This window comes from Atribacterota bacterium (genome assembly GCA_039638595.1).
In the GTDB taxonomy this organism is placed as follows: Bacteria; Atribacterota; Atribacteria; order Atribacterales; family Caldatribacteriaceae; genus Profundicultor; species Profundicultor thermophilus.
This window is the reverse complement of record JBDIWM010000009.1, coordinates 1-51,093: the sequence shown is the minus strand read 5'-3', so window position 1 is coordinate 51,093 and position 51,093 is coordinate 1. Positions and strand designations below refer to the sequence as shown.

General features: G+C 47.9%; 55 protein-coding genes. 10 read left to right on the top strand and 45 right to left on the bottom strand.

The genetic code is table 11. The annotated features are described in order from the left end of the window. From ABDK92_03855 to ABDK92_03810, 10 genes are all read right to left on the bottom strand, one after another. The coding region (locus ABDK92_03855) for a POTRA domain-containing protein (GenBank protein MEN3185758.1) at window positions 1-1,144 on the bottom strand (1,144 nt) is incomplete at its 3' end. Between the two features lie 28 nt (window positions 1,145-1,172). After that, complete coding sequence (locus ABDK92_03850) at window positions 1,173-4,715, bottom strand: translocation/assembly module TamB domain-containing protein (GenBank protein ID MEN3185757.1); 3,543 nt, start codon at window positions 4,713-4,715, stop codon at window positions 1,173-1,175. An 89-nt stretch (window positions 4,716-4,804) separates the two neighbouring features. Next, on the bottom strand, window positions 4,805-6,361 hold the full coding sequence (locus ABDK92_03845) for a SpoIVB peptidase S55 domain-containing protein (protein ID MEN3185756.1): 1,557 nt from the start codon (window positions 6,359-6,361) through the stop codon (window positions 4,805-4,807). A gap of 54 nt (window positions 6,362-6,415) precedes the next feature. Then, a complete protein-coding gene (locus ABDK92_03840) occupies window positions 6,416-7,432 on the bottom strand; it encodes a rod shape-determining protein (protein MEN3185755.1) in 1,017 nt (338 codons plus the stop codon). A 15-nt stretch (window positions 7,433-7,447) separates the two neighbouring features. Next, window positions 7,448-8,707 (bottom strand): UDP-N-acetylglucosamine 1-carboxyvinyltransferase, encoded by a 1,260-nt coding sequence (gene murA, locus ABDK92_03835; GenBank protein ID MEN3185754.1) that lies wholly within the window; start codon window positions 8,705-8,707, stop codon window positions 7,448-7,450. Window positions 8,708-8,794: 87 nt separating this feature from the next. Further along, window positions 8,795-10,918: a DNA topoisomerase 3 gene (locus ABDK92_03830; GenBank protein MEN3185753.1), complete on the bottom strand. Its 2,124-nt coding sequence runs from the start codon at window positions 10,916-10,918 to the stop codon at window positions 8,795-8,797. 32 nt (window positions 10,919-10,950) lie between these two features. Continuing rightward, complete coding sequence (locus tag ABDK92_03825; GenBank protein ID MEN3185752.1) at window positions 10,951-11,793, bottom strand: ATP-dependent Clp protease proteolytic subunit; 843 nt, start codon at window positions 11,791-11,793, stop codon at window positions 10,951-10,953. Next, window positions 11,793-12,374 (bottom strand): FumA C-terminus/TtdB family hydratase beta subunit, encoded by a 582-nt coding sequence (locus tag ABDK92_03820; protein ID MEN3185751.1) that lies wholly within the window; start codon window positions 12,372-12,374, stop codon window positions 11,793-11,795. The genes ABDK92_03825 and ABDK92_03820 overlap by 1 nt, the downstream gene beginning before the upstream one ends. Then, the gene (locus ABDK92_03815) at window positions 12,371-13,213 is read right to left on the bottom strand and encodes a fumarate hydratase (protein MEN3185750.1); all 843 of its coding nucleotides are present in this window, start codon (window positions 13,211-13,213) and stop codon (window positions 12,371-12,373) included. The genes ABDK92_03820 and ABDK92_03815 overlap by 4 nt, the downstream gene beginning before the upstream one ends. A 3-nt stretch (window positions 13,214-13,216) precedes the next feature. Further along, a complete protein-coding gene (locus tag ABDK92_03810) occupies window positions 13,217-14,551 on the bottom strand; it encodes an NADP-dependent malic enzyme (GenBank protein ID MEN3185749.1) in 1,335 nt (444 codons plus the stop codon). A gap of 157 nt (window positions 14,552-14,708) precedes the next feature. On the opposite strand from ABDK92_03810, the gene ABDK92_03805 reads away from it, so the two are divergent. Beyond that, complete coding sequence (locus tag ABDK92_03805) at window positions 14,709-15,941, top strand: TIGR04013 family B12-binding domain/radical SAM domain-containing protein (protein ID MEN3185748.1); 1,233 nt, start codon at window positions 14,709-14,711, stop codon at window positions 15,939-15,941. Here the strand turns inward: ABDK92_03805 and ychF are convergent. From ychF to ABDK92_03730, 15 genes are all read right to left on the bottom strand, one after another. After that, complete coding sequence (gene ychF / locus ABDK92_03800; GenBank protein MEN3185747.1) at window positions 15,917-17,011, bottom strand: redox-regulated ATPase YchF; 1,095 nt, start codon at window positions 17,009-17,011, stop codon at window positions 15,917-15,919. The two genes, ABDK92_03805 and ychF, sit on opposite strands and share 25 nt — an antisense overlap. A 1-nt stretch (window position 17,012) precedes the next feature. Then, window positions 17,013-17,246, bottom strand: coding sequence for a DUF951 domain-containing protein (locus ABDK92_03795; protein ID MEN3185746.1), 234 nt, complete (start codon window positions 17,244-17,246; stop codon window positions 17,013-17,015). Window positions 17,247-17,252: 6 nt separating this feature from the next. Next, window positions 17,253-17,768 carry a nitroreductase family protein gene (locus ABDK92_03790; protein ID MEN3185745.1) on the bottom strand — a complete coding sequence of 172 codons (516 nt, stop codon included), beginning with the start codon at window positions 17,766-17,768 and terminating at the stop codon, window positions 17,253-17,255. Window positions 17,769-17,783: 15 nt separating this feature from the next. Then, window positions 17,784-20,636, bottom strand: coding sequence for a hypothetical protein (locus tag ABDK92_03785; GenBank protein ID MEN3185744.1), 2,853 nt, complete (start codon window positions 20,634-20,636; stop codon window positions 17,784-17,786). A 235-nt stretch (window positions 20,637-20,871) separates the two neighbouring features. Beyond that, complete coding sequence (locus tag ABDK92_03780) at window positions 20,872-21,747, bottom strand: hypothetical protein (GenBank protein MEN3185743.1); 876 nt, start codon at window positions 21,745-21,747, stop codon at window positions 20,872-20,874. 10 nt (window positions 21,748-21,757) lie between these two features. Next, the gene (locus ABDK92_03775) at window positions 21,758-22,279 is read right to left on the bottom strand and encodes a DUF2148 domain-containing protein (protein MEN3185742.1); all 522 of its coding nucleotides are present in this window, start codon (window positions 22,277-22,279) and stop codon (window positions 21,758-21,760) included. A 13-nt stretch (window positions 22,280-22,292) separates the two neighbouring features. After that, entirely contained in the window at window positions 22,293-23,171 is an 879-nt protein-coding gene (locus ABDK92_03770; GenBank protein ID MEN3185741.1) for a radical SAM protein, read from the bottom strand. 3 nt (window positions 23,172-23,174) lie between these two features. Next, window positions 23,175-23,504: a cupin domain-containing protein gene (locus tag ABDK92_03765; GenBank protein ID MEN3185740.1), complete on the bottom strand. Its 330-nt coding sequence runs from the start codon at window positions 23,502-23,504 to the stop codon at window positions 23,175-23,177. A 21-nt stretch (window positions 23,505-23,525) separates the two neighbouring features. Beyond that, a complete protein-coding gene (locus tag ABDK92_03760) occupies window positions 23,526-24,656 on the bottom strand; it encodes an iron-containing alcohol dehydrogenase (GenBank protein MEN3185739.1) in 1,131 nt (376 codons plus the stop codon). A 1-nt stretch (window position 24,657) separates the two neighbouring features. After that, the gene (locus ABDK92_03755) at window positions 24,658-25,068 is read right to left on the bottom strand and encodes a secondary thiamine-phosphate synthase enzyme YjbQ (GenBank protein ID MEN3185738.1); all 411 of its coding nucleotides are present in this window, start codon (window positions 25,066-25,068) and stop codon (window positions 24,658-24,660) included. A gap of 18 nt (window positions 25,069-25,086) precedes the next feature. After that, entirely contained in the window at window positions 25,087-25,698 is a 612-nt protein-coding gene (locus ABDK92_03750; protein MEN3185737.1) for a S24 family peptidase, read from the bottom strand. A gap of 10 nt (window positions 25,699-25,708) precedes the next feature. Beyond that, complete coding sequence (locus ABDK92_03745) at window positions 25,709-25,936, bottom strand: Lrp/AsnC ligand binding domain-containing protein (GenBank protein MEN3185736.1); 228 nt, start codon at window positions 25,934-25,936, stop codon at window positions 25,709-25,711. A gap of 17 nt (window positions 25,937-25,953) precedes the next feature. Beyond that, window positions 25,954-27,201 carry a SufD family Fe-S cluster assembly protein gene (locus ABDK92_03740; GenBank protein ID MEN3185735.1) on the bottom strand — a complete coding sequence of 416 codons (1,248 nt, stop codon included), beginning with the start codon at window positions 27,199-27,201 and terminating at the stop codon, window positions 25,954-25,956. Next, window positions 27,198-27,935: an ABC transporter ATP-binding protein gene (locus ABDK92_03735; GenBank protein MEN3185734.1), complete on the bottom strand. Its 738-nt coding sequence runs from the start codon at window positions 27,933-27,935 to the stop codon at window positions 27,198-27,200. The genes ABDK92_03740 and ABDK92_03735 overlap by 4 nt, the downstream gene beginning before the upstream one ends. A 41-nt stretch (window positions 27,936-27,976) precedes the next feature. Then, the gene (locus tag ABDK92_03730; GenBank protein ID MEN3185733.1) at window positions 27,977-29,128 is read right to left on the bottom strand and encodes a type III PLP-dependent enzyme; all 1,152 of its coding nucleotides are present in this window, start codon (window positions 29,126-29,128) and stop codon (window positions 27,977-27,979) included. Between the two features lie 237 nt (window positions 29,129-29,365). Between ABDK92_03730 and ABDK92_03725 the strand changes: the two genes are divergently transcribed. Genes ABDK92_03725 through ABDK92_03705 form a run of 5 tightly spaced genes read left to right on the top strand, consistent with a single transcriptional unit; the run spans window position 29,366 to window position 33,998 of the window. Beyond that, window positions 29,366-29,842: a TlpA disulfide reductase family protein gene (locus tag ABDK92_03725; protein MEN3185732.1), complete on the top strand. Its 477-nt coding sequence runs from the start codon at window positions 29,366-29,368 to the stop codon at window positions 29,840-29,842. A gap of 23 nt (window positions 29,843-29,865) precedes the next feature. Further along, window positions 29,866-30,957, top strand: a complete 1,092-nt coding sequence (locus tag ABDK92_03720) for an isocitrate/isopropylmalate dehydrogenase family protein (protein MEN3185731.1) — start codon at window positions 29,866-29,868, stop codon at window positions 30,955-30,957. Next, window positions 30,954-32,357 carry a radical SAM protein gene (locus tag ABDK92_03715; protein ID MEN3185730.1) on the top strand — a complete coding sequence of 468 codons (1,404 nt, stop codon included), beginning with the start codon at window positions 30,954-30,956 and terminating at the stop codon, window positions 32,355-32,357. Before ABDK92_03720 ends, ABDK92_03715 begins: the two co-directional genes overlap by 4 nt. Next, window positions 32,329-33,114 carry a fumarylacetoacetate hydrolase family protein gene (locus ABDK92_03710; GenBank protein MEN3185729.1) on the top strand — a complete coding sequence of 262 codons (786 nt, stop codon included), beginning with the start codon at window positions 32,329-32,331 and terminating at the stop codon, window positions 33,112-33,114. Before ABDK92_03715 ends, ABDK92_03710 begins: the two co-directional genes overlap by 29 nt. Further along, window positions 33,096-33,998 carry an AEC family transporter gene (locus ABDK92_03705; GenBank protein MEN3185728.1) on the top strand — a complete coding sequence of 301 codons (903 nt, stop codon included), beginning with the start codon at window positions 33,096-33,098 and terminating at the stop codon, window positions 33,996-33,998. Before ABDK92_03710 ends, ABDK92_03705 begins: the two co-directional genes overlap by 19 nt. On the opposite strand, the gene ABDK92_03700 is transcribed toward ABDK92_03705, so the two are convergent. The 19 genes from ABDK92_03700 to flgF are packed head-to-tail and all read right to left on the bottom strand — an operon-like array spanning window position 33,981 to window position 48,140. Next, complete coding sequence (locus ABDK92_03700) at window positions 33,981-35,081, bottom strand: DUF3084 domain-containing protein (GenBank protein MEN3185727.1); 1,101 nt, start codon at window positions 35,079-35,081, stop codon at window positions 33,981-33,983. The genes ABDK92_03705 and ABDK92_03700 overlap by 18 nt on opposite strands. A gap of 9 nt (window positions 35,082-35,090) precedes the next feature. Next, window positions 35,091-36,176, bottom strand: coding sequence for an LptF/LptG family permease (locus tag ABDK92_03695; protein MEN3185726.1), 1,086 nt, complete (start codon window positions 36,174-36,176; stop codon window positions 35,091-35,093). Window position 36,177: 1 nt separating this feature from the next. Then, window positions 36,178-36,915 carry an LPS export ABC transporter ATP-binding protein gene (gene lptB / locus ABDK92_03690; GenBank protein ID MEN3185725.1) on the bottom strand — a complete coding sequence of 246 codons (738 nt, stop codon included), beginning with the start codon at window positions 36,913-36,915 and terminating at the stop codon, window positions 36,178-36,180. A 15-nt stretch (window positions 36,916-36,930) separates the two neighbouring features. Beyond that, a complete protein-coding gene (locus ABDK92_03685; protein MEN3185724.1) occupies window positions 36,931-37,626 on the bottom strand; it encodes an LptA/OstA family protein in 696 nt (231 codons plus the stop codon). Then, the gene (locus tag ABDK92_03680) at window positions 37,623-38,189 is read right to left on the bottom strand and encodes a hypothetical protein (protein ID MEN3185723.1); all 567 of its coding nucleotides are present in this window, start codon (window positions 38,187-38,189) and stop codon (window positions 37,623-37,625) included. The genes ABDK92_03685 and ABDK92_03680 overlap by 4 nt, the downstream gene beginning before the upstream one ends. Then, window positions 38,176-38,943 (bottom strand): TlpA disulfide reductase family protein, encoded by a 768-nt coding sequence (locus ABDK92_03675; protein ID MEN3185722.1) that lies wholly within the window; start codon window positions 38,941-38,943, stop codon window positions 38,176-38,178. The genes ABDK92_03680 and ABDK92_03675 overlap by 14 nt, the downstream gene beginning before the upstream one ends. Before the next feature lie 52 nt (window positions 38,944-38,995). Continuing rightward, window positions 38,996-39,241, bottom strand: a complete 246-nt coding sequence (csrA, locus tag ABDK92_03670) for a carbon storage regulator CsrA (protein ID MEN3185721.1) — start codon at window positions 39,239-39,241, stop codon at window positions 38,996-38,998. A 13-nt stretch (window positions 39,242-39,254) separates the two neighbouring features. Beyond that, a complete protein-coding gene (locus ABDK92_03665) occupies window positions 39,255-39,683 on the bottom strand; it encodes a flagellar assembly protein FliW (protein ID MEN3185720.1) in 429 nt (142 codons plus the stop codon). 13 nt (window positions 39,684-39,696) lie between these two features. Continuing rightward, window positions 39,697-40,875: a flagellar hook-associated protein FlgL gene (flgL, locus tag ABDK92_03660; protein ID MEN3185719.1), complete on the bottom strand. Its 1,179-nt coding sequence runs from the start codon at window positions 40,873-40,875 to the stop codon at window positions 39,697-39,699. Window positions 40,876-40,884: 9 nt separating this feature from the next. Beyond that, complete coding sequence (gene flgK, locus ABDK92_03655; protein MEN3185718.1) at window positions 40,885-42,285, bottom strand: flagellar hook-associated protein FlgK; 1,401 nt, start codon at window positions 42,283-42,285, stop codon at window positions 40,885-40,887. Window positions 42,286-42,296: 11 nt separating this feature from the next. Beyond that, window positions 42,297-42,806: a flagellar export chaperone FlgN gene (gene flgN / locus ABDK92_03650; GenBank protein ID MEN3185717.1), complete on the bottom strand. Its 510-nt coding sequence runs from the start codon at window positions 42,804-42,806 to the stop codon at window positions 42,297-42,299. Further along, window positions 42,806-43,120: a flagellar biosynthesis anti-sigma factor FlgM gene (gene flgM, locus ABDK92_03645; protein MEN3185716.1), complete on the bottom strand. Its 315-nt coding sequence runs from the start codon at window positions 43,118-43,120 to the stop codon at window positions 42,806-42,808. The genes flgN and flgM overlap by 1 nt, the downstream gene beginning before the upstream one ends. A gap of 56 nt (window positions 43,121-43,176) precedes the next feature. Continuing rightward, window positions 43,177-43,593, bottom strand: a complete 417-nt coding sequence (locus ABDK92_03640; GenBank protein MEN3185715.1) for a hypothetical protein — start codon at window positions 43,591-43,593, stop codon at window positions 43,177-43,179. Continuing rightward, window positions 43,553-43,915 (bottom strand): rod-binding protein, encoded by a 363-nt coding sequence (locus tag ABDK92_03635; protein ID MEN3185714.1) that lies wholly within the window; start codon window positions 43,913-43,915, stop codon window positions 43,553-43,555. Before ABDK92_03635 ends, ABDK92_03640 begins: the two co-directional genes overlap by 41 nt. Continuing rightward, complete coding sequence (locus tag ABDK92_03630) at window positions 43,896-45,011, bottom strand: flagellar basal body P-ring protein FlgI (GenBank protein MEN3185713.1); 1,116 nt, start codon at window positions 45,009-45,011, stop codon at window positions 43,896-43,898. The genes ABDK92_03635 and ABDK92_03630 overlap by 20 nt, the downstream gene beginning before the upstream one ends. A gap of 13 nt (window positions 45,012-45,024) precedes the next feature. Beyond that, window positions 45,025-45,621, bottom strand: coding sequence for a flagellar basal body L-ring protein FlgH (locus ABDK92_03625; protein MEN3185712.1), 597 nt, complete (start codon window positions 45,619-45,621; stop codon window positions 45,025-45,027). Further along, a complete protein-coding gene (gene flgA / locus ABDK92_03620; protein MEN3185711.1) occupies window positions 45,618-46,571 on the bottom strand; it encodes a flagellar basal body P-ring formation chaperone FlgA in 954 nt (317 codons plus the stop codon). Before flgA ends, ABDK92_03625 begins: the two co-directional genes overlap by 4 nt. Window positions 46,572-46,576: 5 nt before the next feature. Then, entirely contained in the window at window positions 46,577-47,365 is a 789-nt protein-coding gene (gene flgG, locus ABDK92_03615; protein ID MEN3185710.1) for a flagellar basal-body rod protein FlgG, read from the bottom strand. 16 nt (window positions 47,366-47,381) lie between these two features. Continuing rightward, the gene (gene flgF, locus ABDK92_03610) at window positions 47,382-48,140 is read right to left on the bottom strand and encodes a flagellar basal-body rod protein FlgF (GenBank protein ID MEN3185709.1); all 759 of its coding nucleotides are present in this window, start codon (window positions 48,138-48,140) and stop codon (window positions 47,382-47,384) included. Between the two features lie 170 nt (window positions 48,141-48,310). On the opposite strand from flgF, the gene ABDK92_03605 reads away from it, so the two are divergent. Genes ABDK92_03605 through ABDK92_03590 form a run of 4 tightly spaced genes read left to right on the top strand, consistent with a single transcriptional unit; the run spans window position 48,311 to window position 50,450 of the window. Beyond that, window positions 48,311-48,916 carry a DUF6062 family protein gene (locus ABDK92_03605; protein MEN3185708.1) on the top strand — a complete coding sequence of 202 codons (606 nt, stop codon included), beginning with the start codon at window positions 48,311-48,313 and terminating at the stop codon, window positions 48,914-48,916. 13 nt (window positions 48,917-48,929) lie between these two features. Then, the gene (locus tag ABDK92_03600) at window positions 48,930-49,307 is read left to right on the top strand and encodes a CrcB family protein (protein ID MEN3185707.1); all 378 of its coding nucleotides are present in this window, start codon (window positions 48,930-48,932) and stop codon (window positions 49,305-49,307) included. Window positions 49,308-49,311: 4 nt separating this feature from the next. Continuing rightward, window positions 49,312-49,680 (top strand): DUF190 domain-containing protein, encoded by a 369-nt coding sequence (locus tag ABDK92_03595; GenBank protein MEN3185706.1) that lies wholly within the window; start codon window positions 49,312-49,314, stop codon window positions 49,678-49,680. After that, window positions 49,680-50,450, top strand: a complete 771-nt coding sequence (locus ABDK92_03590) for a YdcF family protein (protein ID MEN3185705.1) — start codon at window positions 49,680-49,682, stop codon at window positions 50,448-50,450. The genes ABDK92_03595 and ABDK92_03590 overlap by 1 nt, the downstream gene beginning before the upstream one ends. On the opposite strand, the gene ABDK92_03585 is transcribed toward ABDK92_03590, so the two are convergent. Next, a complete protein-coding gene (locus ABDK92_03585; GenBank protein MEN3185704.1) occupies window positions 50,394-51,080 on the bottom strand; it encodes a Sir2 family NAD-dependent protein deacetylase in 687 nt (228 codons plus the stop codon). The genes ABDK92_03590 and ABDK92_03585 overlap by 57 nt on opposite strands. Window positions 51,081-51,093 lie beyond the last annotated feature (13 nt).

Here is a 51,093-nt window from a genome sequence, read left to right as displayed (position 1 = left end):
CCCGCCGCGCGCGCCGCGCCCCGCCGCCCCCCCCGTCGGCGGCGCGCAAGGCCACCGGAAACCGATCCGGCCCCCCCCCCAGCCCGGACCCCGCGCGGCCGGCGGCCGCCCGACCCCCCACACGCTCTTCTTCATAATTTCCCACCACTTCCCGTTCTACCCAGTGCTTTTTCTTTTCTATCTGATCATAGATGGCAACACCAAAGGCAGTCGGTGTCCCAAAAAGCCATGGCTCTTCAAACGACAAGCGATACAGAGTCCGGGAACCAAATTCGTAGCGTAATTCCAGGGCCTGAGCATTGCCACCAAAATTTGACTCTTTATACCGTACATAACCCAACCATCCCTTTTCGCTATTATATCCAACACCCACCCCAGCTTCTCCGGTCAGCTTCTCCACCACCTTGATTTTAACCACCACATGGTCCCGGTCACTTCCAGGCTCAAGTTTCATGGAAAGGTCATCAAAGAAACCTAGGTTGTAAATTGCCCTCATGCTCTTTTTAAGTTCACTCAGATCAAAAACAAAAGGAGGTTCAGTTTTGAGTTCGCGACGGAGCACGTATTCTTTAACCTTCTGGAAGCCCTCAAATTCAATTTTTTCCACTATACCCTCTTTAATTTCAAAACTCAGAACCCCATCCTCAGTAAAACGGATATTTTCGATGGCCGTAATGAGAAAACCCTTATCACTGTAAAGAGCCTTAATACGTTCCAGGTCTCTTTGGAAAATCTTCCAGTTCATGACCTGCAAGGGAGCAACAATCATAGCCCGCCTAATTTCCTCGGTCTTCAGAGCGGTATTTCCGGTAATTTGAATGCTCTGAATCACTGGCAATTCCTGGACCTTGAAGATGACTTCAATCCCATCCGGATACTGTTTGGTATCAGCCCATACTTTAGAGAAATAACCCAAGTCATATATAGCTTTAATGTCACTTTTAACTTTTTCAGCGTTAAACGGTTCCTTTAGTCCAAGTGAAACAGCTGAGAGAATCAGGCGAGCATCAACCTTTTTGTTCCCCTCAACCCGGATTGCCACCACCGGCAAAGAAACACCCTGCGCCCACCCCAAACGCGCTGTGGTCATCAAAATTAAAGCGAAAATCAGAACTCCAAGCCCTCGCTTTGTTACGCTCTTCAAATAGAATCAACCCCTTTCCACGAAAATACTAAAATCTGGTCCGAAACTCCAACCACCATTCTTTGATACCCTTGGAATCAATCTGTCCCTTAAAGGACCACTCTCGGCCAAAATCAACTTCGACATTCCAGGATGAATTCTTTTCTCCACTTAACTCCTGAGTATACCCTAAGGAGACATTTTTACCAAGTCTTTTCTCCAAGAATAATCGGGAAAAACGAGACGAATCAAAGGTTATTTCGTCAAAAAAGGGTATTTTGGAAAGCAAGCCACCACTTTTTTGGAGCAAAAATTGCAACCCTTTGAGAAGGAGCGGAGCCACATTGACGTTTTCAAGAGTACGATACGCATCCTCTTGACCCAGAAAAAGGAGAGACAAAATTTCTTCCTGGGAGAGTGGAGGTTCTGAATTCAAAGTAATGGTATAATCACTAAGGTTTCCTTCAGCAGAAAGGCGCACTCGATACCTTCCGACTTCCTTTTCTCCTTCCAGCGATAGCTGAGGTTCCCAAGCCCCAAAGTGGTTAAAAAATACGTAACCGTTCAGAGGAAATTTGACGAAAACAAGGTCATACGTTCCCTTTTCGACCTCCAATTTCCCTTCCACCTGGATGGTACTCCCCTTTCCGGTCACCTTTAACGCCCCTTTTAACCCAAGATCAATGAAGCGAGTTTTTACTTTCAGAATATCCGCAGTGGAAAGGGTGAGTTCCACGGTAAGAGGAATAGACTCTTCCCATTTTTTTAACTTCCCGATAAGATCTTGTGAAGTTACACCCCTATTCTCTTGAAAATCCAATAACCCGTTTCGAAGGGTAAGTTCACCACGTAGTTTCAAATCATCCCAAGTCCCGTGAAACCATAAATTACCTTTCCACATCCCCCGCAGAACTTGAGCAAGGTCTGGAAAAGGCACCACTCCCTCGATCTGACCACGAAGATTGACATCCTTTAGAGAAAGCGTACCATCAACAGTAATCACCATCTCACCCACCGTGCCCTTCGCCGAAAGGATGTGCAATGTTCCCTCGGTAAGCTCTGCCTGGATGTTCGTGAACGAAGCATATTGTTGGCCATCCTGGAATAGTTCTCCCTGAGTAAGAGCGACCTTACCCTCTACCGAAGGACTATCGGCAGTCCCGGTGATAATGATTTCTCCCCCTCCTTTCCCATGAAAAACCCACTGACCATCCTTAAAGGGAAACACGGTGTCTATTTCTCCTTGCAATCGAAAATCAAGCGTTTTCTCTTTAACTCCCAATTTCCCCTGTCCGTGAATGGTAAGACATTTCTCGGCATCCCTGAGGGATAACTGGCTAATTTCTAATTCCTCTCCGTCATAGATGCCCATCATTTCACCTTCAAAATTCACATAACCAGGAAAAATAAGTGAAAACTTCTCCGACATAAAACCCCATTGTTTGGTCTCCGGTTGGAGATGGAATACAAGATCCAAGGTCCCCTCACCCCGATAACGATGAAGAAAATCGATTCCCAGCGAAGAAAGATGAACTCCCCGTATCCTGATTTCGCCAGCCCGAAAATAACGAGGATCGAAGTATTCGGCAAGTGTCATACGCTCAGTGTTATCGGCTGGCAAAGGCAGGTTCCCTTCCACCCGAAGCATTAATCCCTCCCCTAAGGGCTTTCCTTGCAGGGCAAAATTTTCACCTTCAGCCTCACAGGAAAAATCGACCCCCTGCCAAGGCCCACGAAAAGTAAAGCGCATGGACTGGAGTTCACCGCTCCACCCAAAAGGGTTGGAAGGGAGTACCAGCCGGGATATCTCTCCAGTAAGGTCAACACTTCGGTACACCTCAACGGCTCCAGCGAGCTTTATCCATCCCTCTCCCCAGTCACACACAAATTCGTCAACGGTAAGAGTCTTACCCTGGAGCAACCCCCGCAAAGCAAGGGTTCCACTTTTTTCCCCCGCATTCCAAGAAGAGGAAAGGGATAAATCCAGTGCCCAATCCTCCTTTGACCCAGAAAGAGAGCCTTTACCCTGGACCAAACCCGAAACCTCCCAACCTGCAAAGCGATAAGCAAACGGATAATCGAATGCTTCGAGTTCACCAGTAAAACGCTCTCTATCCATATCTATATTTCCTTTAATCCAGCCATTTCCATTCTGAAGAACGATAGCGTCTGCGACAAGTCTCCCACCCCTATATGTCACCATTCCACCGGCAACGTGACCTAAAATGATACTGTTCCACCACAGTTCACCTTCGGTGAGTGCAATTTTCACCACTTCCTTCCCCTTCCCCGCTTCGATATGCAATGTTCCAGAAACAGTACCGGTAACTGGCAGAGACATAAAACGCTCAAACCGCATTCCCCGTGCGTTTCCATCCAGGAATAACCGTCCATCTTGAAAAGACCCCACTACCTCAAGGTTTCCTCCAAAAAGGCCACCACTCCCCGAAAGCAACGGTGCCCTATCAGGTGCTATCTCCACTTCCACGTGGGGAGTTTCAACGGAGAAACGATCAAAAGTGAGTGCATCGCTTGTAAAAGAAAGCTTTCCTCTCCATCCTTCCTTGTTCCAGACTACTTTTCCCGTCAACAACCCCTTTCCCTGGGGAAGCGAATTCCCTCCCAGAAGCTGAATCTCCAATGGTTGCAAAACGAAGTTGAGTTCTTCACCCAGCCAGAATCCCTTTATTTCACCTTTTCCAGTCACTCCTGGCAGAGAAACAGCATCAAGCACAAGGGAAACTTCACGTTTTTTTCCCCAAAAGGAAAATTTTCCTCGTGCCTCCATGCTTCTAGAAGGAGCCTGCACCTGAATATTCCCTTTCCAATCCTGGGGAAAGGACACGTTTTCTCCCTGAATGGAGAGTACAATACGCTGGTCTTTGTTTTCTCCACTCATCACACCTTGAATCGTTAAAGGAAAATGCTCTGCAAGCTTTACAGATGTTTCTCCTGCGAATTTCCATCCCCCCCAATCCACCGTCAGCCCCAAAATGGTAATCAGGGTATCATGCCATGACAATTGCCCATCCACAATTACAGGGTCTTTCTTATCCAGACTCTCCGCGTGAACCAGGTTATTTTCAAGGTCGAAACGTCCTTTCCAGCGACTTTTATCCCGTAGAATCCCGGCTTCCCAGGACAACTCCCTGTTTTCTCGAAGAACTCCTTTTATTTCCAGCTCTTCATTTTCGATTTCCATCACGAATTCATCTTGCAAATTCCTAAGACGAATCGTTAGAGGTGCAAGCGGCACGTTCCCTCTCCACTGCAATTTTCGTAAGACCGCTTCAAAAGGAGGCCAGCGGGAAAAGGTTAACGAGGTCAACCAATCCAAAGGATTACCAGGTTTGGTGGTGAGCACGCCATCATCGAGTTCAACGTGCATCCACCCCCGTGATGCTTGACCATATAGGAAAAAAACTGGACTCCAACGCACCCTTCCCCGGGAAACCAAAAGGGAAAAATTGTTCCCTTGAATGGCAATACCCTTTATTTCCAGCGAAAGTGGAAAACGAAGCGTTACCTCCTTGATAGAAATCTCCACCGCCGTGAGCTGCTCAATTTTTGTGAGGAGTCGTTGGACAAGCATGCAAAGCAACCTATCCTTTTCCTGCCATAGGAAAAGACCCAAAAGGAAAGCTACAAAAAGAAGTAAAACAATTCCGCTTCTGTGATGCCTCAATTAATCCACACCTTCGCGGAAAAATTTCCTTCCAGAATCACCGGGAGATAGATGTTCTGAGAAAAATAAACCTGACGGTTTTCTGAGGAACCCATTTTCGCTATCACCTCAACTTTGATCCCGTTACGTCTGAACTCCTCAAACCAGTTACGGAGGTATTCAGATAGGGTTGGAGGAAGCGTACCAGAAGGCGGAGGTGTCTCTTCACCAATTCCCCGACCTTGCACAAGCACCTCTGCTTCTCCAGCAGAAAAATCAGCCGGTATGGTCAAGGGAAAGGCAATGGCTCGTTCCCCCTGGCGATACAGGAAAAAGTTAATTCTCCCTTCTGCGGGTTCCTCTCGCTTCACAATTCGAGGAAATTCCGCCGAGAGCAACCATCCTTTTTGGAGGTCTGGAAAAATTTCTATGGTCAGTTCCATTTTCTCCGGCGTTACATCCTGATAGGGATTTGCCAAAACCACCTCCAGAACCTTCCCCATGGAATCGGCAATGGCGTTACCGATATCCGAATCACTGAGCACAAAGAATTCCTCCCGAAGGGTGAAATCGCCTTTCCCCATCTTCAATACCACATTTCCACTGCCCGGAACTTGACTATCAATGGTCCGGTCTATGCTATCGAGAATCACTTTAGGAATGACCTCCAAAAGGATTGAGCTATCCCTCACAGATAGATAATGGTACTCTCCCCTTTTGCTTCCTCCCCTCACCACGATGGTTACCTCGCTGCCTTCCGGAAGCGTACCAATTCTCCCCGAAACCCCTACCCCCCGATCCTGGTCAATCATCCCAACGGTTTCAAGGGAGGTCCCAACCTTAAAGGGAAAATCTTCACCTTTCAAGCTAAAATTCACATAAACAGAAGAAAGAAAATAACTTGCCTTTCCTCGATGCAAAAATGGATGCCCCAGAGCCAAAATGCGTTCTCCGTCCCGAAAGGTGAGTGTCCCGATGCTCATGATTTCCGCATCACCAGTCAAAAGCTGGATTCCTATGGCACTCCCAGGTTGAAGCGGAGCTTCACTTTTTTCTTTTTCTCTCCCTCCAAAAATAAAACTGGGAAGGGTAAAAATTGTCCGGAGCGCAAATTCATCCCGCAGAGTTTTTGCAAGCAATTCCCCAGCTCTTCCCCGAAAACCCCGCAGAAAAACAACCGAGCTTTCTAAACCGTCAAGAGGGGCAAGGGTCTCCTCTTCCTTCCAAATGGAGAGCATGGCCTCGATTGGCGTTACCACTCCGACCAGATTGTCCTGCGTCTCCCAGTTATAGGCCAGGGCTCCAGCAATTTTTCCCTTGATATATACGGGGCTGCCGCTCATCCCGGCAGAAATTCCACCTAGGCTTTTTACACGCTGATCCTCAACCCGTACGACAAAGTAACTGTCGCGAATATCCTTGCTTCGCACCACATCGATAACTTCAACCTTGAACTCTTCCACTTTGGTTCCATGAAACACAGTTTTTCCCACAGCCTCCATGCCCTTCTGCACGTCCTGAAAGGGGAAATACGAAAGGCGAGCCCATCCTGACGGGACAAAAGTAAGACAAATGAATATTAAAACTCCCCAAATTATGAAAAGATTCTGACGTGTAACATCCAAACCCTATGCATTCCTTTCTTTGCTGAAAAGGAACCCGTTTCGTAGTGCTTTCAAATGGTCGAGTACCTTACCTGCGCCGAGCGCCACACAGGAAATGGGGTCATCTGCGACATAAACCGGTGTACCCAGTGCTCGAGAAAACATTTCATCAATACCCCGAAGAAGCGATCCTCCCCCAGTAAGACAAATTCCTTTCTCCCCAATATCGGCAGCAAGCTCCGGAGGTGTATGTTCAAGAACGGATCTTGCCGTCTCAATAATGGCAGTCAGCGGCTCAATAAGGCAACGATATATCTCCGAAGACGTCACCGCCACCTCCTTGGGTAGACCCGATACCAGATCTCTCCCCTTCACTCGAATGGTCTTTTCCTCTTGGGGAGGAATAGCCCACCCAATCTCAATTTTAATCACTTCGGCAGTTCTTTCTCCAATCATGAGGCTCGATTTTTTTCGTAAATGCCGGATAATCGCTTCATCCATCTTGTCTCCAGCCACTCGGACTGATTGGCTCACCACCACTCCTCCCAGAGAAAGCACCGCAATGTCAGTGGTCCCACCGCCGATATCGATCACCATATTCCCCGAGGGACCAACGATATCCAAGCCTGCTCCCAGCGCGGCGGCCATCGGTTCCTCAATCAAGTAAGCTTTTCTGGCTCCTGCATGGTAGGCGGCGTCAAGAACCGCCCGTTTCTCCACCTCTGTCCCACCAGAGGGAACACAAATGACCACATCCGGCCTAAAGAGGCTCTTTCCACAAACTCGCTGAATAAAGTAGGACAACATCCGTCGAGTAATTTCGTAATTACTGATTACCCCTTCTCGTAATGGCCGGTGAGCCGTAATATATTCTGGAGTTTTGCCAATCATCTCCCACGCTTCTCTGCCCACCGCCAGAATTTCGTTCGAATTTTTGGCTATAGCGACCACCGAAGGCTCATTCAGCACAACCCCTCGCCCGTATACATAGATCAGAGTGGTTGCCGTCCCCAAGTCGATTCCCAATCGTTTATTCCACATTGGACTTCCTCCTACTCAGTCACTAATTCGTTCTATCGAAGCACCAAGGAAAGCTAACTTTTCTTCCAAACGCTCATATCCCCGGTCAACATGGGTGACGCCGTTCACCTCGGTTACTCCCTCTGCCGCAAGAGCGGCAAGGATTAATGCCGCACCAGCCCGTAAATCGGTAGCAGTCACCTCGGTACCGGTGAGTTTTTCCACCCCCACAACCACTGCGCTTCTTCCCTCTACCTGTATCTTTGCCCCCATCCGTTCCAGTTCTCCAACATGAGCGAAACGGCTTTCAAAAACAGTCTCGGTAATCACACTCACGCCATCCGCAAGACACAGTAACGCCATAAACTGGGCCTGCATGTCGGTAGGAAAACCGGGATAAGGCATGGTTTTAATATTGGTGGCCTTTGGCCGCTCCTCCATGGTCACGAAAATCTTATCTTCCTCCATCTTTTCGACCTGTACCCCAATCTCTTCCAGTTTCGTCAATATGGAACGCAAAAGGGCATAATCAACACCTTTCACAGTGACTTTTCCTCTGGTGATGGCACTGGCTACACAGAAGGTGCCAGCCTCAATGCGGTCATTCATAATCCGGTATTCACAACCCTCAAGATGCTTTTTTCCCCGAACCACGATGGTATCCGTCCCCGCCCCTTCAATCTCTGCTCCCATAAGCGACAGAAAATGCGCCAAATCCACAACTTCTGGCTCTCGAGCGGCGTTGGCAATGACCGTTTCTTCCGGAATGGTGGCAGCGAGCATCATCACATTTTCTGTGGCTCCCACACTGGGAAAATCGAGGTACACCTCTCCTCCGTGGAGCTCTTTCGCCCACCCTTCTATGTACCCGGAGCGCATGGAAACGTCCACTCCAAGATGCGAAAAACCCTTAAGATGCAGATCAATGGGTCGCGAACCAATAGCACACCCACCAGGAAGAGGTACCTGGGCACGACCAAACCGAGAAAGGAGCGGTCCAGTCACCAGAAACGAAGCGCGCATCCTGCGGATCAGCTCATACGGAGGCTCAATCAGCTCCAAAAAACCAGGATAAATGGTATAACTCCGGCTACCTACCCTTTCTACTTTTACCCCCAGGCTCTCAAGCACCATGAGCATGGTACGGACATCCAGAAGATCCGGTACATTATGGACGGTCGACGGAGATTCACTCAAAAGTGCCGCCGCCAGGACTGGTAAAGCCGCGTTTTTCGAACCGCTGACTTCAATTTCACCCCTCAAAGGTTGAGCACCATAAATACGAAATTTCGCCACTTTTGTCTCCACTGCAGAAAAGATTTGTCAAAATAATTATAACCAATTTTATCTTCCCACAACACGCCGAACACAAATTTTCTCTGCTTACTCTTTGTTCTTTTCCTCAGCCACCCCGGCTCCTTCCTTCTGAAAAAACTCAAATTCCACCTTCCCACCCTCATTCAACACCAGATATGCGGCAAAACGCTTTCCTTTTCGGGAACGAAAACCAACAATTTTTCCAGTCCTTCCCCGCAGAAGGAGTTCCTGAACCTGGCGTCGGCTGAGATTCTTTCCAGCAATCTGCTTCCAAACCGAGAACGAACATCCCTCTTTCCAGCGAGAACAGAAAAAATTCTTTTTGCTCTCATAAACTGGAGCACCACACAGGGGACATTGACCAAGCGGAGCATTCATCTTAGCCCGTACATTTCCTGCGTCCTGAGATTTGACCTTTTCCACAATTTCCACGGTTAATTTCTTGATCTCTTCCATAAATACTTCTCGTTGAAACAGCCCCTTCTCCATCAAGGCGAGCTTCTTTTCCCACTCTCCAGTGAGCTGTGGTGAGGCCAGCTCAAAGACCGGGATATTTTCTACCAGATTAATGAGTTCTATACCCTTGGGGGTGGGGAAAAGCGTTTTTTTCTCCCGCTCCACATACCCAACCTCGATCAGGCGTTCGATAATGCTGGCCCGAGTCGCTGGAGTCCCGATACCACTCTCTTTCAAAACCTCCCGCAATTCTTCATCCTCAACAAATCGACCCGCCCCTTCCATTGCCGCAAGGAGCGCGGCTTCAGTGTACCGGGGAGGAGCTTTGGTCTCCTTTTCTTCCTTCCAGGCTTTTTCAACAACCACTTCAATCCCTTTCTCTAAACGGGGAAGATACGTCTCGCCCTGTTCGTCCTCTTTCTCCCGGTACAATCTCCGCCATCCTGCTTCAAGCATGATCTTCGCCTTGCTCACGAATTTTTCACCGTCAACCATGGTCTTAACAGTCCTGTGCATCCACAGAGCGTCAGGATAAAAAACGCTCAGGAATCGGCGCACCAAAAGGTCCATCACTTTTTTCTCGCTTTCCGAGAGCACTTCCCAGCGAATTTCCTCCCCAGTGGGAATAATCGCATGGTGGTCAGAAACCTTGCTCCGGTCAAAAATCCGGCGATCAGAAAGCGACCGATGAGGATCTATTCCGGTTGTAAAATCCTGAAAGCCACACCGCTCCAGCATGGAAAAGGATTTCTCAACCTGAGACATCAAATCCTCAGAAAGATATCGAGAGCTCGTCCGGGGATAGGTGATCAGCTTATAATGCTCATACAGTTTCTGGGCAATATCAAGGGTCCGCTGTGCAGGGTACCCAAAGAGGCGATTCGCATCTCGCTGAAGTTCAGTGAGGTCATAGAGCAATGGATGGGCTTCAGCCATTTTCTGCTCACTAAAATCGCTCACCTGACCCTTTTTACCCAGGATTTTATCCAACACCTCTTGCGCCTTGGCTTCCTCAAAAAAACGGTCCTCCCCATTGTGCCATTTCCCCACATATCTTCCTTGGGGTGAATCGAATTCGGCAAAAACTTCAAAGTAAGTGGTGGGTTGAAACTCTTGAATTTCTCGTTCCCGGTGAACGAGAATCGCCAGAGTTGGTGTCTGAACCCTCCCCACGGAAAGAAGAATTTTGTAGCGAGTGGTAAAAACTCTGGTTCCGTTGATCCCCACCAACCAGTCACCTTCCGAACGGCACTTGGCGGCATGGGCCAGAAACTCGTATTCATCCGCGGCCTTCAATTCTAAAAACGCTTTGCGGATTGCTTCTTTGGTCATGGAAGAAAGCCAGAGTCGCCAGACGGGTTTCTCGCCGCCTAAAAACTCATAAATGTAACGGAAAATCAATTCTCCTTCCCGCCCTGCGTCACAGGCGTTCACAACACCATCAACTTCGGAAGACGCAAGAAGTTCCCGAATAACCGCGAGGCGCTTTTCTGCTCCTTCAATGGGTTTCAGTATAAAGGTTTGAGGAATAATTGGCAAAAGGTTGAGCCTCCAGGATTTCAATTTTCGGTCATAATCTTCCGGTTCAGCCAGGGTCACCAGGTGTCCCAAGGCCCAGGTAACGAAATACTCTTCACCTTCCAAATACTCTTTACGGTTCTCAAATTGGCCCAGTGCTTTCGCAATGTCACTCGCCACACTGGGTTTCTCGGTAATCACCAGTTTCTTACCCATTCTTTTCTCTCCAATCCAAACGATGTGTCTCGTTACTCTTTGGACGACGGACGGCGATAGGGCCGATACGGCGCTGGAATATATTCAACCGATGGCCTCTGGGTGAACGGCTGGGGATAGAAGTCCATCAACTCATATACCTCATCTGGAAGCCCTTCCCGTACCGGAAGACCCAGTTCACGAGCCATTTCCAGAGTCAGGGGAAAATCATGTGTCCATCTTCCTTCAGAAAGAATCGTGGCCAACTCTTTCGCTTGCTCTTCCGACATTTTCTCGTGCACCAGATTAAAGACCACCTGATATACCTGGCGGACCGCCTTACGGGCGATATCACCTAAAATAAGCGTTTCATCGTCCCGGTTAGGATTCGGTTCTTCGAGCGCTTTCAAAATCGAAGCAGCTGGATACTGCCCGTGGGGGGTTCCTATCTGCGGATCAACCGGCCCTAAAACTGCATTGGGATCCATAACAATTTCATCGGCTGCCAGGGCAATCAGCGTTCCTCCAGACATAGCGTAATGCGGCACAAATACGGTTACTTTTGCTTTATGTCTTTTCAGAGCACAAGCAATCTGTTCTGCCGCTAGAACCAGCCCCCCGGGGGTATGGAGGACAAGATCAATGGGCATATCCTCCGGTGTTAAATGAATGGCTCGCAAGACCTTTTCCGAATCTTCAATATTGATGTAGCGAGCAATGGGCAAACCCAAAAAACTGACCGATTCCTGGCGATGAATGAGTACAATAACCCTTGAACGGCGTTTCCGCTCAAAATTGCGAATGGCCAACAATCGTTGCTGTTCCAGAACCTTTCTCTGTAAAACCGGAAAATAAAAGCTTACAATGAGCAGCAAAAAAATGATATTCCAAAACATCAGTCTCCCTCCTGTGTTTTTTGAAAACGGAGTTTTCCCTCCTCAAACAGGTCTCCTCCATACACATCATAGGCTACAATGAGCGGAAAATCCTGAACCGCGATTCGGAGCAATGCCTGGGCCCCCAAATCCTCGTACGCACAGATTTCCTTCTGAATCACAAAGCTGGCAAGATATGCCCCTGCACCCCCACAAGCGACAAAATAAACCGCTTTCAATTTTTCACACAGTTTCTTCGCGATTTCACTTCTGGGCCCCTTCCCGATAGTGGCCCGAACTCCCCGAGAAAGAAACGTCTCCAGATATCGGTCCATCCGGGAACTGGTGGTCGGACCGATGGACCCTACTACTTCATACGGAGGCGCAGGTGTTGGCCCCGCATAGTACAGCACACTTCCTGCAAGCTGAACCGGTATTTCCCCACCTCTCTCCCAAACTTCCACTATTCGGCGGTGGGTTGCATCCCGAGCCACATAGAGCTCACCGCTCAGCGAAACCATGTCTCCGATACGAAGCATCATTACTTCCTCAACCGATAACGGTGTCTTTAGCACAAAATCTCGCCCTTTCAAGACACTCACCACCATAAGGTTTTCCTTCGAAAAACGTGACAGCTACAGGCGATTCCCACCGGGAAACTGGCAATATGACAGGGATAGGTTTCAATACGTACTTCAAGACACGTGACCTTCCCTCCCACCCCCTGGGGACCAATCCCCAGTTGATTCACATCCTGAAGCCATTTCTCTTCCAGAACCCGATAGCGCGGGTCAGGATGCACACTTCCCAGTGGACGACTCAAGGCACGATGAGCAAGAAACAGAGCATAGAGCGCGCTACCGCCAACACCAACACCCACGATAAGGGGTGGACAGGCCTGGGCCGCTTTTTCATTCAATGTTCGCAAAACCACCTCCTCGACCTCTTCAACAAGACTTCCTGGCTCCAGGACAGTCAAGGTAGTGATATTATCACACCCACCACCCTTGACCAACAATTCGATCTGGAACCGTTCTCCTTTGACCACATCAAAAAAATAGACTCCAGGGGTATTATCCTGGGTATTTTTTCCAAAAAAGGGGTCAGAAATGATGGATTTCCGAAAGTACCCTCGCTCATAAGCTCGGCGGATTCCCTCATCAAGGGCTTCCCGAATACTCCCTCCTTCCACTCTGACCTCCTCTCCCATGATAACCTCTGCCATAACCATCCCTGTATCCTGACAGAGCGGAAGCTTTTTTTCCTCCGCAACAGCATAGTTTTCCAGAACCTGCGAGAGCATTTCTTTTCCGCTTTCACTTTCCTCTTTCTGCCAAGCCCAGAACATCTTCTCTCGCAAACCCTGGCTACCAAAAACATTCAACTCCCACAGCGATTTCTCCACAGCCTGGACGATTTCTCGCGCTTGTACAACTTTCATTCCTCACGTCTCCTCCATCGGGAGAGGAATATATCCCTTTTCCATGGCTTCCCGAACCAGTGCTCTTGCCCGTCCAATGATCATCCTGACCTCATTCTCGAGTTCATTTTCGCTCACCACTCTCTGAGCGAGTCCCTGCTCCTGGGCCTTCAACGCCACAGCTTTTGCCTCTTCTACATACACTTCCCACTCCTCCATGCTGGGAATAATGTACTCCTCACTCAATCCCTTGGATCGCGCATAACGATAAAGCGCCAAAGCAGCTTCCACACACATCTCATCGGTAATCGCTCGGGCTCGGGCACTTAAAACACCACGGAAAAGGCCAGGAAAACCCAGAGAATTGTTAATTTGATTGGGAAAATCAGAACGACCTGTAGCGACAACTCTGGCTCCCGCTGCCTTTGCCTCCCAGGGCCAGATTTCAGGAGTGGGATTCGCACAGGCAAAAACGATGGCATCACGATTCATGCGCCGAACCCACTCTGGAAGAATGACTCCCGGACCAGGTGCAGAAAGGGCAATCAAGACATCTCTCCCTTCAATCGCTTCTTTTGTGCCACCCTGAATATTACCTCCGTTGGTTAACCAGCAAAGTTCCCACTTCCAGGGATTCTCTTCTTCCAAATCTTTCCTCTCCCGCGAGAGGACTCCTTTCCGGTCACAGAGCACCATGTTTTCCCCTCTTACCCCTGCTTTCATCAGAAGATGCGCAATACGGACATTGGATGCTCCAGCCCCAATGAGAGCAATCCCCACTTCCTCTTTTTTCTTTCCCACCACATCCAGAGCCCCCAAAAGACCAGCAAGAACCACCAAAGCCGTTCCCTGCTGGTCATCATGCCATACTGGTATCGTCAGTTTCTTCTTCAGTTCCTCCAGAAGTTCAAAACAAAAAGGCTGAGCAATATCTTCCAGGTTAACCCCTCCAAAACTCGGTTCAATCATAGTCACAAAATCGACAAGGTCATGAGGTCTTTTCACCCGAACACAAAGGGGAAAAGCATCCACCCCCCCCAGATACCGAAATAGGAGTGCTTTCCCCTCCATAACCGGCAACGCCGCCTCTGGGCCAATATTCCCCAGACCCAGAACCCGAGAACCATCGGACACGACGGCAACCGAATTCCACCGATTGGTGTACTGAAACGAAAATGACTTTTCTTCAAAGATGCGTCGCGAGACCTCGGCAACTCCCGGAGTGTACCAGAGAGCAAAATCATCGTAATTCCGCACCGGACACTTGAGATTGATTTCAATCTTTCCCTGGTAAAAAGCATGAAGCCTCAAAGACTCTATAAAAGGTTTATGAAGTTCTTCTTCGTTTCTTCTCTCCATACCCAAAACCTTCTCCTTCCTTTTTCTGGTCTTCCCATTGTAACATAAACCCGAAAGCCGTGAAGTATTCCGAATGCTTCCCATAACGGTACAACCTGCTTTTCTCTGCAAAGGGTGGTCCCTGACGAAACATTCCCTGCTATAATGATTCCGAAGGATGAACAGAGAAAAACCAACCGTTCTCGTATTTTACAGTCGAAAAAATAGGTTCAGTTTCAATGCCCTAATTGCCTCACTGTGCGCAACAGATCTGAAAAGAAAGGTAAATCTGGTGTGGGCAATAAATCAAGAAGAGCTCTATCATCGTGTTGCTGCTTTACCCCAGCCGGTTCTCCTCCTTTTTTCTAGCACCAGTCCAGAAAAGGAAGAAAAGAGAAAAATCCTCCACACTGTCAAAAATATACGACCTGAAACCATTCTCTGTGGCGGTGGCCCCCACCTGAGCGCTTGCCCAGAAGCGTTTCTTCCTCTTGCCACCATCACTGTGCAAGGAGAAGGAGAAGTCGCTATTCAGGAAATCGTTTCTCGCTTCATCACAGGACAATTATCCCTTGAGTACCAAACGGTCTTTACCGGTCCTGTTGACCTCGACCGTTTCCCTCCGTTTCCTCATGAACTTGGTGTTTTTGGCCCCATCGAAATCACCCGAGGTTGCCCCTTTGCCTGTGCCTTCTGTCAAACTTCATTCCTTTTCGGCCCCACCGTAAGACACCGCAACCTCTCCCACGTTCTCGAGTACGTGAAAATTATGAAACGGAAAAACCTCCTTGACCTGCGCTTTATTACTCCCAACGCCCTGGCTTACGGGTCGCCCGACGGGAGAACTGTTTGCCCCAATGCTCTGGCTCAGCTCCTCGGGGAATTGAGAAAGATAGTCGGGAAAAAAGGGCGCATTTTCTTCGGGTCATTTCCCTCAGAAATACGACCTGATTTTGCCTCCTGGGAACTCTTGAAACTCCTCAAAGAGCATGTGGATAACGACAATCTGATCATCGGAGCCCAATCCGGAAGTAATGCACTCCTGCGACGTATGCATCGACAACACCAGCAAGAAGACATCCTCAGAGCCACTGAACTCGCACTCCGGGCTGGTTTTAAAGTCAACGTCGATTTCATCTTCGGATGCCCGGAAGAAAACGAAGAAGAAGAACGTGAGAATTTGGCTACAGTGTGCACGCTTGCAGAAATGGGGGCCATCATTCACGCACACACGTTTATGCCCTTACCCGGAACACCTTGGGGAGAAAAAGCTGGAACGCCCCTTTCACCACAAACGAAGAAAGTTCTGGGACGACTCGCGCAACAAGGAAAACTCTTCGGACAGTGGTACACCCAGGAACGTCACGCACAGATTTTGCGAAAAAATCAGTGCGAAGAAAAGCGAAAATAGACGATATCCCCATCCTGAATCTCGTACTCTTTTCCCTCCTGACGGATATGTCCCAGCTGGCGGGCTTTTTCAAAAGACCCTATCGCCATAAGCTCGCTAAAATGAATCACCTCGGCTTTAATAAAGCCCTTTTCCATATCGCTGTGAACCTTCCCCGCAGCCTGAGGTGCCTTACTTCCCCGCAAAAGTTCTCGAGCCCGTAACTCTTTATCTCCAAAGGTATAAAAGGTGATAAGGTTCAAAAGACGGTATGCCGTCTGTACCACCAGCTTCAATCCCGTATCCTCAACTCCAAATTCCTGGAGGAACGCTTTTCGCTCTTCAGGCAGAAAGTCCTGAAGTTCTTCCTCCAATTTCGCAAAGACGGGTAAAATCGTGACACCCCTTTCCGCTAAGGTTGTTTTGACTTGTTGAAAAAGGAGTTTGGAGGTGTCCTGCTCATCTAGGTTCGCAACGTAGAAAAGCGGCTTTAAGGTGACAAATTGAGAAGAACTGAGGATTTCTTTTTCTTCTTCATCCAAGGTCACCTCCCGCAAGGGTGTACCTTGGCGAAGGGAAAAAAGGCATTTTTCCAAAACCTTTCCTTCAAGATGGACCTTCTCATCCTTAATCTTTCGCGCCAATTCTTTGACCTTCTCCCAGCGCTTTTCAGCAATTTCTAAATCAGAAAGGGCCAGTTCCAGATCGACGACTTCCTGATCTCGCAAGGGATCCACATTTTCCATCACGTGTGGAACTCTTTCGTCACCAAAAAAACGAATCACTTCCAGTACCACATCGACGCCCCGAATTACGCTTAAAAATTGATTACCAAGCCCTTCTCCACGGCTCGCTCCCTTCACCAGTCCGGCTACATCGACAAATTCGATGGTTGCCGGAACAACCCGCGGTGGAGAAAGAAGCTCACCCAAAATGGTAAGGCGTTCATCGGGAACCGTAACCACCCCGGGGTTGGGCTCAATCGTGCAGAAAGGATAACTGGCCACTTCAGCGTGCCCCCTGGTAAGAAGATTAAAAAGGGTGGTTTTCCCTGCATTTGGCAATCCCACAATGCCTACCCGAAGACCCACCTTACACCTCGAGCATACTTTCCTGAGGTAAAAGTGACATGCCCCGGCGCTTAATACCCCGAATTTTCCCTTCCAGTTTCCGCCGGGGAACCATGACAAATCGACCACACCGAAGACATCTGATGCCAATATCAACTCCCACACGAATTACTCGCCATTCTTGGCTTCCACAGGGGTGAGCTTTTTTGAGCACCAGAATATCATCGATCTCTAACCTGATAATACCCAAAACCACTCCTCCTCATTCGAGATACGTGTCTTCACAAAAAATCTTCTCCAAAGGCCGCCGTGGAGTCGCCTGAGGAAGTTTGACCGGATATCCCAAAGGCGTTATCCCTACAATTCTCACTTCTGGAGGAATAGCGCAGATTTCCTTAATTCGTTCCTCGTCAAAAGCACCAATCCAGCAGGTTCCCAGACCCTTTCCCCAGGCCATGAGCATCAAATGGGTGAGGGCTATGGCTACATCAACAGGCCAGCTTTCCATATAATTTCCAATACAACCGCCCCGAGCAATAGCACAGGCCACAATCACCACTGGCGCCTCCCCCACAAACTCCTGTCCAAAACAGGCTTGGGCGATCAACCGCCGTTTTTTCTCGTTTTTGACCACCACAAACTTCCAGGGTTGGAGATTATTGGCCGAAGGAGCAAGCCTCGCCGCGTTGAGGACCGCCTTCAAATCTTCCTCAGCCACTTCCTCAGCACGAAATTTTCGAACACTCCTTCGCGTTTCAATCGCTTCGGTTAAGTCCATGTCCATTCCTCCTTTTTACTTGTCATCAGGTTCGCCTTCCACAGTCACATCCACAGTTTGGCGGGGGATTTTGATTTCCAAGTAGGGCTGAAGCCTGTATGGATCGGCGATGACGTTTTTATTGGCCTCAAGGATCGCTTTCCACTTTCGACCATCTCGATAGTATCGCCGTGCAATGGTCCACAGATTATCCCAGGGTAAAATGACATAGGAAGTATATTTCTCGGTCTCTTCTAACTGACGGCTCAATTCCTCATTTTTTTTCTGAAGAGCCTCAATCTGTTCTTCTTTCTCCTTAAGCTGCTGCTTTAAAACGTTAACTCCCTCTTCGGCCTTCTGCAAGGTTTCTCGTAACCGGTTAATTTCTTCCGTAGAACCTTTTTCAACCTCGAGCTTCTGGAGTTCTCCCCTGATTTTTTCCACCTCGTACTGCTGCTTTTGGAGTTCGCTTTCCAGATCCATCTTTTCTCCAGCCAAACTTTCTATTTCCTGGCGCAACCGCTCTTTTTCCTGACTCAGACTTTCTACATCACCGATAATTTCTTTCCCCTTTTTGAGACTTTCCACCTCCTGAGTAAGATTTTCAAAGCGTTTTTCAATGTTCGACTTCTCTTGCCACAATTCCTCGACCATCTTCCGGAGCGATTCAATTTCTGCCGACGTGGCTGGATAGCGTTCCATCACCCCCTCAATTTTCTTAGCCACTGCCTGAATTTCCTCTCCCATGGAAGAAATCTTAGCCTCAATACCCATACGGAAGAAGTTTTGTGCAAAACCTTCGACCTCCTGGAGACGTTGTGATACCCCTGCGAGCCCCTCTTCCAGGTTTTGCAGAGCCTGCGCTGCATGTTGAGGAGGCGTAATACCTTCTTTTTTCAACGCTCCCAAATCCTCTTGAATGGTTTCCACGCTTTTTGTCAATTGCTGAACTTCAAGACTCGTGGCACGAACCAGGTTGTCCATTTTCGTCTCGTGCTCTTTGAGGCTTGCTTCCAGAGTAGAAATCTGACCATTAAACTGGTATAACCTCTCTTCGAGTTCCTTCCGCAGCCCAGAAAGGCTCTCCAACTCCTCCTTCATTTTCATCAAAGCCTCCTGGGTAGAACGACCTGCCGCTTCTTCTTCAGCGATACGCTTTTCTAAATTTCCAATATCTTTCTTACGCCCCTCCAGTTCCTGTTGTAACCGTTCTCGTTCTTCATACCACAAACGCAACTGGGACAAAATCTCTTCTTTCTGAGCAAGGATGGTAGCCATGTCTTTCTCCAGCACTTCCAGCCTGGCCTTATCAGGCAGCTCTTTTAACGCCTTGTCCAATTTTTCGTCGATTTCCTGTCCTAATTCTCCTTTAAAGCTCGTTAGCTCCCGGAGTCTTCCCTCCCAGAGAGCAATACTTTGACCCACTTCTGCAATATCTTTGTATAGCTTTTCAACGATTCCGGCATTCTCACCAAGCTTGTTCTCTACCTCCATAATCCATACTTTATTTTTCTCAAAATCGCCCTCCAGCAGAGAAACCTTCTCCTGGAGTGCCTCAATCGCTGGCTCGAGTTCTTCTCGAATTTCTCCCACCCGCCGAGATTGTTCGTTAAATAAACCTTCTACCTCCCTCAGGCGTTCTTCAAGCTCCTTCCACTTCGCATCCACCTTGACCGCTAAATCCTTGATACTTCCCTCAAAAACCTGTAACTGCTTTTGCCACTCCAAGACGAATTCTTCCCAGCGATTCTGAGGAACATATTCCTTCTGAAGTGCTGCCAGTCTTTGACTGATGGTCTCCCAATCTTGTATCTTTTCTTCCAAAAGATCCCTGGTTTCCTGGAATGAAGCAGAAAGAATTTGCAACTTTTCCTCTATTTCCCCTTTCAGCACAGCGATATCTTGCTGCAAGCCCTCCAGAATGGCCTTCAGCGTTTCAAAATCCCTGTTCACTTTGCCCTCAAGATCCTGAAACACCCCATCCTTCTCCTTAAGCTTCTGTTCCAGGTCCTCCCAAAGTGATCTCAGTTCTTTGTCTTTATCCTGAACGTACTTTAAAAGCGCTGAAAAACGCTGGTCGATATGTAACGCACTCAGCAAATTTTCCAATTCGGCAAGGTTTTTCCGCATCTCTTGACGAATTGTTTCCATCCTGGAATCATGAGCGGCAATACTCTGTTCCATGGCTTGAACCGTATCCTGGAGTGTTTGCACTCGGCTCAGAGAAGATTGAACAAGCGTTTTCAGACTTTCAAGGCTTCCAACCCAATCCTGCCACTTTTCATCGAAAATCCTTAGAGCTTGTTTCAGTCCCTCAGTCTCTTTTTCCTGATTGTCGATTCGTTTCCCAAGTTCCTCAACGATTTTCTTTTCCTCAAGTTGCGAAGCAGTGACTTGCTGAAAAGATGAAGATAATGAATCCACCTTCTGGCTGACAACATTGAAGAGCGACTCCACTTCCGAAAGTCGTCTAACTTTCGCCTCCAAAACCCCAACCCTGTCATCCATTTGAGTAAGCATATCTTTCGCACCTTTTGTCCTCTTTTCCACCTCATCCAACTTTCTCTGGACATCAGTAATGGTCTTTTGCCCCTCTGCCTGAAAATTGTCAAGATTCTTCACCGATGTTGCCAGAGAATCCACCTTCTTGCTAACCTCCAAAGTGGCTTTTACCTGTTCCTCCATACCCAAAAGCCGCTCACGCAATTGCGATAAATCACCCGGAAACGTTTTGAGAGTAGTGTCCAAATCTTCCACCCTTTTTCCCACTTCCGAAAGTCGTGTTTCCATCTCTTGCAACCGACCACCCAAACGAGGTACTTGAGCAAGAAGTACCAAAGCAAGGATAATCGCCACAATCGCCACGAGAAGCCCAAACCATGTTTTCAAAAAACCACCTCCCCTCACAAATCCTTAGAAAATTATAGCACAAAGAACTTTTGACCTTGCGAGTAATGACTCTGAGGAAACCTTATCGCAGAAGGAAACTCAAAATCAACGAGCAGAACCGAGAAAATAGAGAAGAGAGAAAAGGAACCAGAGAATGAAAAATACAACCCAATACGCCTTTCTCCAGTTCCTCAATTTTCTTTCCCTACGAGATGAAACAGTGAAAAACACCGCCCTACTCTTTGTCTTCACTCATAATCTGAGCGTAAACGGCACGAGCGAATTCTCTTTTTGTGCTCCGATCCACGAATTTTAAAGCTCGCAAGAGCTCATATTCTTCTTTCTCCAAACTCCCCCTTTTCATTTCTCGTTCCAGTTCTGGAACGTGAAAATATTCAAGGCTCAGAGTTGCCACGAGGAAATCTCTCCCCTCGGGAGTTCTGATTCGTGCTTCCAGTTTCTCTACAATCGATATATCTCCGGAACGATATCGTTCAACAATTTCCTCCCCAGAATATCCAGGAATGGTTCGGAAAACAGTATGAATCACGATTTCTCCCAATTCTTTTCCTGAGCGAACCTCCTCTTTCACTTCCCAGAGGAGAGGCGAAAAAGAGAGCATCTCTTCAGTCACCAGAGATTTGAGTTTACCAAAGTCAATCCCCTGGTTTTCAAGCTTTCGCAAGGCCCTTTCGATGACCACTTGTTTCGGTTCTTTCCCTTTCCTCACTTCTTCCCCTACCCTTTGGTTCTCCTTAAGGGTTAATTCCTTTTCGGTCTCTTCCTGGACAGGATACCCTTTCTTGGGATATTCTTTGACAACTTCTTCAACCGTTTCTTGTTCTTCTTCAGTCACCCGGGGACGGGGCAAAGCACCCCACTTTCCCTCTCGTATGGCTTCACCTGAAACCTCACTCGCCCCACGAGTGGCTTCTCGAGGGGGAAAGGGAAAACGCCTCTTTCCCACTTCCTCTTCTTCCTCCTCTTCACTGGTCCACCGCCTTCTCTCCCGAGCACTCTCGCGCAAAATCAGAATAATACTGATTAAAATAGCCACGATTAAAATTGCCAGGATCAATCCAATAACGTCTTGAATCCTGAACTCACCCATGCACGCACCTCTAATCTTTACGGTCAAAATAAATGTTCTTCCCCTTCGCCGCAAGGGGAATTCCCATCACCACATCATCCTGTGTAAGACCGATACGTCTGGCAATCACTCCAATACGGTACATAATACGATTATCGACGTTAAATAGCGAAGCCGTTTTTACTGCCGATCCCAAAGCAATTCCAAGATCCAGAAGGCGCAACATACACTGCGGACCTTTAAATTCTCTTTTTTCCTTTGGTTCCAGTTCCGTGCAGGCATCAAAACCGCATCCCCCACAATTTAAGCCCATCACCTGAGCATCCTTTAACCCAATCAACACCACCGCTGACGAATCCAAGACGTTTTTCCCGTCTCGAATAAAACCTCGAATTCCCGTCTCTTCCCCATACTGTACCATTGCCTCTCCCAACTTTTGTAACAAATCTCCCTCCACCACTTGAACCGTAACAAAATCTTTTCCTCCCGATTTTGGGGCAGTCCGGGCTGAAATAACCATAAACTCAGCAATCTGCCTCAATGCTGCCTCCATTCTCATCCTCCTTTCACTGCAAGATGAAATTGTTCAGGCCAAGTTCTAAGCCATATCGAAGCACTCGCTCATAAGTTACCGTATCAATCTGCCCACCGAGCTCGGGAAATTCCGAAGCCCGATACATGGGACGATACTGCCGCATCAGCGTGATAAAAATCCGCCGAGAAACATTTTCAGCCAGAAACCGCAAATTCTCCATGGCTTCGTCAACCAGAGAGGGAATAAGTAAAATCCTTACCACCATCCCTCTCAATGCCACATTTTCCTCATTACACACCACTTCCCCAACTTGGGCAAACATTTCCCGCACTGCTTCCCGGTTAAAATACGGGTAGAAAAGTGCCCGAGAGTACCGTACCCCGCTTTCTTCTCTTGAATATCTCATATCTGGTAAGTAAATGTCAACCACACCTTTTAAAAGACGGAGAATTTCTACCCTTTCATACCCCCCAGTATTGTAAACCAAAGGAAGCGAAAAACCAGCCTTTTTGGCGATACTCAATGCGCAGAGAATTTGGGGTAAAAAATGAGTCGGAGTCACCAGATTCAGATTATGACATCCTTCCTTTTGCAGCGTGAGCATAATTGCAGCCAGCGTTTCGCAATCAACTTCTTCTCCTTCGTCAAACTGACTGATGGTGTAATTCTGGCAGTACACACAGTGCATGTTGCATCCGGTGAAAAAGATGGTGCCCGAACCCTTCCGGCCACTCAACAACGGTTCTTCTCCAAAATGGGGATGGAAACTGGCTATTCTGGGCAACATCCCTCCTCGACAGAATCCTTTTTCGCCTCGCAGACGGTTCACGCCGCAACAACGTGGGCAGAGGTCACAGTGCCTAAGATGGTCATAGAGGGAAAAGACCAGAAGCTCAAGCGGTGATTCCATGCTTCAACAGTCGACCTTGTCGTCTGGACAATAGGGAAATTTAATGAAAATGCCTTTTAGAGAAGAATTCTCCAGGGTATAGAGATCGTGTTTTTCCCCCGGTTCCACCCGAAAAGCCATGCCCTGTTCCACCGGTATTTCGGACTCGTCGATTTTTAATATCCCCTTCCCTTCCAGGATGAAAAAGGTTTCTTCCACTTCCCGGTGGTAATGAGCTCCCATGCAGGTCCCAGGCTTGAGTAAAACCACACCCCAGTCAAGTCGGGGGCCCCGAAAAAGGTATTTGATGCCCCAATCTCCATTCCGAAAGCTCTTCTCATCTTCGCGCACCATTTCCACTTGCAATCCCTCCTTTCAGTACACCTCTTTCAAGATAGAGTACAAGTCCTCCGTATCCATGGATCGAGGGTTCTCCTTGATGCTCGCTCCAATTCGCTCTGGTCGAATAACTGAAATGAGTGCTTCCTCCCCAACACCAAACTCCCGAAGTCTGGTCCGTAAACCAATCCTTTGCATCAGGTGCTCAAACGCCTTTATCCACTCTTCCACCCCCTGGTTCCCGGTAACCCGAGCAAGCTCGAGATACCGTTTTTCTAAAACGTCTCGATTAAACCGAACCACGGCCGGAAAGAGTATACCGCAGGCTTCTCCATGCACAATTCCAAAATCAGGACCAATCATGTGCGCCAGACCATGAATCGGCCCCGACGAAGCATTGGCAAAGGCCATGGCACTCACCAGACTCCCCAGAGCCATCTCTTTCCGATATTCGAGATTATCACCATCCTGAACGGCCAGTGGTAGATGCCTCCATAGTCTTTCCACCGCTTCCAGAGCCAAAAAATCGGTCATAGGGCTTCTCCGGGGACTGGTGTATGCTTCAATAGCTTGGATTAGAGCATCAACACCGCTTACCGCGGTAAGGTAAGGACTCATGAAACGAGTGTAGAGCGGGTCAACGATGACCAGAGTAGCAATGAGAAAGGGACTCCGAAAACTTTTTTTGAGCTTTCTGGTGTAATCGGTGAGCACGGCGTTATTGGTCATCTCCGAACCCGTGCCTGCCGTGGTGGGCATAGCTATCCAGGGAATGCCAGGATGGGGCAGGGTTTGTCCCTCGAAAAAGGGAACCACGCTTTCTCCGTTCCCACAAACGCCGGCTATGGCCTTTCCACAATCCAGAACACTTCCTCCCCCTACAGAGAGCACCAAGTCACAATTCTCTCGATACGCCAGGCTCACACCGCGGTCAACGGTCTTTAGGGATGGTTCAGGCTCAACCCCCTCAAAGATGACCCATTCTAAAGACGACTCAGCAAGAGAAGTCATGACTTCATCAAGAATTCCATACCGTTGAACAAAACTTTTTCCAATGACGAAAAGCACCTTTTTTCCCAGTCGCTTAATCAGTTCCCCCACCCTTTTTCCTTCACCGAGACCAAAATAAATCTCTTTTGGTAAGCGAAAGACAAATTGCTCTCCCATTTTATTCTCCCATGACCTGGACAACGAGTCGTCGATCTCGGGGACGATTGTCAAAATCGATAAGAACGATGTCCTGCCAGGTCCCCAGAATCAGCTTCCCATCCTCAAAGGGAATCACAAGGGACGGTCCAGCAAAACTGGAACGCACATGAGCATACCCATTCCCATCCCCCCAGCGAAGATTGTGCTCGTATTCACCAGTAGAAGGAACGAGCTTTTCCCAGGCATTTTTGACATCAGCCACAAGACCTGGCTCGAATTCAAGAGTCGTTACAATCGCTGTGTTCCCTGGAACAAAGAGCAAAACCATCCCCCGTTGGAGCGCAGATTGTGCCAAAAGCTCCACCACTTTGTCTGTAATTTTCACCACTTCACCGTGCCCTGCGGTGGGAAAAACAAGTTCTCTAGTCACGATCACCTCCAACACCTCCTACAATTTCCTCCATATTCCCACAATTTTCCCGATTACCATAGCCACATTCCAAGAAGAAACCGAACCATCAGCTTCATCAGCCAAAAGCTTCCCTTTTTCCCCGATTCTCCGGATCGCAATATTTCCGCCTTCCCACACTAACACCAAATCCCCCACACAACCTGTTTCTTTTTTATTAATGAACAGATAATCTCCCCCAAGGATATGCCACGCCCGAAACCCATCTCCATCAACCTTTAACACGAAACATCCTTCTTCACCCAAAAGAGAACGAGAGAAAAGAAAAAATTTCTTTGCCTCTCCAATATCGAAACCTCTTTTGTTGAAAGTAAAACCTTCCACCAGCGGGACAATCACCATATCTTTACTCAGTCGAGCATCAATCCGATGTACATTCAGCTCAATCGCTCGTGGTTTGGCCGGGTCCCTACGGATAAAACCTTTTCCCTCGAGCTTACGCAGATGGTAGTGAACACTACAGGACGAAGCTAAGCCCACCGCCTCGCCAATCTCTCTCACTGTGGGTGGATAGCCATTTTTGCGAGAATACTGCTCAATGAAAAGAAGGATTTCCTCTCCTTTTGAAGAAATACTCTTCTTCCCTCTCATTACCATGTTCTCAAGGGATGATCGGACAAGTCAGGGTTCTCTTCACTCCGCTTAACGACTGAATATCTCGTAATATGGTTTCTCCAATTTCCCGGTTATTTTCTGCCTCAACCAGAGCAATGAGATCAAAAGGCCCCATGATCCGATCCACCCTCAAAAAGGCAGGATTTTGGACCAACTCCTTTTTGATGTGCTGCGCTTTCCCTGCCTGCACCTGGATCAGAATATAGGCTTGCACTCCCAAGCACAACACCTCTACATGATGTCACGAGAAGTGACCTTGATAATCTCCTCAATGTAGCCCTTGAGAAGCGCAGGAATCCCTGGAAGATCGATACTCAAAAACCCTCGAGTGAGGAGAGACAACGCTTCTTCTTTCTTAAGGCCTCGAGCACGCAGGTAGTTGATGGTTTCCTCTTCCAGAGGTCCTACCGCAGCTTCATGCGAAAGACGAGCTTTTGGAGCACCGTGAACCTCCAGTTCTGGAATCGAAATAATTTTGGCCTCCGAAGAAAAGAGGATCCCCTTGCATTCAAGGTGAGCTTGGGTATCGTCATGGTAGGAGATGAGGCGTCCTCGAGTGTATATTTCCGCCTGCTCCACGGCACAGACCCGGGAAATAGAGTTTCCCCGACATCCTGCCGCCTTTAAAAGGAGGGTAGAACCAATATCGATGTAGGAGCGGCCTTTCGCAAAAATGATGCTCTGAAACTGGGCGTTCGCGTTTTTCCCTTCCAGAGATGCCCGAGGAAAGGTCTGTAAAGAAGCCACCGGCTTCATCAGCACATAGGTACTGCTAAAGAAAGCATTGTCCTCCATGCGTATCGCAGTCCGAGGACGAACGTGAAACTGTTCCCCCCAGTTATGAATCATGGTAAACGTGAGACGGCTCCCTCTCCCAAGGTAGAACTCGCTCACCCCGATGTGGACGCCTTCCTCACTTCCTTTTACCGAAGCACATCCGGTGATAATGTTCGCCTCAGCCCCTTCTTCCAGAATCACGAGGTTATGAACACTCTGCACTCTGGATTTCTCAGAAACCAAAAGACAGGCCTGGAGCGGGATATCGACTTTCTGGTGTGCAAAAACCCGAATGAAATACCCTTCTGTGAAACAGAGTTCAGCAAAAGCGGTATATTTGTCCATGTCAACCGGAATTAGCTTCCACCAGTATTCCGAAACAACTTCAGGATAAAGTTCCAGAGCCCGACGGACACTCATGATTTCGAGTTTTCCCTCGAAAGGTTTCAGAACTCGTTCATAGATTGCGGAACGATCCACCTGGAGATAGGTCCCCGCTCCCGGACTTTCCAGCTCCACACCGGCGTACAGAGCTGCTTCTTTCAGCTGAGAAGATACTTCTTCCAGACTACCAATTTGCTCCTTTGGAGAACACTCGTAAAAACGAGAGAGATCCACATCAGGGCCAAAGACTGCTTTCTTGATGAGTGCTCCTTCGGCTTTTTCTTTGATCGCGCGCAAAACATCACCCACAGTACTCATCGTTCACACCTCAGACATTCGCTGTATCCTTTCATTCGGATATCTTCAAAAAGATCCCGAGGATTACCACTACAAACAATTCGACCATTCACCAGCACATGACCCTGGTCAGCGTTCAGATAATCCAGAATATAACCGGTATGAGTAATAACCAGACCCGACCGCTTCTTTGTCCGCACCTGCTCCCGTTCAAAAAGTTCTTTCAGCGCTTTCCCCACCAGGGCAATATTATCAAGGTCCACCCCGGATTCCGGTTCATCAACCATGGAGAAAAGAGGACGCTGCAAGAGAAGTTGGAAAATTTCTGCTCGTTTGGCCTCTCCTCCCGAAAAACCGACTCCAACTTCCCGTGGAAGGAGATAGGAGCAATCCAAGCGGTGGGCTACACGTTCAAGAAGAGATGGATCATCAAAACCATGGGTCTTTATAATCACCTCTCCCATGGTACGGAGAGAAATGCCCCGTACCGGGGGCATCTTTTGAAACGCGATACCAATCCCCCTTTTGGCTCGTTCCTCCATATCAAGGCGAGTAATGTCCTCACCATTAAAGAAAATTTGTCCTGACACAATCTGATAGCCAGGAACTCCCATAATGGCCATAAGGAGCGTGGTCTTACCCACCCCATTGGGACCAAGAAGAACATGCACTTCTCCTTCTCGAATTTCCAGAGTTACCCCGTCAAGAACTACGCGATCCTCTACCGAAACCTTCAGGTTTTCTACACGAAGCATTCACGTGCACCTCCAGCTCGAGGTATCTCAATTATACCATATTAAACGAGGACCACTTTGGCTCTTTCAAAACCGTTAAAATTCGTTGCCGAAGCAATCGAATACGCCCCAATGTTCGGTACAACTATCAGGTCATCAAGCATGAGCGAGGGTAAGTGTACGCCTTCGGCGATGACATCCAGAGAATCACAGGTTGGACCAGCCAGAACGCAGGGTTGTCCTTCTTCAGAATCCCGCAGAGAATAAAAATCGAAGCTGGCTTTATCAAAAGGAATGGCTGAAAACGTCCCATACAGTCCATCATCGAGGTAATACCAGGTGCGCCCCGAGCGTACTGCCTTTCCAATGACCTTTGTGACCAGAAGACAGGCATTTCCAATGAGACTTCTCCCTGGTTCAGCAATCACACGATACCCTGAAACCAGGAAAGACCGCAAAAGAGGGTAGATTTTCTCACCCATATATTCCATGCTCGCTTCTGCACCCTCAGCATAATAGGTGTGAAGAGGAAATCCTCCTCCAATATCGACCACCGAAAGCATTACGCCTTCCCGTTTTCCCTCTTGAATGACTGTCCTGACAATTTCCAGCGAGCGAAGGTAATTCTCCGGATTATGACAAGGAGAACCAACATGGAAACTGAGTCCCACGTTTTCAAGACCAAGACTTTTTGCCAGTTTTAAAAGCGCTACCGCTTCCTCAGGCTCCGCACCAAATTTGTAGGAAAGGTCAATCCGACTACCCAGAGAGGGAGTTTTCAGCCGTAAAATCAACTTTGCTTCCGGATATACCGTTCTGATTTTCCGCAACTCTTCTTCATTATCATAGGTGAGCAAATCCACGCCTTTTTCCCGAGCATATCTCAGGGCCTCTTTTCTTTTAATGGTGTTGGCGAAAATCATTCGCTGCGGCTCAACATTGTGTTCCAGAACAAGGGCAATCTCCTGAGCCGAAGCCACGTCAAACGAAGAACCTAAGTCGGCTAAGATTTTCAGTATCAGCGGATGGGGATTGGCCTTTATAGCATAGAAAATTTCGATTCCTGGAAAAAACTCTTGAAAGGCCGCATAATTGCGCATTACTCTCTCTTCAACAATAAGAAAAAGAGGGGTACCATACTCATTCGCGAGTTCTACAATTATTTCCTCACTCAAAGGGAAAATTCTCTCCAGGGTTTTGGACCTTCTTTCCATTGATTTTTAACCACCCGCATTCACAAAGTAACTCCGTAAAAGGAGTCCTTGTGAAGTATATGCATTTACCCCCTCTTTTTCAATATATTTATGAATCCTTGCAGAAAAAATTTTTACCAAGAAAAACCTGACCAAAAGCCTGTACCATGTTGCGCAGGTCTTTAACGTTGACAACAAGAAGCATTAGTGAATATACTATCCAAACAGGATAAATAAGCTGAAAAAAGAGGGTAGAAAATGAAAAAACTCCTTCCGCTCTTTTTACCAGTTGGTCTCGTGGTTTTTGCATTTTTCTTTGCTCAGTTCCATCCGTATCTTGACCAGGACTTCGCCCTAGAAGACTTACAAGGAAACATTCTTCACCTGGGAAAATTTGCTGGTCGTCCCATTATCCTGGTGTTCTTCTCGCCACGCTGTGGGGACTGTAAAGACGAAATGCCTTTCTTGAAAGAAATGTATGGTACTCATCAAGAAAAAGGTTTGGTCATGATTGGGGTGGGAATTCGTAACAAAAAAGAGATTGCAGATTTCGTACAGGAATACGGAGTTCCCTTTCCTGTGGTGGTGGATGAAACTCTGGAAGTGAGTAAAAACTTTGGGGTTTTCTTTCTTCCCCATATCGTCTTCTTCGACAAAAAGGGAAAAATTACCTACTCTAAGGCAGGGAAAATACCACAGGAAGACCTTAAAACCAACCTCGCAACCATTCTTTAAACAACGAAAGGGGAGGAGAAATCATGAGCCATCGAGTCACTCTTATACCCGGAGATGGAACAGGACCAGAAATTGTGGAGGTCGCTCGAAAAGTGATTGAAGCCACCGGCATCGACATTGAGTGGGAAATCCAGGAAGCTGGAGCAGATGTCATCGAAAAATATGGCACACCGCTCCCCCAGGGAGTGCTTGACTCCATTAAACGCAATCGAGTGGCTCTGAAAGGGCCGATTACTACCCCAGTGGGGACCGGATTCCGCAGTGTGAACGTAGCTCTACGCAAAGAACTGGATCTCTATGCCTGTGTACGACCATGCAAGGTCTATCCCGGTGTTCGTTCGCGCTATAGCTACGTTGATATCGTCATTATCCGGGAAAACACCGAAGACCTTTATGCTGGTGTGGAGTTTGAGAAAGGAAAACCAGAAACGCTGGAACTTATTGGAGTAATCGAAAAAATGGGTAAGGGAAAAATCCGCCCCGATTCTGGAATCAGCCTTAAACCCATCTCAGTCTATGGTACTGATCGAATTGTGCGCTTTGCTTTTGAGTATGCCCGAAAAAACGGGCGAAAAAAGGTAACTGCGGTGCACAAGGCAAACATCATGAAATATTCTGATGGCTTATTCCTGGAAGTGGCTCGCAGCGTGGCCCAGCATTACCCGGACATTGTTTTTGAAGATCGAATCGTGGATAATATGTGCATGCAACTGGTACAAAAACCGGAACTGTATGATGTTCTGGTACTTCCAAACCTCTATGGTGACGTGGTGTCAGACCTGGGAGCAGGTTTGGTGGGTGGACTGGGTGTCGCACCAGGGGGGAACATTGGAGACCACTATGCCGTTTTTGAACCCACCCATGGCAGTGCCCCAAAGTACCGGGGTCTCCAAAAAGTAAACCCCATTGCCACCATTCTTTCGGGAGTGATGATGCTCCGATACCTTCAAGAAAAAGAAAGAGCCGATCTTTTAGAGTGGGCAGTCGCCGAAGTGATTCGAGAAGGGAAAAAAGTAACCTATGACCTGAAACCTTCACCCGATGACCCCACTGCTTCTTCCACTTGGGAAGTTGGAGAAGCCATCATCGAAAAACTGAGGGAACGCATGGGATGAAAGTGCTTCTTCTTTACCCCCCTCCTCAGGGTATATACCATTATATTGGACTCAAGCTTCCCCCGCTGGGTTTGGCGTATCTCGCTTCCCTTGCCCGGAAACACCATGAAATCCACATTTTGGATCTTCAGGTCGAAAAAGCCAAGGATTTAGAAAAGCGCCTGGACCACTACGACGTGGTGGGAATTTCTGCTCTGACCAACACCATCTATGCTGCGCTTCAAACCGCAAGGATAGCCAAAGCCAAAAAGCGGCTGGTGGTCATGGGGGGATATCATCCGACTTTCCAGGATGAAGAAGTACTGCGCTCTGGACTCGTGGATGTGGTGATTCGAGGTGAAGGAGAAGAAACCTTTCTGGAACTTCTGGAATACCTTGAAAACGGGAAAAGCCTTGCTGAGGTTCCAGGAATTTCTTTCCTTAAAAATGAACAACTCGTTCGCACTAACCCCCGAAAACCCTTTCAGCATCTTGATCGCCTTCCTTTTCCTGCCTGGGACCTTCTTCCTCTTTCCAAATACTGGATGACCCAGATCGAAGGAGAACCGCTCATGAGCGTCCTCACCAGCCGAGGATGTCCCTTTGAATGTACGTTTTGTGTTTCTTCCCGCTTCTCTGGCAAATCCTGGAGAGCGCGTTCACCTGAAAACGTCTTCCAGGAACTGGAACAGCTCTATTTTGACCTTGGCTACCGGGGGATAGCGTTCGTTGACGACAACTTCACCCTTTCTCCAGAAAGGGTGGAGCGACTGTGTGAAAAAATTGAACGCAACCGTCTCAAAATAAAATGGTGGTGCTTTTCCCGCGCTGATACCATAGCCAGAAACGAATCCACGATTAAGAAAATGGTCAAGGCTGGTCTGCGAATGGTTTATTTGGGCTTAGAGAGTGTTGAAAAATCGATTTTAGATGAGTATCGAAAAAATCTCACCTTTGAGGCAACTCAGAAAGCCATTGACATCCTCCATAAATACGGCGTGCATATCTGGGGATCCTTCATTCTAGGAAGCCTCAAAGACACCAAAGAAACCATAAAAAAAACCGTTGAGTTTGCCAGAAATCTGAACCTGGATATCGTTCAGTTTTCCCTCCTTACCCCCTTTCCAGGAACACGTCTCTACGATGAATTTGTGGGAGAGAAGCGTCTTCTTTCCACCAACTGGTCACTGTTTGACGGTGCCCACTCCGTGATCAAGCTCGATACCCTGAAACCCAAAGAATTGCGACGTTTGCTTATCAGAGCTTACTTTGAATTTTACCGGAAAGAGCGTTTCACAGAAGTGTTTAATTTTATGAAGAAGTACCTCGTTACCCATATTCCTTTTCTGGCTTCTCAAAGAGAGAAACATTATTTGCGAAAGAGGTTGAACCATGAAAATTCTTCGTTTTCTACACCCTGAAAAACGGACTCCCTGCTGGGGATTTTTATATGAGAATGAAATGGTAGCGGAAATTCGAAACCCTTTTCATTCACTTTGCCAACCTTCCGGTCAACATTTCCCTCTTGCTCAATTACGCCTCCTCTCGCCCACCCGACCTACCAAGATTGTGGCTGTTGGCCTCAATTATCAGGACCACATTGCGGAATTTGGTCATCCCGTACCAGAAAATCCCATCATCTTCATCAAACCATCAAGTTCAGTAATCGGTCCTGGAGACCCAATCATTCTTCCCGAAAGCTCAAAACAGGTCGATTACGAGGCAGAATTAGCGGTCGTGATTAAAAAACGTGCTCGCCACGTACCGAAAGAGGAAGTTCCAGAGTATATTTTGGGATACACTTGCTTTAACGACGTTACCGCCCGGGATCTCCAGAGAAAAGATGGTCAGTGGACCCGTGCCAAATCGTTTGATACTTTCTCCCCTCTCGGACCCTGGATTGAAACGGATCTCGATCCCCACAATGCCACCGTTCAGTGTTATCTCAATGGTGACCTCAGGCAGTGCTCAAACACCTGTAAACTTTTGTTTTCCGCCTGGGAACTGGTGTCGTTCATTTCCCAGGTTATGACGCTTCTTCCAGGAGACGTGATTGCCACCGGTACTCCTTCTGGAGTCGGACCACTCCACCCAGGCGATGTGGTGGAAGTCAAAATCGAGGGAATCGGGACCTTGCGTAACGAGGTCCAAAAGGAACTATGTACCAAATCCTTATAGCCATGTTCATCATGATCGCCCTGGGTTTTTCCCTACGCCTGGGACGATTGCTCCCCAGAGATTCCGCCACATTACTCAACAAACTAGTACTGTATGTGACCTTTCCGTGCCTCGTGTTTCGTTCTCTGCAAAACTCCTCCCTCAATTTCCAACTCTGGAGTATCCCACTTTTAGCCTATCCTGTTATCAGTATTTTTTTTCTACTCTCGTATTTCCTAGCCCACCGGGGATTGAAACTCTCTGTACCTACCAGTGTCAGCTTTGCTATGGGTGCATCGTTTGGGAACACGGCCTTCCTGGGTTATCCCTTCATCCTGGCTATGGTCGGAGAAAAGGGGTTACCACCAGCAATCTTTTTCGACCAGATGGGTAATTTTCTCTCAGTGTACACCGTGGGAGTGCTCTTCTGTACCTACGGTCGAAATGGGAAATTCGCACTCCAAAACCTGGGGGAAATTTTCAAACTCCCCCCCTTCTTGGCATTCCTGGCGGGAATTACCTTTCACGGAATCCTTCTTCCGCCCTTCCTCCAAGAATCGATTAAACGCCTGGCCGACGCTACAGTACCTCTCACCATGATGGCCATTGGCCTTGCGCTCTCTGGAACTCATCTTTGGCGCAATACCCGGCCTCTTCTTGTGGCGTCCGCGACCAAATTATTCTTCCTTCCTCTGGTTATGCTTTTGCTTACTCGCCTGTACCCCTTGCCAGGCCTCTACCGTCAAGTGATGGTGCTCGAGTCTGCCACACCCACCCTGATGAGTTCTTATGTTCTCGCTTCCCTCTACCACCTGGACGTCGATTTCTCCTCCAGCGTAATCTTTGTAACCACCCTCATCGCTTTCCTGACACTCCCACTCTGGGGGTTACTCTTTCACCCGTAAGTACACCCGCATCGGACCAACGGTAAAGATGTCTCCCTCAGCCACGGCTTCGATAAACACCTTCCCGTCTTTTTCTTCTAAGGTTCTGGTCACTTCGGTCAAATTCAGGGCTGGAATTGAACCAACTTTCCCCTGTTGGGGCAGAACCCCTCGCTCGATTCCCAAAACATTGAGCTCTCGAAGAATTTCTCCTAAAACAATTTCTACTCTCGTTTTCCTCCTCTCAATCTCAACCTCTTTTCTGAGAATAACCTCCCCGGAAGAAAAGACCCTCCGGTTTTCAATCGTCACAAAACGGGCGATCACCGGTTCCCCTCGGAGCGTATTGAGCGAAGAAACCAGTCGTACCACAAGGGGCACGTCACTTTTCCCAATCTTTCTCACCGTTTCAACCAGGTTTTCTTCCAGAACAAATATTCTCCCTCGACCCTCACGGTCCATGCCGGCCCCACGACCCGCTGCGATGGGGTCCGCCCTGGCAATGAGCGACAAGAGGTATTCTCTGGCTTTTTCTTCCTGAAGCCCCGGCGAAACCACCACCCGAAGAATTTCCTCCTCATCCTGAAAAGCAATTTCTCCCTGTCTAATCGCCATAATATTTGCCCGAAGTCGATCCAATTCGACCTGCAGGGTTTGTACTTCTTCCTGTAAAGTCTGTCGCTGTGCTTTGAGTTCCTCCACATTCTGTTCCAGAACCATCTTGGAAGCCTGCAGGTTTTTCTCTCTGGTCTCCAATTCAGCCACTCTTTCCTGGTAGGCACTGATGGTCTTCTTGGTACCTTCTAGCTCCATGTTCCTTTGCAAAGCCTCGCGGTTTAAGCTCTCCAGCTTTTCCTTCAGCTCAGCCATTCCAAAAAGAGCGGTCCGCACATCCTGAGAAGCAATACTCAAAATCGCCAAAGTGGTACCGGCAATCAAAATTCCAGTGACGATGCTCACCAGAATCGCCGTGTACCGAGGACGTAACGTCAACAAAGACAACTTGCGCTTCCCAATCCGTCGTCCCAGAATGTCCCCAAGATAGGCAATGATCCCACTCAAAAGAATAATGGAAAAAATTAACAACCATCCACTCTTATCCATCCTGATCCCTCATTTCCTCTCTCTCCACCAGAGTATTGTCCCTCCCGCTGCTAATCCCACCAGGTTACTGAACCAGGTTCCCAGAATAGGAGAGAAGACTCCTCCTTCAGCCAGAGTGCTCGCCACAGAAAACAGGACATAGTATCCAAAAACCACTAGAACACTTAAACCAATTCCCAGAGCTCTCCCCGCTCGAGGAGAAACAATGCCCAGCGAAGTCCCCAAAAGGACAAAAACAAGACAAGCAAAAGGAATTGCGGTTTTCTGCCAGAGAATAACCTCCAGGCGCTCAGTCCGTTGTCCTCGCTCCTTCTCTTTTGCAATATAATCCCTCAATTCCACAAAACTCATTTCCTGAGGTTTCTTCTGTGTTTTGAGCACCTCCTGAATGTCCTCTTCGGTCTTTACTTCCTCCCGTGTAAAGCGAACCACGCGCTCTACCTCTCCTTTATCGTTCACTTCATACGCCACACCTTTTTCAAAAATCCATTTTCCTTCCCGGTTTAACGCTCGATCCGCGTTAATGATTCGTTGCAAAATCCCTCGATTGTATTCCTGGACGACTACTCCCTCAAGGAGTGCTTCTTCCACATTGACGTTACGCACGTAGAAAATCCTCTCCACACCACCCTCAGTCAAGTCACGAAAAAAAGTATTTTCCTGAATGAGCCAGTTCGCAACAGAACTTTCTTTCCACATGTCCTTCAGCTTAAGAGCAGTATAGGGCAAAATCCCCTCTTGGAGCAAAATTGTTCCGATGCAGACCCAGATGGCAAAAAGGAGGAAAGGCATGGTGAATCGCCACAGACTGATTCCCCCCGCCCGCAACGCCACCAACTCGCTGTCTCCAGACATCCTCCCGACAGTGAGAAGAATCGCCAAGAGCACCGCCATAGGAAAGACGTACACCAGAAACGAAGGAAGACTATAAAAGAAAATCATGATGACCCTCCATCCAGTAATCCCTTGCTGTAACCACATTTTGGCCAGACGAAACAACAAATCTCCAGCGCTTAAAAGAGCCACAAACAGAGCAACACCAGACAGAAAATGGAAACTCACCTGTTTCACGATGTAGCGATCCAGAATCACCATATTAGAGGTTGAAACGCTCCCCCAGGTAATATTTTCGACTCAGTTCAGATTGCACAATTTCCTGAGGGGTTCCGGAGACCAGAATCTTCCCTTCAAATATAATATATGCCCTATCTGTGATCGCCAGTGTCTCCCGCACAGCATGGTCGGTAATCAAAACCCCAATACCCTTCTGGGCCAAATACCGTACAATCCCCTGAATTTCCTCTACCGCGATGGGATCGATACCGGTAAAAGGTTCATCAAGCAAGAGAAACGAGGGAGAGGAAGCCAGGGCCCGAGCAATTTCCAAACGTCGGCGTTCCCCCCCAGAGAGTGAACTGGCCAGCGAATTCGATAACCGGGCAATGCCGAACTCCTCCAGTAGTTCTTCCCTTCTTCTTCTCACTGCCATCCTATCAAGACCCTGCATTTCCAGAATCAAATCCAGATTGTCCTTCACTGAAAGCCGCCGAAAAACCGATGGTTCCTGGGGAAGGTATCCTAAACCCATTCTGGCTCTCACGTACATGGGGAGACGCGTTAACTCCACAGCGTCAAGAAAAACCCTTCCACCGGTGGGTTGCACCAAACCAACGAACATGTAAAACGTGGTGGTTTTCCCAGCCCCATTCGGTCCCAACAATCCCACAATCTCACCCCGGCGGACCATAACAGTAACTTCGTTGACGACTTTCCTTTTATCGTATTCTTTGGTAAGATGGTCTCCGCGTAGCTCCTGCCAATTGTTCTTCGTCAAACCCGTACCTCTTTCTCACGGAAGGATGTTGATCTCCACGTCTCCCTCAATCCGAACTTGACCGGTATTCAGATCAAGACGAATGCGTTCTCCCCGCAAAACATTTTCACCTTTAAAAACCTCTGCCTTCCCCTCCAGAAGTACGTACTGCTCCAGAGGGGAATAGTGAGCCTTCTGCGCCTGGCCTCTCCAATCCCCTCTTTCTAAGTTCACTTTCTTCGCCCACCAGGCCTTTCCTTTTAGGGAGTACTCCACTTCTTGAGCCCGTAAAACCACGTCTTTGGTCTGAAAAGAAGGAGCCTCGGAAAATCGAATCACCCCCCGCACAAAATCGAGATTCATTTTTTGAGCCGTGAACTTGAGTTCTGCATTACCCCCGGATACGTTATCCATAGTAAGCACATTATCTGCACGCCGATAGAAAAGACTTTGTGCTTTGGCATTAAAGTCTTCCCAGGTAATACCAATGTCCCCACTGCTGCGCACCTCTTGAGTTTTTGTATCAACTTCAATAAAAGGGCAGGTGACCTTTATCCCCTGCCACTCCACGATTGAGTTCTGAGCAGTAATTTTCCCACTCTTTTCATCGTACTCAGCTGACGGGGTACGAATCACCACTGCAGGGCTCTGGCTTTTTTCCTCAGCAAGCCCTCCAGAAACACACCACAATGCGTAACTCACAATCACCAAGAAAAAAAACCATTTTTTCATTTCGATAGCCCGATACGAATCTCCACATTTTCTTCCCAAGTCATTCTTCCCTGAGCTACATTATAAACCAATTTTCCGCAATGCGCCTCCATGTTCGAACTTTTCATATCCACCTGGTATACGACGAACTCCTTCCTCTGACTCACGAACAAAAGTTTTTCGCCCCGAATTATCGTATCTCCCCTTTCCTCGTACAGTTCCACTTCCCACAACGTGGCATCACCAGCAGAAAGCGACACCAGTCCTTTTACAGCATTCAAACGGTACAGGGGATTTTTATCTTGGAATACGATACCTCCCACCTGGGTCAGAGTAATCCGATCATCACTCTGTTCAATTGTATTAGCCCAGAACTCCCATTCCTTCCCCTTTTCTCCAACCCTGCTGACTTTTGCTTCTTCTAACCGAACCATAAATCGCAAGGGCGACTCACCCAAGGAAAATGAAGGAGGAAAAACGAAACGTCCTTCCAAAACCCAGAAACGAACCACCGAAACAATCAACAGAGATAGGGAAAGAGCAAAAAGCAACACCAGATTTTTTTCGAACCTAAAGGGAGGCATCGACCATCTGATAATAAACTCTGGTAAAACCGGCCTGAGCCATCTTCAGCCCCCACTCTATTCCTTCCTGATTAGAAGAAACCAGCAAAACATATACATCCTGGGGGTTGAGGCGCGGTAATTCCTCTGTCAAATCCCGGATGACTTTGTATTCGACGTTTCCCCCTTGTGAAAAGGGATTGGTGGCATTGTTTCTTACATCAAGCACCATAACCTTTTCGGTGAGGGAAATGAGGTTCCTGATTTCTGCAGCTTTGAGTCCCCGGAACCAGAGAATTCTATCCAGCTTGTTTCTCACCACCGTTTCCTTCTGTGCCCCGATAAATCCGTCTACCAGATTCCCCTGAGGGTCCACAAAAAATACAGTCGGAACATACATCACATTATATGCCGCCGAAACCAGCACATCGGTATCAAGAAGCACTGGAAAGCTCACCCCAATTTTGCGAATGAGTCGTTCTACTTCTTCTCTGGTATCCCCCATATCGATAGCCAAAACCGAAAGAAAAGCCTTATCACGATACTCCTGATAGAGTTTTTCTAAAAGGACCAGGGTCTGACCACAGTATGGACAGTTAACATGGAAGAAAGCCAACACCACAGGATGACCCCGAAAACCTTCCAGGGAGTACTCTTTCCCATCAAGACCTTGTAACCCAAAAAGAGGAGCTTCTTTGGCCTCCCCCATCAAAGTCCAGACAAAAATCATAACTACCATTACCGCAATAAGTACAAAACGCTTCGTCGCTTGCATATTTCATCCTCCCATCTCTTTCTTTCCAGTGCATAACAAAAGAGCAAGGATTTTATTTCTCGGAAGAAGAAGTCGGTATCAAAACTTTCCGGAGGGAAAAAACCATGTCTTGCGAAGCAAAAACCGAACCCCGATTCCCTTCAACCAGAGATTGATACAGCTCTTCACGATAGATGGGAATATCTAAAGGGGCAGAAATCCCCACTTTGACTTTTCCTTTGTCAATGCCGACAATTTTTATCTCGATTTTATCCCCAATACGAATACTCTGGTTGATTCTCCTCGTGATGACGAGCATCGATCAGCCTTCCTCATCTGGTGGCGGTTTTCTCCAGAGTGAGCAGGTGACACAACTCATACTTGGTATCCTCCAAGATAATCTGCTTTCCCATTCTCAACTTACAGTTTATCACAATTGGAGCCAGAAGGTTCACCCCGATTTCCCGGGAAGATTTAAAATTCATAATAGCCAAAACCACTACATCACTCTCCTTAGAGAGACCCAGAACATCGCACTCCACCGAAGGGATTTCCACTTCATATCCTGGAAAATAGAGAAATGGATCGCATACAGCAAAAACCACCGCTTCTTCATCCACACTTTGCAACCAGAAAAAAGCCTTCTCTTCCAAAAGGAGAAATCTCTTGAGATGTTCAAAACCAGGAATACCCCACGGGAAAAGGATGACCTCGTTTTCCCCCACTTCTATTTCCCCAAAATACCTGGTCCGTACCTTCAATGGCGTCTTCTCCTCAACGAAGAAATTGTAAAAGGGTCGGTTGAATCACCTGAGCAGCAGCAGCCAAAGCAGTTTCATACACGCTTTTTTGTTCCTGAAGATACATCACCACTTCCGCAAGATCGATGTCCTCGTTTTTGGAAAGAAGCTCCTTAAAACTCAGTTTAAAATCGTCAAACCGACTCAAAGCATTCTCCAATCTATTGGTTTTCGCCCCAGCTTGAGAACGAATTTTGAGTACTTGGTCAATCACCGCATCCAGATTAGCGATGTCCTCACCAGAAATCTTTTCCTGGTTCCCAGAACGAAGGTCAGCAATAAGCTCTTGAACCACCCTGAACACCCCTCCTGCCTCCCGCGAATTGATGATCACGCCACCAGCATCCAAAATTCCCCAATCCTGCAAAGGAGTGCCCGAAACATCAGAAAGGGTGAAGGAAGCATCTGAACGGGAACGCAAAAAGAGACGAGAACCGTCGAAATATGCATACACTGACTGCTTGAGGGTAACATCGTTATTAATTCGATTTACCAGGTCCTGAACACTTCCGATAGAACCATCGATGGTAATCGTAACCCCATTAATCGAGAAGCTATCCCCATTGTTCAAAGTAATGGGATTTGTACTCCATACCTCAAAACCACGGAAGAAAATTTGATCCCCTGGGAAACTAATCTCCATGACCGTTTTTTCATCTATGGCTCGAACCATCGAAGCACCGTCACCCCAGTATTTCACCGTACCACCAGTAATGGCGAAAGGAGGGGTCAAGGTCTGGGTACCGGAAAAGAGGTACTTATCTCCAGAATGAGTATTGGCAATTTGGAGAAGCTCCTTCAAAGCTTCTTCCACCGCTTCCGCAATGACAGACTGATCTTCAGGGGTTAGCGTTCCATTCGCTCCTGCAATAGCAAAAGTACGCACTTTCTGCAGTACATCAACCGTCTGCCCCAAACTGGAATCCATGAGGTTCAACCAGTCAACGGCACCCGCAACATTCGCATAGTACTGTTCAAGTTTATTCAAAGAAGTGCGTAAATTCAACACCCGATTGAAGCGCACCGGATCGTCAGAAGGACGGCGCAGGGTTTTCCCAGAAGAAAGCTGATCCTGGATCTCCAAAAGCCGAGAAGTAATACTATGGAGATTCCGCATCACTCGATCAGTCATCATTCGCTGCGTAACTCGCATCTCCACCACCTACCGTAACCAGGAAATCAACGTCTCCAGCATACCATCAATCGTATTCACCAAAAACGAAGCTGCCTCATACGTATGCTGATATTTGATGAGGTTGGTCATTTCCTCATCCAGAGAAACCCCTGAAACCGATTCTTTACGGGCTTCTAACTCTTCCACCAAAAGCTTCTGATTCGAGACAAGGCGATTCACTTCGCTTTTTTGCGTCCCCAGACGGGACATAAAACCTCGATAGTAGTCATCCGGGGTTGCAGAAGCACCATCAATGATTTTTTCTCCTCGCAGTTCAGCAATGGCTAAAGCAACCTTCCCGTCACCAACAGCACCCGTTGAGGAAGCAGCAATCTTACGCTCGTCGACCAGGATATCCGGATTCACGGCCATATTAGAAGCTCCAGAACCAACGAAAAAGGTACTACCTTGAACCGGCGGTTCTTCCAGAGTATAACCGGTTTGGTGCAAACCGTTCACAGCATCCATCAGGTCCATAGCTAACTGATTCAGATAACCCTTATATTCCTCTAAGCTCCCATCCCGCAAATCAAAAAGAGCCTTCAACTCTCCATTCTGGTACAAAAGGTTCAGTGTCTCCCCAGAAGCACCAAGCCCCACTGTATAAAAGCCGGTAACCGGATCCGTCCCCAAGAAGAGTTCGCTTCTGGTCTCGCTATTGGCCAAAATCTGACCCTGCAAAATCAGCGTATATGTTCCATTATCATTATCCTTAACCTGGACACTCAGGACCTTGGAGAGCTTATCAACCAAAACATCGAGCTGGTCACGATAATCATTGGTATTGCCCCCACCTGCACCGAGCCGAACAATCTGATGATTGAGATCATAAATTTGCTGCAGATAATTATTCACTTCTGCCACCTTAATGGCAATCTCTTCGTTTACTTGCAACTGCTGTTTTTCTAACCGGCCATAAGTGTCGTTAAAAGCCTTCGCTAAAAGATTCGCTGTTTCCGAAACCAGAACTCGAGCCGCGGACGACTCAGGAGCGGCAGCCAACTCCTGCCAGGTATTCCAGAATCCATCAAAGATGTTCGAGAGACCACTTTCGCTCGGATCACCAAAAATAAGCTCGATTTGCCCTAACCCTTCACCCATTGTTCTCCAGTAAGCCTCACGCCGAGATTCCTGACGAATCTGAAGGTCAAGATACCGATCCCGAACACGCTGTACTTCTTCCAACACGACTCCACTACTGATATTCTTGATATATGGAAGCGTAAAAAGACCGATAGGAGAAGAAGTTTGCTGAACGAACTTGGGAACCTGCCGGGTATATCCGACAGTATTCGAGTTGGCAATGTTGTGACCAGAGATATTCATTGCCAGCTGCTGTGCTTGCAGGGTTTTCTTGGCGATTTCCAAACCATAGAACTCGCTACTCATTTTCGGCCTCCTTACACTACCCCGTTAATAATGAGACCACGGGGGCCATTCTCAAACCCGGTACCAAACCAACCGTAACTCTGCTCTTTGCGATCAAACTCCCTTAGAATGATGGAAAACATGACTTCGATATAATTCAGCGTATCCCGAATAATCATGGCATTTTCATGATTGACCCTCTGGAGTTCCATCACAACCTCTTTGAGTTCTTGTTGTACTGCCAAAAACTTTTCTCCCTCTTCCCCTCCCACCAGAGTAGCCAGATCAGAAATATTCAGTTTTTCGGAATTGAACCCTAAAAGAGGTGCTCTCTCTTTCCAGAGCCTTTCAATTTTCCTTTCAACTTCTTTTGCCTGAAACACCAATTCTCCTTCCCGTTCCAAAAGCTCGCTCAATTCCTCCATCCGGTTTTTGAGTAAACACTGCCTTTTCTTCCAGGCACAGCGCAAAATCTCCTTCTGGAATTGCGTTTCCTTTTCCAACAGAGTCAAGAGGAAAGCAAGGAAATTTTCCCCATCCATCAATCAAATCCACTCCTATTCACTAAAAAGTCCACCATTTCCCTCTGAATCATCTTCCGGGCCACCTCTTCGCCATCAATCTGATACGCACCCCGGCTTAAACGCTCCTGGATACTCTTTACCAATTCCTCGCGCACCTCTGGAATTTCATTGTATCGCGCATACAATTCCTTGATTTCTTCGACATGGGAGGAAAACGTAACGGTATCCTGTTTTCCCTCCTCTATTGCGCTTTTCCTCTTTTTTCCACTCCCTTGAATCCTATCGGCGTAGAGCCTTAAAATGCTCTCCACCTGATTATGAGAAATCTTCATCTCCTACCCCCTCTTTCTGCTTCTATACTATTATATCGGTTTCCCCGTCAATTTCTTTAGCGTTTCTCAAGCTTTTTTTCGATGACATCCTTAAAGTAAAAACTGGGGGAGGAGTTTAATCCCTCTTTTAAGCTCTGTGAAATGAGGAGGCTGACTTTTTTCTTACACTCTTCACACAATCGACCCTGTGGAATCGGCTTACCGCATCGTTCACAGAAAAGACTTTCTTCCGGAACTTCTCCCTGATGGGGTACAAGCTGTAATCTCCCATCCTTCAAAAATTGCATGATGGTTTTTTTATCAACGCCGGTTTCTCGACTGGCTTCATCAAGACGCGCTCGAGGATGTTCCCGAAAAAAAGTTTTAACCTTTTGAAATTCTTCCTCTTCTTCTTCCAGGCAAGCTGGGCAAAGGTCTTTTTCTATCACCTTATTAAATACTTTTCCACACCGCCTGCACCGAGCCAGAACCAAGGTTCTCAGCCGCCTTGCACTCAATCTTATTCTCCTTAACCAACTGTTGGAAAAGCATCTTGGCTATCCCTACCCCTCCCTGACGGGCCAAGTTTCTCGATACTTCCTCAAGCCACATCTCTCGGAACCAGAGCTCTTCCTGGGTAGAAAAAAGAGACGACCCAAAAACTGGCTGAAACGCTCTCTTAAACACAAAACTCAAAAGGAATGCCTCAAAATCTTCACAAGCCGAGCGAAGACGTTTTTCCATTTTTGGCTCTATTCGTGACGTTGTTTCCTGAACCTGAGTGACTTCCATATTCTCACTCCAAAATGAGTTCACCCTGCAACGCTCCAGCTTTTTTGATCGCCTGCAAAATGGCGATGAGGTCTCTGGGGCTCACTCCTAAACTGTTGAGCACGCTGACCAGATCCTCAATGGTATTCCCCGAACGAACCGGAAAAAGGCGAGCCTCCTCTTCCCTTACCCTCACTTCCTCTTGAGGAACAACCACCGTCTCTCCACCTGAAAGAGGAGGAGGCTGAGACACTTTATACTCCGTTTTCACCGTTACCGTTAGATTACCATGAGAAACAGCAACAGGCAAGATCCGCACGTTCCCACCAATGACCACCGTCCCGGTCCGCTCATTCACTACCACCCGTGCCGGTACATCTGGCTCAACCGGAAGTTCTCCCAGAAGTGCCACAAGCTGTGATATCCGACCACGATAATGGTTAGGAACACTCACCTCCACTCGATTGGCATCGAGAGCCTTCGCTTTATCTCCTCCCAGTTCCTCATTGATGGCCAGAACCACACGGGAAGCCGTCACAAAATCTGGCTCCCGTAAAAGAAAGGTCACAGTTCCTTTATCGGCGTTAAAAAAGTCCGTCGCAATCGTTCTTTCCACAATCGCCCCCCCAGACAAAACCCCGACCGTAGGATGGTTCCGCTGCACCTGGTTTCCTCCTCCACCGGCACTAAACCCACCCACCGATATCGGTCCTTGCGCTACGGCATAAACTTTCCCATCGACTCCTTTAAGGGGGGTTAAAAGCAGTACTCCACCCTGCAAGCTTTTTGCATCACCCATAGAAGAAACCATCACGTCGATTTTTTCTCCCGCGACCACGAAGGGGGGAAGTTCAGCCGTTACGATGACCGAGGCAATATTCCTTGCTCGTACTGCTTGAGAATTGATCGTTAAACCCAATTTTTCGAGCACATTCCCCAGGGCTTGATTGGTAAAGAGGCTATTTTGGCTGTCACCACTTCCCGATAAACCCACCACCAGACCATACCCCACGAGCTGGTTCCCCCGAACTCCCTCCACTTCGGTGATATCCTTAATCCGCACCGTTTCCCCAAAAGCCTGAAACGGAATCCAGAATCCCAGAATAAAGGAGAATAGAAGTACCACCATTCCTTTTTTCATCGTCCAACATCCCTCAGAAAAGAATATCCATGATGGAACCAAAAATACCCTCGAAAATGCCCAAAAGACCATTCCGTTTCTTTGGTTTGAGTGTTCCTTCCAGCCGAATCACAGCATCGACAACCTGGGTTGAAGAAACGGTATTACTTGCTGATAGCGCCTGGGGCGAGATAATCCCCTCAATATAAATTGTTTCCCGTTCTTTATTCAGGAACACTTCTTTTTTCCCAGCAATTTTCAAATTCCCACTTTCCAGCACTTCCACCACCTGACAGGTAATGACACCCTGCAAACTGATACCTCGCTGATATGACCGCTGACTTTGCTGAGAGCTGGAATGTTCCAGTTTCGCAGGAGGGATAAAGTCAAAAATGCCCTGTCCGGCCCCTAAACTGATACGTGTACTATTCCCTCCTGAAGAAGACGCCGTATTGTTCCCTTTGGTGTTTTCTTCGATGATCACCGTTACGATGTCACCGACTTTCCCTGCTTTTCGATCTGAATAGGGATCCGAAAACCATCCATCGTCAGTCCATAGTGACGCAGCAAACACACTTTCCACCAACACCAGGCAAAACAAAAGCAATACTCCGAATGCCAGCTTCCTCATTTCACCTTCACCTGCACCATCCGTTCACCCACAATTTCGGCTTCCACTCTTTTGCGAGAAGTCAAATTTTCCACCACAATCATATCACCCAGCAAACCGCTTCCCCGGGCTTTTCCCACCGCAGTCACCACAATCCCTCCTTTTTGTGCCACAATGGTCACCAGGTCACCTCTCTGGATCAGGGCTTCTTGCGCCAATGTATTCTCGGTAATCACCTCTCCCGCACCCAGTTTCTTTTTCGCCTTTTTCCCCAGAACTTGGTCGATACTGGACAGTGCCTTTTCGTTTTCTGCAGAGAGAAGCTCTACCTCAAGCCTGAGGTCCTCTTCCTGAATGGTTTCCTGGGGAAGAATATCCCGAGCAGCACGGATTACCTCCCGATAAACACGCACTGCAAAAGTAAAGGGAATTCGCGCCTCGCCTCCAAGTTCACGAATGGTACCTCTGTTAATCCCCCAGGTTTTAACCGAGGAGAGTTCCAAATCAAAGGAACTTCCTTCGCCAATAACCAAATCCTCCCCTGAACTCAGGATTTCCACCTCCACCTCTTGCGCATGGGGGAAAAACCTTTCCTTGAGCATTCGTACCAGGCGGGTTGCTAATGTTTCCCGGTCAATTTTCTGTCCCACGACCACCACCTGGCACCAGTCACTCCCTTGAAAATAGATATAGTCAAGACCAGGAATGTTTTTGGACACCACCTTTTGGTAAATTTCCTTAGGCTTCACGATACGCACCTCACCCAACGGTGGAAGATATCCAAGGTCAAGCTTGCGAATTCGCTCCTCCCACTGTTTATCAGGATAGGAAACGATTGCCACATCTCCTATGGTGAGCCGACCGGCACGGCACTCAACATGAGCCTTTAAATCCACCTGTAAGGTGAGTGCTCCGGCTACTCCCTCCACTAGAAAACAAAAAGCGACGAGAAGGGAGAACAACCAATTCAACTCATTCACCTCTTCATGGCATTCGCGATACTCATCATCTCATCAGCTGTGGTCACTGCCTTGGCGTTGATCTCGTAAGCCCGCTGTGCACTGATCATCCGGACCATTTCTTCCACAATCTGCACATTTGAAGTTTCCAAAAAACCCTGCGCCAGCGTCCCGAAACCACCGAGTCCCGGTGTCCCGAGCTGCGCTTCACCGGAAGAAGCGGTCGCCAGGTAGAGATTACGTCCAACACTCAAAAGCCCAGCTGGATTGACAAAACGCGCTAATTCAATAACTCCAACTTCCTGTGGTTCTGTTTCCCCCGGTATTTTCACCGTTACTGTTCCATCCTGGGCAACAGTCACTGATTCTGCTTCCTGCGGAATGGTAATCGCCGGCTCAAGAGGAAAACCATCACTTGTGACCATCCGACCTTGAGCATCAAGTTTAAACGACCCATCCCGAGTATACGCAATGGTCCCATCGGGCATGAGTACCTGGAAAAACCCATCACCCTCAATGACAAGATCCAGAGCGTTTCCCGTTTCATAAATATCACCCTGGGTAAAAATCTTCTGCACCGCAGCCGGTCGCACTCCTAATCCCACCTCAATTCCCGAAGGAACCTGAGTTTCATCGGAAGTGGGTGTCCCTTTCACCCGAATTATCTGGTACATCAGGTCCTGGAAATCAACCCGGCTTTTTTTGAACCCCGTGGTATTCACATTAGCCAGATTGTTGGCGATGACATCAAGGTCCATCTGCTTGGCCTGCATTCCGGTAGCTGCCGTCCATAGCGCTCGAATCATCCTGAAACCTCCTTCCTCAGCTCAACCGGGCAATCTCATTGGTTGCCCGACTTAAAGCTTCATCATGACTCATAATGGTCTTTTGGCTTATTTCGTATTCCCGCAAGGCGGAAATCATGTCCACCATCGCTTCAACGATATCGACATTGGACTTTTCCAGAAACCCTTGCCGCACCCGAAATCCTTGAGCCTCTTCTGGCTGCATTTCTCCATCTCGCAAGGTAAAGAGATTCTTCCCTTCCTTTTTCAATACCGATTTCTCTCCAAAATTCACGATACGGAGTTCGTCAACCACCTCGCCGTCCACACGAATTTGGCCTTGCTCGTCCACCATCACCGTTCCCTTACCAGGAATGATGATTTCTCCATTTTTCCCCTGCACTGGATATCCCGAAAGCGTAACCAGCCTTCCCTCCCCATCCAGAGTAAAATTCCCTGCCCTGGTATACGCTTCTTGCCCTCCCATGTCCACCACAAAAAATCCCTCTCCTTCGATCGCCAGGTCAAAGGGATTTCCGGTCGATTCAATGCGTCCTTGGGAAAAATCGGTATACGCTTCCGTACCCGGTTGAACGCCCGAACTCATTTCTCCCAGAAACACAGGATTTTCGTTCCCTGTAAAGCGAGCGAGCGCCACATCTTCCGCACCCTTCACAGAAAAAACATCCTTCTTGAAACCCGGAGTATCGATATTGGCAAGATTATTTGCAAGAACACTCTGTTTTAATTCATAGGCATTGAGTGCCGAAGTGCTCGTGTAAATTCCGCGAATCACCGTTTCACCTCCCCTATTCACTAAAAGAAAGATAAAATTTTTTGCCAATAGCAGCGGAAGAACACTATTTTTCCCAAGTTCCGTTCTATTGTTCAACTACCCAAAATTAAAACCTGACGTGATATAATAATGCGGCATAATCAATTTCTCAATCGAAACTCAGAAAAACAATGGACAGAATTTTTTACGATTTACAAAATGCCGTATCTCAACCAGGGTGTCCGTTCTGTAAGATTGAAAAAGACACGACCAGGCGTTATCTTGATACCCTTTTCTATGAACTGATCAATGACCCTGCCATCCGCAAAAAAATTATCTTCGGTGGCGGTTTCTGCCCAGCGCATACCGAGCTCGTCTTCGAGGAACGGAACTCTATCCTCGGGATTGCCATCCTCTACCAGGACCTCTTGAGTCATTATTTTGAGGACCAGAAAACGGCATCGGGTTGTCCCCTTTGCCAGGCTCTCAAAGAGAAAGAACACCATCTCTTGACCATCCTGCGAAAACGATGGGCAGAACTGAAACCCCTCTGGGGAGAACGAACATTCCTCTGCACGCGTCATCTGGTAAGTATTCAGAATGAAGGAAAATTAACGGAAGAAATCGGGAGACTCACCCAGAACGCGCTTCATACCATCCAGCAATCTCTTTCTGGACTCATTGAAAAGTTTGACTATCGTAAGTCTCGTCTTCCCGTTCAGGAAAAAGAAGCACTATCCTGGCAGGAAACTCTGGAATTTTTTGCCGGGAAATCCCTAAAAAAAGAAAGGAAATGAAGGAGCGCAGTCAATGAGAGACGTGCTTTTGGTAAGCTTTGGTGGTGCTATTGGAGCACTACTTCGTTTCATCGTCGGGGACATAATCCAAAAAAATACTTTGAATTTTCCCCTGAGCACCTTCGTCATCAACGTCGTGGGTAGCTTTCTACTGAGTGTTCTCATGTACTCAGCCGAATACGGAGGCCTGGTAAGCCGGGAGGTTCGCATTTTCCTTGCTATCGGTGTTCTCGGAGCGTTTACCACTTTTTCTTCGCTCGAATATGAATCGTTACGACTTCTCGAGGCGGGGGAACATCTCTTCTTCCTCTTGGACCTTCTGGGCAACGTGGTTTTTGGGTTCGGAGCCTGCCTTTTTGGTAAAATAGTGGCAACCATAATCTGGAGATAAAGCGATGAAAAGAGAGGAAGAAGCAGTCCTTTTGCGCATCTTTATCGGTGAACAGGATCGGTATAAAGGGAAACCGCTCTATCAGTATCTGGTGGAAGTGTTTCGTCAGGAAGGCCTGAGCGGTACCACCGTCTTCCGGGGAATTGCCGGATTCGGGAAAAAAAGCATTCTTCAGAGCACTTCTATTCTTCGCCTCTCCACCGATTTACCCATCGTGGTTGAGGTGGTCGACAAAGAAGAAAAAATTGAGAGAGTGAAGCCCATCCTTGATAAAGCTGTGAAAGAGGGGCTGGTTACCGAAGAAAAAGTACGCATCATTCTCTACGAAGGGAATTCGCACCAGGACAACCCTAAAAAGGAAACCGCTCGCTAATGTTTTTTCTTCAGAAAATCGGTGGCGCGTTTCTCGAACCTCCTGGACTTTTCCTCCTGGGGTGTCTTATCTGGCTCTGTATGCCGTCAAGAACCAAAAAACATGCTTTCCTCACTCTTCTTGCCTTCATGTATCTCATTTCCACCGGGCTGGGTACACGCTTGCTCTATCCCTACTTCGATTTCCCTCATCCTCCTGAAAAAGGAAAACCTGAAGCCATCGTCATTTTAGGTGGAGGCACACTCTTTGACCAGAGAACCGGAATGCAAACGCTCCATCCTATTTCAGCCATGCGCCTTTTACAGGGTTATTTCCTGTTTCAGAAGGAACATTTACCCTGTGTGGTGAGCGGTGGCACACTATGGGGGAAAGAACCGCAAGGCGAAGGAGAACTCATGCAGGAATTCCTCCTTCGCCTTGGAGTCCCGGCAGAAAAAATCATCGTAGAAAACCGTGCGCGAACCACCTGGGAAAATGCCCAGTTCGTGACCCCCCTTCTCAAAGAATGTGGCATTACCACATTTTACCTGGTTTCTTCCCAGGCCCATCTTCGCCGAGCGTTATTCGCTTTTACCCACTTTTACCCTGAAAGTGACCCCATTCCGGTGCCGGCCCACCCGGTATGTGACCGAAAACCAATCACCCTGGAAGATTTTTTACCTTCTTCTGAAGCCCTATCCGTCTTTTCATCGTTTTTCCACGAATGGTGGGGGTTACTCTTCTATCGCCTCATAAAGCCGGTGAAGAACTACGCTAGCCCTGTCCCGTAACACCCACCGAGCTCTACGGTCAAAAGGAGTCTCACCAATATTCACAATCACAAGATGCGGGGCATAAGTCGGCAAAAAATTGGCTGGGGAAACCTGAAGACTCGAACCGATAACCAATAGTGGATACCGATGTGCGAGGAGTACCGCCTCCTCAAAAGAGGGTGGGAGCAAATCTCCAAAAAGAACCACATCCGGGCGCAAAATCCCACCACATCGGCACCGCGGAGGGATTTCCCCTCTTGCGGTTTTCTCTTTCAGGACTTCCATCGGCACACTCTCTCCACAGCGTAGACACGACCCCGAACGAAGATGGCCGTGGATTTCCATTACCCTCTTAGAACCGGCTTTTTTGTGCAGACCGTCGATATTTTGGGTCACTACGCCAACAATCCAACCCTTCTTTTCCCACTCGGCCAGGATGAAATGTGCCTCGTTGGGCTGGGCATCCTGAAAGGACATAAGAACTTGAAATCCCACCTGATAAAAAATTTGAGGTTTTGACAAAAGCACATCCCTGGAGAGAATCTCCATGGGGTTATGTTTCGCCCAAAGACCTGAAGAAGGTGTCCGAAAATCGGGAATACCGCTTTCCGTGGAAATCCCTGCCCCGGTCAGAACCAGCCAGGGAATATGTTCCCGGAAA

What these genes read in the sequence shown, in the direction of transcription:
- ABDK92_03595 (MEN3185706.1), top strand. Translation starts at nt 49,312, where the DNA reads ATGAAAAGAGAGGAAGAAGCAGTCCTTTTGCGCATCTTTATCGGTGAA.
- ABDK92_03825 (MEN3185752.1), bottom strand. Translation starts at nt 11,793, where the DNA reads ATGTTTTGGAATATCATTTTTTTGCTGCTCATTGTAAGCTTTTATTTT.
- ABDK92_03830 (MEN3185753.1), bottom strand. Translation starts at nt 10,918, where the DNA reads ATGGGTAAGAAACTGGTGATTACCGAGAAACCCAGTGTGGCGAGTGAC.
- ABDK92_03765 (MEN3185740.1), bottom strand. Translation starts at nt 23,504, where the DNA reads ATGGTGCGCGAAGATGAGAAGAGCTTTCGGAATGGAGATTGGGGCATC.
- ABDK92_03780 (MEN3185743.1), bottom strand. Translation starts at nt 21,747, where the DNA reads ATGGGTGAGTTCAGGATTCAAGACGTTATTGGATTGATCCTGGCAATT.
- ABDK92_03850 (MEN3185757.1), bottom strand. Translation starts at nt 4,715, where the DNA reads ATGCTTGTCCAACGACTCCTCACAAAAATTGAGCAGCTCACGGCGGTG.
- ABDK92_03695 (MEN3185726.1), bottom strand. Translation starts at nt 36,176, where the DNA reads ATGGTGATTCTGGATCGCTACATCGTGAAACAGGTGAGTTTCCATTTT.
- flgM (MEN3185716.1), bottom strand. Translation starts at nt 43,120, where the DNA reads ATGAAGATTTCTCATAATCAGGTGGAGAGCATTTTAAGGCTCTACGCC.
- ABDK92_03750 (MEN3185737.1), bottom strand. Translation starts at nt 25,698, where the DNA reads ATGAGAGGGAAGAAGAGTATTTCTTCAAAAGGAGAGGAAATCCTTCTT.
- ABDK92_03715 (MEN3185730.1), top strand. Translation starts at nt 30,954, where the DNA reads ATGAAAGTGCTTCTTCTTTACCCCCCTCCTCAGGGTATATACCATTAT.
- ABDK92_03680 (MEN3185723.1), bottom strand. Translation starts at nt 38,189, where the DNA reads ATGCCTCCCTTTAGGTTCGAAAAAAATCTGGTGTTGCTTTTTGCTCTT.
- ABDK92_03760 (MEN3185739.1), bottom strand. Translation starts at nt 24,656, where the DNA reads ATGGGAGAGCAATTTGTCTTTCGCTTACCAAAAGAGATTTATTTTGGT.
- flgG (MEN3185710.1), bottom strand. Translation starts at nt 47,365, where the DNA reads ATGATTCGAGCGCTATGGACGGCAGCTACCGGAATGCAGGCCAAGCAG.
- ABDK92_03625 (MEN3185712.1), bottom strand. Translation starts at nt 45,621, where the DNA reads ATGAGGAAGCTGGCATTCGGAGTATTGCTTTTGTTTTGCCTGGTGTTG.
- ABDK92_03600 (MEN3185707.1), top strand. Translation starts at nt 48,930, where the DNA reads ATGAGAGACGTGCTTTTGGTAAGCTTTGGTGGTGCTATTGGAGCACTA.
- ABDK92_03810 (MEN3185749.1), bottom strand. Translation starts at nt 14,551, where the DNA reads ATGGAGAGAAGAAACGAAGAAGAACTTCATAAACCTTTTATAGAGTCT.
- ABDK92_03630 (MEN3185713.1), bottom strand. Translation starts at nt 45,011, where the DNA reads ATGAAAAAAGGAATGGTGGTACTTCTATTCTCCTTTATTCTGGGATTC.
- ABDK92_03770 (MEN3185741.1), bottom strand. Translation starts at nt 23,171, where the DNA reads ATGGAATCACCGCTTGAGCTTCTGGTCTTTTCCCTCTATGACCATCTT.
- ABDK92_03605 (MEN3185708.1), top strand. Translation starts at nt 48,311, where the DNA reads ATGGACAGAATTTTTTACGATTTACAAAATGCCGTATCTCAACCAGGG.
- ABDK92_03720 (MEN3185731.1), top strand. Translation starts at nt 29,866, where the DNA reads ATGAGCCATCGAGTCACTCTTATACCCGGAGATGGAACAGGACCAGAA.
- ABDK92_03730 (MEN3185733.1), bottom strand. Translation starts at nt 29,128, where the DNA reads ATGGAAAGAAGGTCCAAAACCCTGGAGAGAATTTTCCCTTTGAGTGAG.
- ABDK92_03840 (MEN3185755.1), bottom strand. Translation starts at nt 7,432, where the DNA reads ATGTGGAATAAACGATTGGGAATCGACTTGGGGACGGCAACCACTCTG.
- ABDK92_03740 (MEN3185735.1), bottom strand. Translation starts at nt 27,201, where the DNA reads ATGAGTACTGTGGGTGATGTTTTGCGCGCGATCAAAGAAAAAGCCGAA.
- ABDK92_03790 (MEN3185745.1), bottom strand. Translation starts at nt 17,768, where the DNA reads ATGGACTTAACCGAAGCGATTGAAACGCGAAGGAGTGTTCGAAAATTT.
- ABDK92_03775 (MEN3185742.1), bottom strand. Translation starts at nt 22,279, where the DNA reads ATGGAGGCAGCATTGAGGCAGATTGCTGAGTTTATGGTTATTTCAGCC.
- ABDK92_03735 (MEN3185734.1), bottom strand. Translation starts at nt 27,935, where the DNA reads ATGCTTCGTGTAGAAAACCTGAAGGTTTCGGTAGAGGATCGCGTAGTT.
- flgN (MEN3185717.1), bottom strand. Translation starts at nt 42,806, where the DNA reads ATGGATGGGGAAAATTTCCTTGCTTTCCTCTTGACTCTGTTGGAAAAG.
- ABDK92_03805 (MEN3185748.1), top strand. Translation starts at nt 14,709, where the DNA reads ATGAACAGAGAAAAACCAACCGTTCTCGTATTTTACAGTCGAAAAAAT.
- ABDK92_03710 (MEN3185729.1), top strand. Translation starts at nt 32,329, where the DNA reads ATGAAAATTCTTCGTTTTCTACACCCTGAAAAACGGACTCCCTGCTGG.
- ABDK92_03700 (MEN3185727.1), bottom strand. Translation starts at nt 35,081, where the DNA reads ATGGATAAGAGTGGATGGTTGTTAATTTTTTCCATTATTCTTTTGAGT.
- ABDK92_03685 (MEN3185724.1), bottom strand. Translation starts at nt 37,626, where the DNA reads ATGAAAAAATGGTTTTTTTTCTTGGTGATTGTGAGTTACGCATTGTGG.
- ABDK92_03815 (MEN3185750.1), bottom strand. Translation starts at nt 13,213, where the DNA reads ATGAAAGTTGTACAAGCGCGAGAAATCGTCCAGGCTGTGGAGAAATCG.
- ABDK92_03590 (MEN3185705.1), top strand. Translation starts at nt 49,680, where the DNA reads ATGTTTTTTCTTCAGAAAATCGGTGGCGCGTTTCTCGAACCTCCTGGA.
- csrA (MEN3185721.1), bottom strand. Translation starts at nt 39,241, where the DNA reads ATGCTCGTCATCACGAGGAGAATCAACCAGAGTATTCGTATTGGGGAT.
- ABDK92_03705 (MEN3185728.1), top strand. Translation starts at nt 33,096, where the DNA reads ATGTACCAAATCCTTATAGCCATGTTCATCATGATCGCCCTGGGTTTT.
- ABDK92_03675 (MEN3185722.1), bottom strand. Translation starts at nt 38,943, where the DNA reads ATGCAAGCGACGAAGCGTTTTGTACTTATTGCGGTAATGGTAGTTATG.
- flgL (MEN3185719.1), bottom strand. Translation starts at nt 40,875, where the DNA reads ATGCGAGTTACGCAGCGAATGATGACTGATCGAGTGATGCGGAATCTC.
- flgK (MEN3185718.1), bottom strand. Translation starts at nt 42,285, where the DNA reads ATGAGTAGCGAGTTCTATGGTTTGGAAATCGCCAAGAAAACCCTGCAA.
- ABDK92_03725 (MEN3185732.1), top strand. Translation starts at nt 29,366, where the DNA reads ATGAAAAAACTCCTTCCGCTCTTTTTACCAGTTGGTCTCGTGGTTTTT.